The sequence below is a fragment of the Yeosuana sp. genome (assembly GCF_057126245.1).
This window is the reverse complement of record NZ_DBNGMQ010000025.1, coordinates 1-42,303: the sequence shown is the minus strand read 5'-3', so window position 1 is coordinate 42,303 and position 42,303 is coordinate 1. Positions and strand designations below refer to the sequence as shown.

Sequence of the window (42,303 nt, the reverse complement as noted above, 5' to 3'; positions counted from 1 at the left end):
AATATAGCCATATTAATTTAACTATTGAGAACTTTTTAAGACTTAAAGCCAACTAATATCAATAAAAATATTGTTTTTATATTAATCGTTTATGTTTGTTTTTTTACACAAAAGAGTCAAGCACAACTTGGTTTTTGTGCTGGAAATTCAGGCGACCCTATTTTTACAGAAACATTTGGGACAGGAACTAGTAATACCCCTTTACCAACTGGAACAACAACGTATACCTACAATAGTGGAATCCCTGGTAACGGCGAATACACAGTATCAAATAATACATTAGCTAACGGTCTTGATTGGTTTCAATTAAGTGAAGATCATACGGTAGGTGACACTAACGGTAAATTTCTTATTGTACAAGCTGACCAAATTCCAGGAGAATTTTACCAAACTAGAGTTTCTGGACTCTGTGAAACTACAACATATGAGTTTTCTGCCTGGGTAATCAATCTCGTTATAGCAAATAGTTTTTGCTCTCAAAATGGCGGAACAATTCCCATTAATGTTCGATTTGAAATTTGGGATAGTTCTGATACGAATAGGTTGGCTTTCGGAGATACGGGAAATATTGTTGAAACTTCAAGCCCAAATTGGGAACAATTTGCTTTGGTTTTTCAAACCTTAGCAGGGCAGAATGAGATTATTTTGAAGATGATAAATAATGGTCAAGGGGGATGTGGTAACGATTTAGCAATTGATGATATTGAATTTAAATCTTGTGGAGATACGGTTATAGTTACAGATTTCAACGACGATACTTCAGTTAGTTTATGTAGTAGCCAAACACCCTTTAATTCAACCTTAACGGCTACACCAGATTTCGTTGTTTATAGGACACACTTTTATCAGTGGCAGGAAAGTACAGATTCAGGAGCTACTTGGAACGACATTGCAGGCCAAATGAATCAAACCCTTTCAATTTCTCCTTCAAATACAACATATTACAGAGCTAAAATTGCAGAAGTTGCCATTAATTTATCTAATCCACAATGTGTTTCATTTTCTGATGAATATCAATTAACAATTAATCAATTACCACCTATGCCAACAATAGCTTGTTGGGAAACGGCAATTATTAATAATTCTACCTGTTCTTGGGAAATAACAGGGACTCAACCCATTCAACCAACTATAGAATGTTGGGAAACAGCGAGCTTTAATACAACGACATGTTCTTGGGATGTTTTTGGCACTCAGTCTGGCATGCCAACAGGTTTAAACTGTTGGGAAACGGCAACTTTTAATAACTCAACTTGTGTTTGGGATGTTTCAGGAACGCAACCTGTTCAACCAACAATAGAATGTTGGGAAACAGTGAGCTTCAATACAGTGACATGTTCTTGGGATGTTTTTGGCACTCAGCCTGTCATGCCAACAGGTTTAAACTGTTGGGAAAGCGCTAGTTTTAATAACTCAACTTGTGTTTGGGATGTTTCAGGAACGCAACCTGTTCAACCAACGATAGAATGTTGGGAAACAGTGAGCTTCAATACAGTGACATGTTCTTGGGATATTTTTGGCATACAACCTGCAATGCCAACAGGTTTAAGCTGTTGGGAAACGGCAACTTTTAATAACTCAACTTGTGTTTGGGATGTTTCAGGAACGCGACCTGTTCAACCTACAACATCATGTTATGAAACGGCAACATTTAACACAGGAACCTGTTCTTGGGATATTACAGGAACCCAGCCACCACAGCCTAATTTACTATGTTGGGAAATAGCTACTTTTAATAATGCAACTTGCTCTTGGTCTGTCTCAGGTACACAGCCTATTCAACCAGTTTTAGAATGTTGGGAAACAGCTACATTTAATACGGTTACATGTTCTTGGGAAGTTTCTGGAACACAACCTGGAAATGTAATAGAGGAAAATCTAGAATTATGTGAAGGCACTTCATTAACATTACAAGCGCAAACAAATATTTCTAATCCGAGTTATGTTTGGAGTACGGGTAGTAGTACTGATGAAATAATAATTAATACAGCCGGTACTTTTTCTGTTGAAATTACGAATGGTTTTTGTTCTTTTGAGACGATCATTTTTAACATAATATTATTAGAGACTCCAATAATTGAAAATGTAATCTCAGACGGTAATAATATAGTTGTTACAACTTTAAATACAGGAGATTTCTTATATTCAATAAATGGAAATATTTTTCAACCAAATAATATTTTTTATAATGTTGAAGGAGGGTTTTATTCTATTTATGTAAAACAAAGTGATTGTAATAATATAATTACAAGCCAACACTTACATTTTTATATTCCAAAATTCTTTACACCTAATGGTGATGGTGTTAAAGACACGTTTAGTTTAGCAGGAATAGAATATTTTAGCTCCTCACAGGTTTCGATTTTTAATCGCTATGGGAAGTTGTTAAAATCTTCAACCAATAGCCCTTTTGAATGGGATGGTAAATTTCAAAACGAATATTTACCTACGGATGATTACTGGTATCTTATTATTATTGAAGGCCAAAAATTTATGGGGCACTTTACTTTAAAGCGGTAAAATCATATTCACGTTCCACTTTACATATTCTAATATGATACCATGAATAATAATCACTTTTCCCTTTTTGTTGCGCTTCTAAATGCTCATAGTTTTGTTTCCATTTTTTTATGGCGTCTAAACTTTCCCAATAACTAACGGTAATACCTATATATTCTCTGGCACTATTCATACCTAAAAAACCATTTTGCTGTTTCGCTAGTTCCTCCATTTTGTTTGCCATTTCTGCATATCCTTGAGTATTTTCAGAATGGGTTGAGGTGAAAATTACGGCGTAATAGGGAAGGTTCGCATTCATTGAAAAAGGAAACTTAAATTGAGTTTTAAAGTTACATTATTTAAAAATTAAGTCAAGGTTTGAAACAACTTTTTATTAGTATCTTTGTTATAAAATTATATAATTCGTAAAAAAATCTTAATATGGAGGCAATTACTGCTGATTTCGAAATAAAAGAAGCATTAAATCAACTAGGCGTTAAAGACATTAATGAAGGATCTTCAACAGGATCTAATGATTTTTCTAACGGAGAATTAATTAATAGTTATTCACCTGTTGATGGACAATTAATTGGAACAATAAAGTCAACAACGAAGGCAGATTATGAAAAGGTGATGGAAGCTGCAACATTAGCTTTTAAAACCTGGAGAATCATGCCAGCGCCTCAGCGAGGAGAGATTGTAAGACAATTTGCAGATAAATTACGCGAGAAGAAAGAAGCTTTAGGGAAACTGGTGTCTTATGAAATGGGTAAAAGCTATCAGGAAGGATTGGGAGAAGTTCAAGAAATGATAGATATCTGTGATTTTGCCGTTGGTTTGTCTCGTCAGCTTCATGGTTTAACCATGCATAGTGAGCGTCCCGGACACAGAATGTACGAGCAATATCATCCGCTTGGTGTGATTGGCATCATTTCAGCGTTTAATTTTCCAGTGGCTGTATGGGCTTGGAATACGGCTTTGGCTTGGATCTGTGGCGATGTTTGTGTTTGGAAGCCTAGTGAAAAGTCACCTTTATGTGGTATCGCTTGTCAGAATATTGCAGCCGAAGTGTTTGCGAAAAATAATCTACCAGAAGGTATTTCTTGTTTAATAAATGGCGATTACAGAGTTGGAGAATTTATGACAAAAGACCAACGTATTCCATTAATTTCCGCCACAGGATCGACGCGAATGGGTAAAATTGTAGCGCGGGAAGTAGCAGGACGTTTAGGAAAATCGTTATTAGAATTAGGAGGAAATAATGCCATTATTGTAACTCCAGATGCCGACATAAAAATGACTGTCATTGGCGCTGTTTTTGGCGCCGTTGGAACGGCTGGGCAACGCTGTACCAGTACGCGAAGATTGATTATTCACGAATCTATTTATGATAAAGTAAAAGCAGCAGTGACCGATGCTTATAAACAATTGCGAATAGGTAATCCGTTAGATGAATCGAATCATGTAGGTCCTTTAATTGATAAAGATGCTGTGAAAATGTACCAAAAAGCTTTAGAGCAAGTGGTTGAAGAAGGTGGAAATATTGTCGTTGAAGGCGGCGTGCTTTCAGGAGAAGGTTATGAGTCGGGTTGTTATGTAAAACCAGCTATTGCTGAAGCAAAACCTGATTTTAAAATTGTTCAACATGAAACGTTTGCTCCTGTTTTATACTTATTAAAATATTCGGGAGACGTTGAAAATGCCATAGAAATTCAAAACGGTGTTGCACAAGGTTTAAGTTCAGCAATTATGACTAACAATTTACGTGAAGCAGAACGATTTTTATCTGTTCAAGGGTCTGATTGCGGTATTGCTAATGTGAATATTGGAACTTCTGGTGCTGAAATAGGGGGTGCTTTTGGAGGTGAAAAAGAAACTGGAGGTGGACGCGAGTCTGGTAGTGATGCATGGAAAGTGTATATGCGCAGACAAACAAATACCATTAATTATACGACTGAGTTGCCGTTAGCTCAAGGAATTAAGTTTGATTTGTAATCGTATAAAATAGTATCTATTTAAAAACCGTTTCCTTTTTAGAAACGGTTTTTTTATGGCGAGTTTTTTTTAAATTAAACCTTTTTAACTTATTTAAGTCTAATACTTTATATAAATTTTCTTAAATGAAAAAGAATTATATTCATCATTTATATTGGCGTGTTGGTTTTGGAATTCTTCCTAACCAGCTTAAAACCCTGTCTAAAAAAAGTAAAAATGCCATAGTTGATAATCTTATTTCTCAATCAAAAGACGCTAAGCCTTTAAAATTAGACACGTCTGAGCTTGATGCTTTGATGACTGGTTCTATTGAAAAAACGAGAGAGAATATTAAGCAAATTCAAAGAATAAGTAAAAAGAAGTCTATAGAACTTAATGTTGCATGGATAGAAAGACTTTCAAATTCTAATGCCTTGTTACATGAAAAAATGACCCTCTTTTGGGCGAATCATTTTGTGTGTAAAGACAATAATTATATTTACACTCAAAAATTTCATAATACGTTACGCCAATATGCTTTAGGTAATTTTAGAGATTTTGTAGTTGCCATATCTAAAGAAGCAGCTATGACAAAATATTTAAACACGAAACAAAATAGAAAGCAAAAACCAAATGAAAATTTTGCTCGTGAACTGATGGAATTATTCACCTTAGGTATTGGAAATTATTCTGAAGAAGACATTAAAGAAAGCGCTAAAGCTTTTACAGGCTATAGCCATAACTTGCAAGGAGATTTTGTTTTAAGATATTTTCAGCACGATAATAGTAACAAAACTTTTTTTGGTAAAACAGGAAACTTTACCGGTGAAGACATCATCAATATCATATTAGAACAAAAACAATGTGCACATTTTATATGCCAAAAAATATATCGCCACTTCGTAAATGATGTTATAAATGAGCGCCATATAGAAAATATGACCAATGTTTTTTATGCCGATTATGATATTGAAAATTTGATGCGATATGTGATGCTTTCAGAGTGGTTTTATGACGATAAAAATATAGGCACAAAAATAAAATCACCAGTTGAACTTTTGGCAGGAATAAAAACCTATGTTCCATTACATTTTTATGATTCAAAGCAGCTATTATATATTCAAAAATTACTAGGGCAAATTTTATTAAATCCCCCAAATGTTGCTGGTTGGAAAGAAGGGAAAAACTGGATAGATAGCAATACTATTGTAATGCGTTTAAAATTGCCCTCACTTCTTTTAAACAATGCCTACATATCCATAGCTGAAAAAGTTTCAGCTGATCAAGCAATAGAATTAAAAAAACAAGCCTTCAAAAATAAATTTGGAAAACGATTTAAAACCGAGACTGATTGGGCATATTTTAATAACCAATTTAAGAATGTTGATATTAATGATTTACAAAACCACTTATTGGCATGCAGTATTAGTCAAAATACAGACGAGTACTTAAAATCTTTAAGTAAAACATCTAAACAGGAATATTGCATTCAAATAATGTCGTTACCAGAATATCAAATGTGTTAATTATGGACAGAAGAAAATTTTTAAAACAATCGTCGTTAGCAAGCAGCTTGTTTTTTGTTCCAAGTTTTGTAAAAGCTTTTGAGCAGGTAGCAGTCAATAAATTAGGATATAAGAGATTAGTTATTATTCAACTTTCAGGAGGTAATGATGGTTTGAATACTGTTATTCCTTTTAGGAATGATTTGTATTATAAGGAGCGACCAACATTAGGTATTAAAGTAAACGACATTATTAAACTTAACGATGAGGTTGGTTTAAATAAAAACCTGACACCTTTAAAACGTTTATATGATAATGGCTATTTAGCTATCATAAATAATGTAGGGTATCCTAACCCTGTAAGATCTCATTTTAGATCTATGGATATTTGGCAAACAGCCACCGATTCTGATAAATACTCACAAAGTGGATGGTTAGGACGTTATCTTGATAATTATGGAAAACAGACGTATTCTGCCATAGAAGTTGATGATAGTTTATCATTAGCGATGAAAGGTGAAACTAATAATGCTATTGCTACTCAAAATGCCAATTCTTTATACAATTTATCCAAAGACCCATATTTTAAAAACATTATCAACCATCAACATGATGCCCATTTAAACGAACACAATTTAGGGTATTTATATAAATCCATGATTTCTGCTGAATCTTCGGCAAAATATATTTACGAAACGAGTAAGACGTTTTCGTCAAAAAAAGAATATCCTAAAAATAAGTTTGCAAATCAACTAAAAACAACAGCGCAATTCATCAATTCAGGATTAGAGACAAAAGTATTTTATACCTCTTTAGGGGGATTTGATACCCATGTTAATCAACTAAATACGCAAAAACGATTGTTAGGTATATATGGTGAAAGTATAGAAGCCTTTGTTCAAGATTTAAAAGAAAATAATACTTTTAAAGACACTTTAATTTTAACTTTTTCTGAATTTGGGCGTCGTGTAAGACAAAATGCTAATGTTGGTACAGACCATGGTACTGCTAATAATGTTTTTATTATTGGCGAAAATTTAAAAAAACAAGGACTTTATAATGGTATGCCAAGTTTGAGTGATTTGGATGATAACGGTGATTTGAAATTTGAAATAGATTTTAGAATGATTTATGCGACGGTTTTAAGCAAATGGTTAGAGGTCAATGATAGAAAAGTACTTAATAAATCATTTAATCAATTAGAATTTATTTAGAAAAAGCATCTAATTAAAGATTTAAAGCTAAAAAACCTCATTTCAATGCCAATCTTTGTTGGGAGAAACGAGGTTATTTAAACTGATTAATAGCGTTGCAAAAATCAATAATATTTTGATAAGCAATGCTATGTAATTATTAAGTTAAGGTTAAATAAAAGAGTCTTTAGCTATATTTTACTTTTCTTAGAATTCGGATGGCTTCATTAAACAAATTATAGATTTCTTCACTATATTTTTTTAAATATGGTTTGGCTTCATTTAGTTTGTCAATAGCTTCATGAAATAAGTTTAAATAACAAATTAGGTAGGTAGCTGGTAAGTTTTTTAAATCGTGTTCTTCGTTTTTTGAAAGTGAAAGTCCTTTTTTAAGTTTTTCCAAAAGAGCATTATTGCTATTGTAAATATGATGCAACACTTTTTTATCAAATTGTGGTGGTTCAAAAAGCAGCTTGGTTTCTATCAGATAATTAGCATTATTTTCAAATTGAATTTTAGTTTCTTCTAAAGGGTAATATTTATAGTGATTATGTAGTCCAAGGCAAACATATTCTACTATTTTAAAATAATCACTATCATAACTAATGGAGACTTCATCTAAGGTTGAAAAGAATAGACGCACTTGTTCATTTATTAATTCAATATCAACTCTAGAGAAAAACGTTTCATCTTTTACTACTTTTTTTTGCCCTGCCCAACACAACACAAAATACTCTTTAAAGACTTTGTATTGAGGATGATAATCCTGCCGCTTATTCATAAAATCAAACACACCATTTAAGGTGTGTTCAATATTATTTTGCGCATGATTTTCTATAGCTTCAACTATTTTAGAATTGTTATCTGTAATTTCAATATCAAACACTTTTGGCATACTATTGCTACCTTCCCTAAAAAAAACAGAACCACCATAATATTTCCAAATGTTCTTTTTTAGAGATGTTATTTTGTCTATAGGGCGTATAGTTACTAAACCAACTACTTGGTTATCTAGTAAATGTGGAAACGGAATATTTTCATATTGAACAATGGGCGGATTGGTTAGATATGCATTGATGAGGTTTTGAATTTTACTATCATCAAAAAAATCAACGCCAACAATGGTATTGTCTTCGTCTTCAACCCCGATAACGATATAAGCATTGTTCTTTGGGTTGCTGTTTGAGAGTGCACAAATATGTTTTAAAAACTTAGCCTTGCCTTCTTTATGACTAATATCAATTTTTCGTTTTTTATCATAAAAACTGTTCTCATCGTTATGAGCCAAAAGGTTTTTTATAAGTAGGCGTTTATTAATCATATTTGTTATTAATGCAAAAGCAGAAATCTTATTTTATTACAACTCCTTTTTAACAGTTGTACTATTAGCCTGTGCCGTTGGAAATACTAATAAATCAGCAATATTTACATGATATGGTCGCGATATTACAAAGTATATAATGTCTGCAATATCTTCGGGTTGTAGGGCTTTAAATCCTTTGTAAACAGAATCTGCAATCTTATCACCTTTAAATCGAACTTTAGAGAATTCAGTTTCAACCAAACCGGGATTTACGGCACCAACCTTAATTCCAAAAGGGTTTAAATCTAAGCGCATCCCCTCAGTAATGGCTAAAACAGCATGCTTACTACCGCAATATACATTACCTTTTGGATATACTTCTTTCCCTGCCGAGGATCCGATGTTTATAATATGACCTGATTGTCTTTCTGTCATTTGAGGGATAATGACCTTACTCATATAAAGCAGACCTTTAACATTAATATCCATCATGGCATCCCAGTCATCAAGACTTCCAGATTGTATAGAATCTAATCCATGAGCGTTACCAGCATTATTAATGAGGATGTCAATGCGTTTAAAATTATTCGGAAGTGAGTTTATTGCATTTTCAATTTCTGCATTATTTCTAACATCAAAACTTAAGACGTGAACATGGGTCAATGTTTCTAAATCTTTTTTAATAGTTTGAAGACGTTCTAGTCGTCTACCACACAGAATTAATCGTATTCCATGTTTAGCAAATTCATATGCTGTAGCTTTTCCTATTCCGCTGGTGGCGCCCGTAATTAATGCCGTTTTTATCATTATTTTAAATGTATTAATTAAATAGATTTTACTCTTTATACAAGTTTTTTTGCAATACACGTATAAAAATACTTAAAATGGATGTAATTTATTACCATTGCCATTAATTATAAATGTTTTTATTTTATCAGATTGCTATTTAAAAAACAGGGCTTTTTTCTAACTAATTTATTTAGATTTTTATTTAAAAGTCTAAACCCTTATTATAAAACGTATATATTATTATAAACAATTTAAAATTCCAAAAAAATGAAAACTCTCAAAAAATTAAAATTTATCATTCTTTCGATTATTTTAATTTCTTCTTACTCATGTACTAATTCAGAATCTGGAACTAAAGAAGCTTTAGCTCCTAAAATATCAATAAAACTTGTAGATGCTCCTGGAGATTTTAAGGCTGTTAACATTGAGGTTGTAGATGTCATGATCAAAATGGATAATGATGATGATAGTGATAACGGTTGGATGTCTCTTAATGCCCAAAACGAGATTGTTAACTTACTAGATTTTACAGGTGGGATTAGCAAAGTTCTTGTAGACCGTTTCCCAATACCAGTTGGCACTTTAAGTCAAATGCGTTTGGTTTTAGGTGATGGTAATACAATTGTTATTGAAAATGATTTAGAAGAAGATGAAGAATTTGAACTTAAAACACCCAGTGCTCAGCAATCAGGGTTAAAACTTAAAGTAAATGCTGTTATTGAGGAAGGGTATACCTATGATTTTATTTTAGATTTTGATGTTGATAAATCAATTGTTGTAGCGGGCAATTCAGGTAATATTATTTTAAAACCAGTGTTGTATGTAAGTACAGAAGTGAATTCAGGAATTATTGAAGGTACTGTTGAACCGAATGATATTCCTTCCGTAGTATCTGTTTTAGTTGATGATATGGGAACAGATGAAACTGATGATGATTTTGTTATTTCGGCTAATACAGATGAAAATGGCCATTTTGCTTTATGGGGCGTTCCTGCTGGAACTTATAACCTTGTCATTACTCCAGATGCTTCCTCTATTTATACCGAAACTACAGTTGAGGGCGTTGCCGTTACTAATGGCGAAACCACTGTTATAGACGAAGCCATTCAATTAAATTTAAAAATGGGTGATATTACGGGAAAAATTACTAATGCAGGACTTTCTGTAGTTGCATCAGTAATGGTTGACGGTTCAGAAAAAACGGCAAGTACAAATTCTGAAGGTGTTTTTCTTTTAGAAAATATTCCAGTTGGAGTTTATACAGTAACCTTAACGCCTTCTGCGGGTGATGTAATAACAATTACAGATGTAACTGTAGAAGAAAATATAACTGTAGATTTAGGAGATATTACGTTTCCCTAAAACTATTTAAAAGATAGTTATAAAAAGGAGCTGTATCAATGATATAGCTCCTTTTTATTTAACCAATTATTAACTGAACTTGCTAAATATTTTAACCAATTATTAACAGCATTCTATTTAAAATTTTAACAATTTGCATTGCTCAATTAAGGGCAGTATATTCGGGCTTTTAAAAAATTTAATAAGATGGAAGAAACAGGGACAATAGATATTAAAACAATTAACGAAAAGATTGAAAAAGAAAGTGCTTTTGTTGATTTATTGATGCTTGAGATGAATAAGGTCATAGTAGGTCAAAAGCATATGGTTGAGCGCTTACTTATTGGCCTACTTGGTCAAGGACATATTCTACTTGAAGGTGTTCCAGGATTAGCGAAAACATTAGCGATTAATACATTGGCGAAAGCTATTCATGGTAGTTTTAGCCGAATTCAGTTTACACCAGATTTATTACCTGCAGATGTTACAGGAACACTAATCTATAACATGAAACTTAATGATTTTTCAATTAAGAAAGGACCCATATTTGCAAATTTTGTCTTAGCTGATGAGATTAACAGAGCGCCAGCCAAGGTACAATCCGCATTACTTGAGGCTATGCAAGAAAAACAAGTTACTATTGGGGATGAGACCTTTATACTAGACAAGCCCTTTTTGGTAATGGCAACTCAAAATCCTGTAGAGCAAGAAGGAACGTATCCGTTACCCGAAGCGCAAGTTGATAGATTTATGTTGAAGACCGTGATTGATTATCCAAAGCTAAATGAAGAGCAATTGATTATGAGAGCGAATATGAAAGGTGCTTGGGATAAAGTGAATCCTGTGGTGTCAATTTCAAAAATATTACAAGCTCAAGAAGCGATTCGTGAGGTATATATGGATGAAAAAATTGAAAAATATATTCTTGATATTATTTTTGCTACACGCTATCCTGAAAAATATAAACTTCCCGATTTAAAACCTTTAATTTCTTTTGGCGCATCGCCTCGTGGTAGTATTAACTTAGCAACGGCTGCAAAATGTTATGCATTTATAAAGCGTCGTGGTTACGTTATTCCAGAAGATGTTAGAGCAGTTGTTCATGATGTTTTAAGACACAGAATAGGAATTACTTATGAAGCAGAAGCTGAAAATGTAACTTCAGAAGACATCATTAACAAAATTGTAAACGAAATAGAAGTACCATAGAATTTAAGATTTTAGAAAGACGAAAGATGGTTTAGACAAATCGTAAATCTACAATCGAAAATGAAACGATGGACACTAAAGAATTACTAAAAAAAGTACGTAAAATAGAGATTAAGACACGTCGACTGTCTGATCATATTTTTGGAGGCGAATATCATTCTACCTTCAAAGGGCGTGGTATGACTTTTAGTGAAGTACGTCAGTATCAGTTTGGTGATGATGTTAGAAATATAGATTGGAATGTTACGGCAAGGTATAGTGAGCCTTTTGTAAAAGTTTTTGAAGAAGAAAGAGAATTAACCATGATGTTAATGGTTGATATTTCTGGTTCGGAGTTTTTTGGAACGCATGAGCAATTTAAAAATGAAGTCATTACCGAAATTGCGGCGACATTAGCATTTTCAGCCACTCAGAATAATGATAAAATAGGGTTGATTTTGTTTTCTGATAACATAGAACTCTATATTCCACCAAAAAAAGGCCGCTCACACGTCTTGAGAATTATTCGCGAACTCATTGAGTTTAAACCAAAAAGTAAACAAACTAATATAGCGGAGGCACTAAAGTTTTTATCAAGTGTCATGAAGAAAAAGGCTATTGTATTTGTGCTATCGGATTTTATTGCGGATGATTTTCAACATACTATGAAAATAGCGTCAAAAAAACATGATGTTACAGGGATTAGAATTTATGATAAACGGGAAGAAGAAATTCCAAATTTAGGAATGGTTCAAATGCAAGATGAAGAAACGGGAGAACTTATGCTGGTGAATACAGCTTCTAAAAAAGTGCGAAGCAATTATACAAAGTTTTATCGTGAACGAGTAGGGTATTATAAAGATAGCTTCTCAAAATCTGGCGCAGGGGCTATTGATTGTAGAGTGGATGAAAGTTATGTAAAAAAACTTTTAGGATATTTTAAAGCTAGAGCATAATCAATTTAAGATTTTGGAATGAAGAATTACAAATTGAACATAAAGCAAACAAGAATAAAAACTCAGGACTCAATATGTTTTGGGTTACAGTTATTGTTGTCTTTATTCTTGATTCTAACGTCTTTTGGCTCTTTTGCACAAGTAAAAGCATCTATTGACTCTACCTCTATAAAAATTGGAGAACAGATTACGTATAGTATTCAAGTTCAAACAGACACTACTAGCTTAGTAGTATTTCCCGAAGGACAATCATTTGCGCCTCTAGAAATGATAGAGTCCTATAAAATAGATACGCTTAAGAAAAACAATCGATACAACCTCATAAAAAAATACGGATTAACACAATTTGATTCAGGGACATATACAATTCCGCCTCAAAAAATTGTCATAGGGAATAAAACACTAGTTACCGACTCATTAAAAGTTGAGGTTAGAAATATTTTGGTGGATACAACAAAGCAAGGGTTGTATGATATTAAACCAATTATTGAAGTAAAAAAATCTTCAAGTAACTGGTGGAAATATCTGCTTTATACACTATTAGCGTTAGTGATTGTTGCAGGGATATTATATTGGTTTATTTGGCGAAAAAAACCATTAACCGAGGAAGAAAAAATAGCATTGCTCCCTCCTTATGACAGGGCGAAATTAGCCTTAAAAAAATTAGAAGGAAGTGAATATTTAAAGCAAGCAGAATATAAAGAATACTATTCTGAATTGACCCTTATTATTAGAAAATATTTGGACGAAAAGGTTTATGACCATTCTATGGAAAGTACAACAGATGAACTCATAAATAGACTTAGACTTCTTAAAGATGGGAATCAAATCGATTTAAGTCAAGAAACCATTGAGAATATTGAAAGTATCTTAAAACGTGCCGACTTAGTGAAATTTGCGAAATCGGCTCCAGAAGTTGCTCTTGCAGAATTAGATAGAGAAATTATTGACAAAGAGATAGATCACGTTAAAGAAGTGTTACCAGAACCAACGGAGGAAGAAAAACTTTTAGACGAGAAATATAGAGAAGAACTAGAAAGAAAGGAAAAGCGCAAAAAGGTTTTTATTACCATAGTCATTTCTCTATTCCTATTGATAGCAACTTTTGTTGGGTTTTCAATCAAGTATGGTTTTGATTATGTTAAAGACACCATTATTGGGCATCAAAGTTTAGAGTTGCTAGAAGGAGATTGGGTCTCTAGTGATTATGGTGTTCCTCCAATTACTATTTCCACACCAAAAGTCTTAAAACGAATATCTCCAGAACTACCTGAGGAAGTAGCGCAACAAGCTCAAATAACCATGTTTGGTTATGGTAGTTTAATTGAGCAGTTTAGTGTTGTGGTTGCCACGTCAAGAGTAAATGTTCAAGGCGATAAGGAGATCGATTTAAATGAAGTTATCGAAAATAATTTAACGAGCTGGGAGAATTCTGGTGTTCAAAATATTGTTGTACAAACCGAGAAATTTGTAACACCTAATGGAGCAGAAGGACTGAAAACACATGGAACAGCTAATTTACCGGTAGGAGAAAGCAATCAAGTATCGCAAGGGAAATATGTCATTTTAGCTTTTAATTCAAACAATATCATTCAACAAGTTATATTGTCTTGGAGAGCAGATGATGTGTATGCAGGCAAAATGATAGATCGTATTTTAAATTCAGTAGAACTTGTTAAGCCAAAAGAATAATGTTTGAAGGAATTGATTTTGTAAATAAAGAAATGTTCTGGTTGTTATTGCTACTTCCGGTAGCGATATTTTGGTATATACTTAAGTATAAAAAGCAAACAGCAGAACTTAAAATATCAAGTTTAAAAGGGTTTAAAGTGACTAATTCATGGTTGCCAAAATTCAAACATCTATTATTTGCATTAAGATTATTGGCACTGGCTTTTATTATTATGGCCTTAGCAAGACCACAAACGGTTGATGTATCCACCAGAACAAAAACAACACGTGGTATTGATATTGTTATGGCTATTGATGTGTCTGCAAGTATGCTAGCAAAAGATTTATTACCAAACAGACTTGAAGCATTAAAAGACGTAGCTGCCGAATTTATAAAAGGAAGACCCAATGATAGAATAGGATTAGTAGAGTATGCTGGTGAAAGTTATACCAGAACACCTATAACAAGTGATAAGTCCATAATCTTAAGGTCACTAAAAGAGATAAGATACAATACGATTATTCAAAGCGGAACAGCTATAGGCTCTGGATTAGCAACTGCCGTAAACAGGCTAAAAGATAGTAAAGCAAAAAGCAAAGTCATTATATTATTAACTGACGGCGTTAATAATTCAGGATTTATAGATCCTAAAATAGCAAGTGAATTAGCTGTGGAATATGGCATTAAAGTTTACACAATTGGTTTAGGAACTAATGGGCTTGCGTTATCACCTGTGAATATCGATAGTAGAACAGGAGATTTTATTTACTCAAAAGTTCAAGTAGAAATAGATGAAGAATTACTCAAGGAAATTGCAGACGTTACTGGGGGAATTTATTTTAGAGCAACAAATAAGGAAAAGCTAGAAGAAATTTATAAAGAAATTAATAAGCTTGAAAAGACGGATATTGATGAGTTTAAGTATTATAACTATCAAGAAAAATTTCGTCCTTTGGTTCTTTTAGCAGGTTTGTTATTACTGTTTGAGTTTTTGTTAAGAGCTACCATTTTTAGAAGTTTTGTTTAAATAGATAGAGTTGAGAGACGAGAATAGAGAAAAGAGACCAAAAACTAGAAATTAAACGAATCCACAGAAAAAAAATATTCATGTATCAGTTAGATGAAAAAATATGGTTTTGGGTTTTAGGAGTTATTCCTGTAATGTTCCTGTTTTTTATTATTCTCCAAATTTGGAAACATAAATCACAAAATAAATTTGCAGATAAACAGTTACTTAAAAGGTTAAGTCCTAATCGCTCATTATTTAAATCGGTATTAAAACTAGTAGTTCTTGGTTTAGCATTTGCCTGTTTAGCAATTGCATTAGTAAATCCGAAAATAGGAACCAAATTAGAAACTGTTAAACGTGAGGGCGTGGATATTGTGTTTGCAATTGACGTTTCTAAAAGTATGCTGGCTGAAGATATAGCTCCAAATAGGTTAGAAAAGTCAAAGCAGTTGGTAACACAAATTATTAATAATTTAGCTAGTGACCGTGTTGGAATTATTGCCTATGCAGGAAAAGCATTTCCTCAATTACCAATTACTACCGATTATGCTGCTTCAAAAATGTTTTTACAAAACATGAATACAGATATGCTATCGTCACAAGGAACCGCCATAAACGAAGCTATTAAATTAGCAAAAACCTATTATGATGATGAAGAGCAAACCAATCGGGTTCTTATCATTATTTCTGATGGTGAAGATCATAGTGAAGAAGCTGCAAGCGTAGCTGAAGAAGCTAGTGAGGAAGGGATTAGAATATTCACGATAGGTGTCGGGGATCTTAAAGGTGGTCCAATACCTGAAAAACGTAATGGAATTGTTTTAAACTATAAGAAAGACAACAATGGTGAAACCGTGATAACACGTTTAAATGAAGACATACTTAAAAATATTGCTGATAAAGCCAACGGAGATTATATTAATGGAAGAAATACCAATGAAGTGGTCGATAAGATAGGAGAAATTTTAAATAAGATGGATAAAACAGAGTTTGAAGCCAAACAATATGCTGATTTTAAAGATCAGTTTCAATGGTTTTTAGGCTTCGCCTTATTCTTTTTGTTTTTAGACATTTTCTTATTAGAACGAAAAACAGCTTGGTTAAAGAAATTAAATTTATTTAATGAGAATTTATAAAACCTTTAACTAATTGAAGACTATAGGTTTAATATCTTTAGTATTATTTTGAAAGATTGAAAGACAATGAACATGAAAAATTTAGTTATCGTAGTATTGACCTTAACCGTATCGGTTTGTTTTTCTCAAGAGAAAGATGAACAGGCTCAACTGGCTTTAAAAAAAGCGAATAATTACGTGTATGAGGGCAACCAACTAATTAATGATAATGAGTTTGTTGCTGCAGAGATGGAATATAGAAAAGCACTTTCAGAAAACCCATCAAGTGCCGTTGGAGCCTATAATTTAGCAAATTCATATTACAAAAAAGGTAGTTTAGAAGAGTCGTTATTTCGTCAACAACAAGTCGTAGAAACATCATCTTCAAAAGAAGAAAAGCACAAAGCATTTCATAATATTGGAAATATTTTAATGAAGGGCAAAAAGTGTAAGGAAGCTGTTGAGGCTTATAAAAATGCATTAAGAAACAATCCTACTGATGAAGAAACGCGTTATAATCTAGGAATAGCAAAAGAATGTGCTGAACAACAAAAAGACCAGCAAGACCAAAATAAGGATAATAAAGACAACGAAGACAAAAAAGACCAGCAAGACGAGAATAAAGACCAGCAAGATCAAGACCAAAAGGATAAAGAAGGCGATAACAAAGAAGATAAGAAAGACAAGGGCGATCAAGACAAAAAAGAAGGTGACGATAAAAAAGACGAAGAAGGAAAGCCTAAAGATGAAAAGCAAGATCAGGATAAAGGAAATCAAGACGATCAAAAGAAAGATCAACAACAACCAAAACCACAACCAGGAAAGTTATCAGATCAGCAAATAAAGAGTTTGTTAGAAGCCATGAATAATCAAGAACAAAAAGTTCAAGAGAAAATGAATGCTGAAAAACAAAAAGGTGTTAAGGTTAAAACTGAAAAGGATTGGTAAAAGATTGACGAATCAGGAATCATAATGTTCTTATTTTGATACCAATAACCCAAATCGTTAATTATTATGAGATTTATAAAAAACGTAATTGTAATATTAATTTTGTTTGTTTCTAGCATCACCTACGCTCAAGTTAAATTTGAAGCTAAAGTGAGTAAGAACAAACTTGGTGTTAACGAACGTTTGCGTGTAGATTTTGAGATGAACAAAGATGGCGATCATTTTAATCCGCCAGATTTCAACAATTTTACGGTAGTAGGTGGTCCAAATCAATCGGTTAGTAATTCATGGGTAAACGGGGTCCGTTCATTCACAAAAACGTATAGTTATTTTCTAGCGCCAAAAGGACAAGGTAATTTTACTATAGATCAGGCCACCATCGATATTGATGGAGAAACTTATAAAACTATTCCATTAAATATTCAAGTCACGGCAGCTGTTGATATTCCAAAAGACCCGAATGATCCTAATTTTTTGGCATCAGAAAATATTCATTTAGTTGCTGAAATTTCAAAATCAAACCCGTATTTAAATGAAGCGATTACCATTGTATATAAACTTTATGTCTCCCCAAATACAGGGGTAGATAATTGGCAGGAAACAAATAGTCCAAGATATAATGACTTTTGGAGTCAGAATATCGATATGAAAGGACAAAAGGTTCAAACAGGAACTTATAATGGGGAATCTTATCGTTTTCTAGTGTTACGAAAAACAGTGTTATATCCGCAAAAAACAGGAAAGTTAGATATAGAACCTTTAAGTTTAGATATTTCAGTACAGGTACCAACCAATAAGCGTGATATTTTTGGAAGGCGATTAATGACACAAGCTCACCGAACTGTTTCTGCGGGCAATAAAACTATTAATGTAAAACCATTACCGGAAAAAGGGAAACCAGCAGATTTTTCTGGCGCTGTGGGAGATTTTAGCTTTAATGTGACCATGTCTAAAACCGAACTTAATGCATCGGAATCATTTCAAGCAAAAGTAGAGGTAGAAGGAAAGGGAAATCTAAAACTAATCAATCTTCCTAAAATATCCTTACCAAGTTCATTGGAGGTTTATGAGCCTGAACATAACGAAAATGTGATAACGAATTTAGCTGGCATGCAAGGATCTATTTCAGACACGTATACAGTAGTTCCACAATACAAAGGTAAATATCCAACGCCAAGCATTTCATTTTCTTATTTCGATTTAAAAACGGAAACTTATAAACGATTAGAATCAAAAGAAGTGGTGATTGATGTTTTAGAAGGCCCTATAAGTGCTTCTTCTTCCAATGAGGATAATGCTATTTCAAGTAACATAAAACAGCCGGTAGTTTTAAATAAAGACCAATTTTCATTTATAAAAACAAAAACCAATTTCACCTCTGTAAAACCGTCATATTTCTTTCAAACAAATTTATTTTGGGGTTCACTTTTATTACCATTTTTAGTAATTCCATTAGCCATTGTTATTAGAAAGAAAAAAGCAGAGCGTGATGCTGATCTTTTTGGAAACAGAATTAGAACGGCCGATAAATTGGCGAAAAAGTATTTAAGTCATGCAAAAAAAGTACTTGGCAAAAAAGAGGAATTTTATATTGCTATGGAAAAAGCATTGCATAATTATCTAAAGGCCAAATTGCATATTGAAACCAGTGATTTAAGTAAAGACAGAATTAAAAAACTACTTTCTGAAAGAGGTGTTGAAGATAACACGATAACCGCTTTTAATGGTATTATGGAAAACTGCGACTTGGCACGTTATACACCAATTACTGCCGTGACTATGCAAGAGGATTATGATAAGGCGGCTAAAACTATTTCTCTAATTGATAAGCAAGCAAAATAAAATGAAACATATTTTTTACATATTCATAGCTTTGTTTAGCACTATAAATTTTGGGCAAAATCAAACATTATTTGAACAAGGAAATACACTTTATAATAGTGGGAAGTATGCTGAGGCTATTGAAAAATATCAGGCAATATTAGAAACGGGTAATCACTCAGAAGCCTTATATTTTAATTTGGCAAATTCACACTATAAGTTAAGTCATATTGCACCCAGTATTTACTATTATGAAAAAGCATTACAATTAGCGCCAAATGATCAAGACATCAAAAATAATTTAGCCTTTGCTAAAAATATGACCATTGATGATGTTGAAGTCATTCCTGTTGCCGGATTTTCTAAACTTTTAAAAAATATTTCAGATATCATGAGTTTTGACAGTTGGGCTAAGCTTGCTGTAGGCTCAGTAATTATGTTTGTGATTATTTTCTTAATATACTATATGACCTATTCTACAATTAAAAAAAGATTTGCATTTATAACAAGTAACATATTCCTGTTTTTGGCTGTGATATCTTTAGTTATAGCGTTTCATAAGTTTAACGTAGCAAAAAGAGATAAACCGGCTATTATTTTTGCTCAGGAAACAGTTATTAAAAGCGAACCAAATAACAGAAGTCAAGAGTTGTTTAGACTACACGAAGGCACAAAAATTCAAATTATAGATACTGTGAGCCAATGGAAAGAAATAAAATTGACCGATGGAAAAACAGGCTGGATAGAAAATGAAGATATTAAGGCGCTTTAGTCTATTTAAGTTATATTTATATTAAATAAATATCTTTCCATGAATCTAGATAGAGTATTTGAAAATAACCAACAGTGGATAAAAGATAAGCTATCTAGTAATCCAGATTATTTTAATGAATTAGGCAAAGGACAAAATCCAGAACTCTTATTTATTGGATGTTCAGATAGTCGAGTAACTTCAGAAGAGCTTATGGGCTTGGGTCCAGGCGAGGTATTCGTGCACCGTAACATTGCAAATATGGTTATTAGTATTGATTTAAATGTGATGTCTGTTGTAAATTATGCGGTAGAATACCTTAAAGTGAATCATGTTATTGTTTGCGGGCATTATGGGTGTGGTGGTGTAAAAGCCGCTATGCAATCAGCAGATTTAGGTATTTTAAACCCCTGGTTACGGAATATACGTGATGTCTATCGCATTCATAAAAATGAATTAAATCATATTGCTGATGAAGACCAAAAATATAACAGACTTGTTGAGTTAAATGTTAAAGAACAATGTGTCAACTTAATAAAAACAGCAGCCGTTCAAAAAGCTTTTAGAGACAGAGGACTTCAAGTTCACGGCTGGGTGTTTGATGTGCATACAGGCAAGCTTATTGATTTAAAAATTGATTTCGAGAGGTATCTAAAAGATATCATGGAAATTTATCATCTTGATTAATAACAGTTAAGTTTCGTTTTCTAAAACGTAATTTAATTCAAGCTTCTTCATTCTCATCAAGCTGTTCACCAATAGGTTTTCCATTAACTATTACATTTGGAAATATGGTTGGGATTAAAGATTTAACTGGCTTGTATAGTACAGATTCTTGTTGATCTGCATCTTTAACAAACGGAATATTGGCTTGTATTTTATCTAAAATAATAAGAATAACACTTAAAATAAAGACGACTTTTAATCCTCCAAAAAGAGCGCCTAGCAATTTGTTTAAAAGCCCTAACATAGCAAAGTCAGCTATCTTAGTTAATGCTTTTCCCGCTAAAGCTATAACTAATACAATAATAACAAACGTTATAGCAAAAGCAACAATATTAACAGTATTTTCATTCCAATTTACACGATCTCTTAAAAAGGATGCGGCAAAACTACTAAAGTGAAAGGCACCATAAATACCGGCTATTAAAGCGACTAAAGAGGCAATTTCAACGAAAAAACCACGCATAAAACCACGTACTAACCCTAAAACTATCAAGGTTAATAAGACAATATCCAAAATACTCATAATAAATAGATTTATAACAAAGATAAAGTTTTGATAGCAAACTACTTCGTAACTTTGCAACTTTAAAAAAGCAATATGTCAAGAGACGAACAATTAAAACAACGTTGGGAATCGGTAACGAAAAAACTGTCCAATCAATTTGCTGATGGAGATCCTTTAGATGTTGATGCCATTATTTATTTAATCGGTATTCAAGAGCTAGGGCAGCTAGACCGTACATTTAAAAAAGATCAAAAATTAGATTTAATGCACATTGCTATTTGTAAGCTCTTAACACCTTATGGATATTACGAATTAGATTTTGTTGACAACGAAGGTTGGCCCCATTATAAAGCAAAAGAATCGTTACCTTTTTTAAAAGCAGGGGAGCAAAGTGTATTGATAAAGGAAGCCATAGTAAACTATTTTTTAGAAACTGAATTTATTGAGTAATTATTTTGGGCGTTCCTTTTTAAAATAAAAAGGCGTGCTCTCACAAGTCGCTTCACAATGAAAATTGTGAGAGCTCCGATAATTGCTCCATCACTAACGCAAATCTCGTAAAAATCATTAAATTTGCATTCATTTTTGAAATGACGTCATGATTGATAAGATAAAAGAACTAATATCAGAAGCTGAAGGATTTAAAGCACAATCAAAAGAAGAGATTGAAGCATTCCGTATAAAATATTTAGGTAAAAAAGGATTATTAAACGACTTTTTTGCAGAGTTTAAAAATGTGGCAAACGACCAGAAAAAAGAATTTGGTCAAACCATAAATAAACTTAAAAAAACAGCGGAAGATAAAGTAAAAGCCTTAAAAGAAGATCTTGAAAACAATGAAGAAGTAAAAGGTGTTTATGGTGATTTATCAAGACCCGGAGAACCTATTCAAATTGGTGCCCGTCATCCGGTTTCTATTGTTAAGAATCAAATTATTGATATTTTTTCTCGTATTGGTTTTAATGTAAGTGAAGGTCCAGAAATAGAAGATGATTGGCACAACTTTACGGCTTTAAATTTGCCAGAATATCATCCGGCACGTGATATGCAGGATACATTTTTTATTCAAACAAATCCAGATATTTTGTTGCGTACACATACCAGTTCTGTTCAAGTGCGCTACATGGAAAATAATAAACCTCCCATTAGAACGATTTCACCTGGTAGAGTTTATAGAAACGAAGCTATTTCGGCACGTTCTCATTGCTTTTTTCATCAGGTAGAAGGGTTGTATATAGATAAAGATGTTAGTTTTTCAGATCTTAAGCAAACACTTCAACATTTTACTACAGAAATGTTTGGAAAGTCGAAAATACGCTTACGCCCATCTTATTTTCCGTTTACTGAGCCAAGCGCTGAAGTAGATGTATATTGGGGTTTAAAGACGGAGTCTGACTATAGAATAACAAAAGGGACTGGTTGGTTAGAAATAGGTGGTTGTGGTATGGTAGATCCTAATGTTCTTGAAAATTGTAAAATAGATTCAAAAGAATATTCTGGTTTTGCGTTTGGCGTTGGTATTGATAGAATAGCGATGCTATTACATCAAATTAGCGACATTCGTTTATTAAGCGAAAATGATGTACGTTTCTTAGATCAGTTTAAATCTGCATTATAAATTAGTTTCAACAGGAATTTTAAAATAGAACGTGCTTCCTTTTTCTGGGATGCTCTCTACCCAAATTTTTCCACCATGGCGTTCAATAAAATCTTTACAAATAAAGAGTCCTAAACCAGTACCTTTTTCGTCATTAGTTCCTGGTGTAGATTTGGTCTGTGAAATATCAAATAATTTTGAAAGTTGTTCATCATTCATTCCTAAACCATTATCTACAATTTTTATTTCAGAATAAGTTCCATTTGTTTTAAAATAGATATCTATTTTGCCATTTATATGCGTAAATTTTATGGCATTAGAAATTAGGTTTCTAAGCACAGAGGTTATCATAGGTTCATCTGCGTAAAGCATATCTTTTTTTGCAGCGTGAATTTTTATAGTAATCTTCTTTGAGTTACTAATTACTTGAAGATTTTCAATAACATCATTACAAATAGTATTAAAAGGAATATTTTTTTGGTTAAAGGGCAATTTGCGGGTTTCAGCTTTAACAAATGTTAAAATATTTTCTAATAATTGGTATACACTATGACATGATTTATTAATGAGGATTATATTTTTTTTTATCTCATCTTTATCATATTCATGGATGTTTTCAGTCAACACATCTAATAAACCCAGAATACCTCCAAAGGGACTTCTCAAGTCGTGTGCTAAAATAGAAATAAAGCGGTCTTTGTCTTTGTTCACCTTTTTAAGGGTAGCGTTATGTTTTTTAATAATAGATTGAGCTTCTTTTTGTTTGGTAACATCTTCAATAAATCCAAAAATTCTTTTATTTTTTAAATCTGTTTTTGCAATAGATTTAATTATTTTATGATTTCCTTTTGGAGTTATTACTTCAAATTCTATCTCATAATCCTCACCAAATTTTATGGCTCGGTTTATAGACTCCTCCAGTTTTTTCTTTGAATCGGGTACTATGAAATATGCTACATCATCTATTGTTAACGTATTTGTAGGCTCTATTTCAAAAATTTTATAAGCTTGTTCGGTCCAGGTTTGTTTCAAAGTTTCGGTGTTAAGTTCCCAACCCCCTACATTTCCAATACGTTCAGCATCTACTAATAATTGTCTTTTATGAGCTAATTCTATTTCTAATTTTTTTTGGTCATTTATATCTTGAATGGTTCCATTAATTTCAACAATATTTCCATCAATTCTTCTGGTTTCACCTTTAGTCCTTATCCAAATCATTTTATTTTTCAGGGTTAAAATGCGCAACTCTTCATTAAAAGGCTCTCCAGTGTCTATTGCCTTTTGAACTTTTTCTTTTATGATTGGTTTATCTTCTGGAATGTAAAAATCTAAAGCCTTATCTAAACTTGGCTCAAAAGAGTTAGTAACATCATGTATTCGCTTCGTTTGATGAGACCAAGTAAGTTTGTTATCTAGCAGGTTTAAAGCCCAACCGCCCACTTTTGCAATTTTTGTAGTTTGAAGTAATAAGTTTTCATTAAATAATAAATTATCCTGGGTTTTTTGAAGAATTTTTAGTTCTTCTAAAATTTTAGAATAGTTTAAAAAGAATGATATAATGGTTGTAAATAAAATAGAAAAACTTAAGACAATTATAAGTTGAAGAAGATTTTTATTTTTTTGATTATAAAGCCCTATTTTGGTTAGGGTTCTATCATTTAATAAATGACCAAAGTCGTGTATTGGAGTAAAAATTTGAGATTTATTTTGAGCAAATTTATCATCAAACAGAATGCTTTTGGCAAAAGCCGTGTCGGGTTCTTTTTTTTTTATAAAATTACCGCTTCCGTCATCATAAAGACCTTTCATGGCATTAAAAGCCACTTTTTCATAATAAACTAATTCGTTTGATTTGTTTTCGGCTTCTTTTAAATGTTCTAATTCAATATTAGTTAGCCCTAACGATTTTATACTGTCATATAGTGCAATGGTTCTTCCGTCTTGTCTTGGTTTTTTCCCATTTCTTATATCCAGAACTTCCCAGAATTTAGTTTCCCAAATACTATCTCCTGTTATTACATAGCTCTTGCTATAATTGGTTAAATCTTCAGAGGTTTGCTTTAGTTCTTCAGAAATTAATTGAGCTTTTAATTGATTTTGATGAATACGGGAGAGTTCTATTTGATTTTCACTCATAGTCTGAGCTAATAGAACAATTATTATAAGAATTGCAACTACAACAATATTAGATAATATAAACAAACCTTTTAGTTTCATAGGAAACGTTATTATTTTCGGTTTAAAATAAAATTCACCGAAAAGAATCGCTGTTATTAAAGGTGGTTATCTAATAATTGGTATGGGATTGTTAAATTAATGCTTATTCAAAGGATAAACAAGAATTATTAAAAGTTTTAGAAAAAGAATGCCCTTTTGTTGAGATTTTTAAAATATTACCTTGCTTTTATCATTTTTAATGTAAACCAACCAAGAAGTAATACCGTTATTAAAATTAATCCCCAAAGCCAAAGTTTATTTTCAAATATTGGTTTCTTAATAGGAATTGTTGGTTTCTCAATAATTTGTTCTTTAGCTAATTTTAAAGCCGTTAATGTATCTGGAATTTTTGAAGTAAAACGCTCTATATCATAATTTGGTTTGTAGGCAAAAGAATTTCCGTAAGTTAAATAGTAGGTTGCTGGTTCTGTAAACCTTATGGTCATTTCATGGACATATCCTTTTACATCAACAGAATCAATAGATAAGGGTTCGTTATCTTGATTTTCTATAGTAATTTTAATTTTTTTAAGAATAGCGCTTTTAAATTTAAAGCTGTTAGTTTCAATAGAATTAAGCATACCATGCGTTAAGGTTCTATAGTTATACTGCCATCCTTTTTCGGTATTAATACTATCAGATACATATTGCAATGTAACATGGCGATAATAGTCAAAGTCACCGTTTACATGAATGTTTATATAGCTAATAGGAACCGTATTTTTAAGATTGATGTTTAGTACCGTACTTTTGTTAATGGGGTCTTCTTTCGTTTGAATATTCTTAACACTGTAATCATTATAAACACCATTAAAAACCTTATTAAAATAGACTTTAACATCTTTTAAATCGGGTTTTTTATCACTTTTTATAACTAACCTAAAGAATTGATAACTTGAACTTGGAAATGTTATATGGGTATATTGATACGATGTTTCGGCATTTTTTATAGATAGAATTCTGTAGTCATCAACGATAGTAAACCAATCTAATTGATTTTGACTTCCTTCTAATTTAACACGCCAGTCAAAATTGAATTGCTTAAAAGCTAATTCCAAATTATTTATAGGTGTTTGTGTTGGCACTTGCAGTGTGAAATAATAACCGTTTTCAGTTATAGAACTATTAAGAATTTTAAAATCTATAGGTGTATTTTCTGTTTTTTCACTTTTAATACGCCATACATAAGATGCTTCAATGGTGTCTTGTTTTGCTGTAATTCCAAAAACCCTGATATCAGATAAATTTTGAGATACGTTCTTATAAAACTCATCCGGTAAAATGAGCTTGTGCCAAGAGCTAGTAATACCTGATAATTCTCTTTTAAAATGATAGTCCTTCATTTGTGCATTAGCATAGGTAATAACCAGTGCAAAAAGAATGGTAGAGAGTTTAGTTTTCAGTTTCATCAGCTATTTGATTCTTAAATTTATTATAGAGAAAAGAAATGATTAAAAGCAGCAATCCTAAAGAAACAAATACAATGGTTTTTGAAATGGTTCCTAAATGCGCAATATCATAAAAGAAAAGTTTTATTAAGGTTATTGAGAACAGAACTATGGCCAGAATACGTAAATGCTTTTGTTTTTTCCATATGCCCAATCCAATTAAAGATAATGAATAAAAACCCCAAAGGATACTCAATCCTAATTTATAGGACTGTGTAGATCCAGAAAGATCCATTAAATTAATAAGTTCACTACTTAATATCCATATTAGCGTTATGTGGAGTAAGATACCGAAATTGATTTTGTTATTAATTTTCATAAAGCTTGCTTTCGTGTATCGATAACTTACCCATAGGGTTAAGGCAAGAAATACAAAAGAAACATAACGTATCACCATATTAAATATTCCAATATGATAATATTCTGCAAGATTTTGATTGAGATAATGGTCCCTTAACTCGCTGAGCGTGTATAAGCCTAAAAACAAAAAGAATAAAACCACAACACCATTGAGGCTTATATTGACAAGCCCTAAGGTTCTATTTTTAATTTTTTTAATATTAAAAATTGCTAGGATAGATACAAACGTCATAGAATAAATAAACATCCAAATAATTTTAAATTTTAATATATCATAATTACTAAAATATTGATAGTTTTCAATCGTAATTTCAGAGTCATTATAAAGTGATTGAAAATAGTGTTCTATTTCTAATAAGAAGCCAAAATATATAGCACTAAAAATAACAGCTGGAAGGCCAAATGAAACCAGTTTTAATAGGCCTTCATTCGATTTGATTGGAGATTCATAACGTTTGTTATTATTCAGATAATATATAAACCCAAAGGCAGCAACGAACAAAGCTGTACTTAAAAAATGAACATTTAAAATAGGTGTTAATTTTTCTGGAGTATTAAAAGGCACTAAGTTTAAGTATACATTTCCCCAATCCTGGAAAAGACTTAAAATGGCTAATATCATTAAGGGATAAGAGATATATTCATAAATAGAAATATGTTTTGTTCTACCAATCCAGAATAGTAGCGCGGCTTCTCCAGTCCATAGTAAGGTTACCCAATTTCCGTCTAGCTGAACGGGTATAGCAATGGTTATAAATACTAAAACTAAGCCAGAGACTAAATAAAATAAATTTTTATCGGCAAGTTTCAGTTTGTAAATGATTGCGCTTACTATAAAATGTAAAATGGCATTTAAAAGAGTAAAAAGACCTAATAATTCTTTACCAGTTTCATGGTCACTTAAAATGCTATATCCAAGGCCATAAAAAATAAATGAATTAGCTAATAGTAAAAAGATATCCAGTATTTCAAATTGTTCCTTTTTTATGAGTTTGTAACCAAGAAATGTAAGATAAAATATTAAGAAAAATAGAAATATAAAACTTAATGCCACCGTAAAGTTCTCAGTTCCATAGTAGCTTGAAACATACCACGTAAAGAAAATAAGCCATGTTAAAATAAAAGACGTATAATAAAGAGATTTCCAATATTTATTGAATGCCAGTACCAAAATTCCCATATTAATAATGGCTATATAACTAAAAAGAATTACGGTATCATGATCACCCAGTAAAAATGGCACAGCATAAGCACCAACTAGTCCTATAAGAGCAATAATTTGATTGTCATATTTTAGAGCGGCAAAAACCGTAAAAATGGTAAAAATAAACATAAGTGCAAATGTGAGCCCTTGGGGCATGAGATTGTAATAAGCATATGCTGCATATGTAATGAAATACATAATGGTCATGGCGCCACTGACTAAAACAGCACTAAAATTTTCATATTTTATTTTCAATTTCATACCAAAAATCATTAATCCTATGCCAGCTAAATAGCCTAAAACGATTCTAGTAAGCGGGCTGATTAGATTATTATCAATAGTGTATTTTGTACCAATAGCAATACCTATAACCAAGATGGCAATACCAATTTTGTTTATCAGGTTTTCTCCAATAAATTTTTCAAGATCGTTATTTATTTTTATTGGTTTATGTGAAGGTGGTGTTTTAGCAGATTCAAATTGTTTTGTTTTTTCTATTGAAGGCGCTTTAACAGAAGCTTCTTGGATAGGTTTTTGAATTGGTTTTTGATAAGATCTTGTTTGTTTAATTTTTGGAACGGCTATCCATAGGATGATGTACAGAAAAAAACCGATACCAAAAAACAATGATATAAGAATCCAAAGGAATCTTACCACATATCTGTTTATTCCTAAATAATTTCCTAACCCAGAGCAAACGCCACCTAAACCACGATGACTAATATCTCTATAAAAGCCTTTTGGAGTTTCTGCAACTACAGGTCTTTGAATTGGAGTTTCTTCAATAACAGATTCTTCAACTATAGTCTGTTTTTCAATAGTATCTTTTTCAATATTTTCTTCAGTTTTAGAAGTTTTTAAAAAGGTTAATTCATGTTTTAAATCGGTAACTTCCTTAGAAAATGTCTCTTGTTGTTTTAAAAGAACTTCTAACTTATTTAAAAGCTCGTTCACTTTATCTTGATTATCCATCTGGCTTATGTTTTATTAAAATCAATAATCGCAACGATAATTAGTACAACTAATTTAGGTGTTTTTTTATTACCATTTCAATTTGGCTTATTCATAGTGAATGAAAATCAGTATTTTTGATACTTTAATATAATCCTTTTTTTTGTGAAAAAAGACATAACTATCCCTAAAGTTGAAAACGTTTATGTAGCTGTTGTAAATGAGTATAACGAGATTTATAAAACGAAAGACTGGAATGCTTACATTATTAACGATAAAGATGTTGATTTAGATATGGTGCTTATTGTTACCACTGGTTATTCTGAAGATAAGACCACATCAGTTTTTAGAAAAAAACTTGATACACTACCTAAGAAAAGTTATGCCAAAATAGAGCTGATGCAGGAAGCATTATTTGCATTAAACAACACCTTTAAAGTTTCTTTTTTCGAAGGGAATAGTATGTTTGATAAAACCTATTTGTTTAGAAAAAACAGCATAAACATTAATGCATTGCAGACTATTCCTTTGATGCAGGCAAAAGGGGTTTTGGTTAAGTAACCATATAACGTCATTACGAAGGAGGCACCACTGAAGTAATCTATTAAATGGGAGTTCAAAAATTGTGAGATTGCTTCATTTCATTCGCAATGACGGCGCATTGAGAATGAGAATGCTTTACTACGTTTGTAATTGTAAGGATTAATTAATCTAACTTCTCTGTTAATTTCTTAAAGGTTTTTTTGGGATCTTTACCTTCATAAAGTATTTCGTATACAGCATCAATAATAGGGAGTTTGGTTTTTTTTGTGTTTTTCTCATTGAGTAAATGCGCACTCTTTGTGGCATAATACCCTTCAGCAATCATACTCATTTCCATTTGAGCAGATTTTACAGTATAACCTTTACCAATCATATTCCCAAACATACGGTTTCGGGAAAAGACAGAATAGCCAGTTACCAACAAATCGCCTAAGTACGCCGAATTATTAATGTTGCGTTTCATTTTATGCATTTTCTTAATAAAACGCCTCATTTCCCTAATGGCGTTACTCATTAATACACTTTGAAAGTTATCACCATAACCTAAACCATGAGCTATACCTGCGGCTATAGCATAAATATTTTTAAGCATTACCGCATATTCAACGCCTATGATATCATCACTAATTTTGGTATTGATATAATCACTTGATAAGTTTTTAGCGATCTCTTTGGCTTTATCAGCATCTTTACAAGAAATAGTAAGGTACGATAAGCGTTCTAAAGCAACCTCCTCGGCGTGACACGGACCAGCAATAACGGCTATGTTTTCCATTGGGACCTTATAAAAGGTATTAAAATGTTCGCCCACCAACAATCCCGTTTCTGGCATGATACCTTTAACTGCCGAAACAATAATCTTGTTAGAAATATCAATGTTTAATTTTTCAAGCTCACTATGCATAAAGGCCGAAGGAATTACAAAAATTAATACATCGGCATAATCAGCAATCTCATTAATATCATTGCTTAATTTCAATTGCTCTAAACGAAACTCGACAGAACTTAAATAATTTGGGTTGTGTTGTTCTCTTAATAAATGCTCTTTGGTATAAATACTTCGCATATACCAACCTACTTCAGGAAGATTTTCACAAAGCATTTTCACAATTGCAGTCGCCCAACTTCCGGCTCCAAAAACAGCATATTTTAGTTGATTACTCATATTTAAAAAAGGGTTATGGTTTCAAAAATACATAAAATATTAGTGATTGTTAAGCCTATAATTTCATTATAAAATATTTTTTGGCATGCGTTTTGAATATCTCATAATAGAACGATGAAATTTAGGCGTATGAAATGAGCATTACAAAATTTCAATTTAAAAGAAATCTTTACCATGCGAATGACATCTGACCATTTAATAATTTAAAACCGAACAGATGAAAACTTTAAAATTACTTTTAGGATTTGCTTTATCAGCAACACTTTTTACTTCTTGTTACACAGAGGTTATTGTAGACGATTATGTAATAGATGAACCAGTTATTTCAATAAGCCAGCTTTTAAGTTCTTATGAATTATGGTATGTAGATATTAATGAAACCGTTGGTTATGGTACAACTCCTTTTTTACAAAAAGCGTTTACAGTTTCGTTTAAAAATGGCGTTATGTACGCCAATAATAATTTGGTAGGCATTGGTAGTACTGGAAATGGCTATGGAATTGCAGTAGCTGATTATGATGCCTATAATATGATTATAGATGTCTATCATGATATTGATGGTTTTGAAACTTTTGATGTGTATCAAATAAATAATAATACCATAGAACTTTATAACCCTAATAATGATACGTCTTACTTTTTAAAAGGGTCTCAACGCAATGTATTTGATTATGATTTTGTGTTTTATGATAATATTCATTATTTCTTACAGGAATATGATGCTTGGGAAAAAATATATACCAGTGATTATGGTGTGCTTAATGAGTTTGATAATGAAAACTATTTACAGTTTTTAGCAGGGGGTAATGATTCTGAATTTAGAAGTTCTCAAGATCAACTTGGAACTAATGTGAATAATTTATATTGGGATTACACAGGCCTTTATGGCGTAGGTAATATAAACGGGAATGAGTACCTAAAAACTTTAACATTAGATTATGATTTCTTCAACAATGAATACTTTGAATTAAGCGTTATAAATGACGGAAAGATTGAGTTATATCATCCAGCATCGCAAACCGTTTATCAATTTGCTGGAAGAGGGTTTATTCAATATTTAAAAGCAGCAAATACAAAAGGTAAAACGACTACCACTGAAAAGTTGCGTAAAGAAAGAAAAGACAAAATAGAAAACCCGAGAAATAATACTCGAGAAACAAAATAGTTTAGTTAGTTTAGTTAGTTAGTTTAGAAACCGTTTAAAGTGAATGCTTTAAGCGGTTTTTTTATTTAATGTCCTTTTTAAATTTTTTGTATTTAAATTTTTAATTCAATAAATCAGTTAAAACCATAGATAAATGGTTCATTCATCGCAAAAAAAATATTTTAAAGCATTCTCGTTATAATTTTGAAGTATTAATTTAAAACCATATTATTATGAGAATGCCTTTTGTTGAATTCATTACAAATGGAGATTTAAAGTTTGTTATTTTATTTATTAGTTTCACTTCTATATCTATTTATCATTTTGTAAAAAAAATAAAAGTTAGAAATATTGAAGCGAATGAGCGTTTAATAACATTCCACAATTCAAAAGTTAACATGTCAGCCTTTTGGATACTTATATCTAGTGTATTTTCTTTATTGTTAGGTTTAATGCATAGTTTCTACTTTATAGGAAAAGCTGGAGGTATTAACCCAAGTATTATATTTCTAGGGGTTGCTAATGCTTTAATAACACCAGTGTTAGGAATTTGTCTTTTTATTATTTGTAAAATTTTAAGAGGGACATTCAATCTAAAAACTATTAAGACCTAACAAAATGAGATGTTTATTAAAAGTATTGATTTTAGTTTTAATCGGAAATATTTGTTTTTCTCAAGCCTCTTTTTCAGAAGGTGACATATTGCGAAAAAACGGAGATTTAGTAACTGCTATTGAATCATATAAAGCGGAATATAAAAAGTTTCCAAGCAAATGGAGGAATACCTATAATTTAGCTTGTAGTTATGCATTAACTTTCCAAAAGGATAGTGCTTTTAAATATTTAAATATTGCTTTGAAATATGACACTTCTTTGTGGGCATTAACAGATTCTGATTTGTATGCCCTAATTGATGATGAGCGATGGTTAAAAATTGAAAATGAACAATTACAAAGGTTTCAAGAAGTGAATGGAAGCCTTAAACAATTAGGCTATACAAGGCAATTACTTAATATAATTTTAAAAGATCAATCATTAGATTATTTTATAAAACAGGGGCGAGTTTATTTTAGAGAAAATGGAGATATTCCACATTGGTATTATCCGTTGAATGCGTTTAAGCAACAAATAGGAAAAGACAATTATAAAACTATGCAAAGGCTTATTGAAGAATATGGTTGGCCAAAATATTCTCTTGTTGGAAAACTTGCGGCAGATGCTCCTTTATTAGTAATTAATCATCATGAAAATGATTCCGTTAGAAAGAAATATTTAGATAAAATAAAGCAATCTTGTTTAGAAAAAGAAGGAAGTTGTTTAGAATACGCCAAAATACAAGATAGAATTCTTGTGAACGACAACAAACTTCAAATATATGGTATGCAGTTTAGGTATACGTCTAAACGAAAACTAGAACCATTTCCTATTAAAGATCCAGAATATGTTGATGAGCGGAGAAAGAAAATTGGCTTGGAACCATTAAAGGATTATCTAATACGAAAAATAGACTATGATTGGAACGTTATTCAAAAAACTAAAATATAGATAGTTATTTGTAAAAATTCATTTCATCTAGGTATTCCCAAACATGTTGAGGCAGCATGGGTTGCACATTTTTACCTTCTTTTATAGATCTACGAATAAAAGTAGATGATAGCTCCATAATAGGCGCATTTATAGAATGAATTTTTTTATGCACATCGAATTGAGTTTCCACATTGTTTTCAGAAACTCTCGGGTATACATAAACATGATGATTTTCAAGAATAAGCTCGTAGTTCTTCCATTTATGAAAGCTTTTTAAGTTGTCTTCACCCATAATTAAAGCAAACTCATGGGTTGGGTATTTTTCTTGTAAATGCGCTAAGGTATTAATGGTGTAATTTGGTTGAGGCAAGTTAAATTCAATATCGCATGGGTTAAGTTTTGTGTAGTCTTTTGTAGCTCTGTAAACCATTTCTAAACGTTGATAATTGTCTAACAAAGAATGTTTCTTTTTAAAAGGACTGTGAGGTGTCACTACAAACCAAACCTGTTCTAAATCACTATATTCAGCAATATGATTGGCAATAACCAGATGACCGATATGAATGGGATTAAACGAACCAAAAAACAATCCTACCTTCATTTGTTCTCGTTAAGATTTTACAAAGTTTTTAACTAAGTTTTCAGCTTCAACAAGTGCTATTTTTAAATCACGATTTACAATAATAACATCAAACAGGGGCGCTGTAGCCAATTCTGCAGAAGCTTTAGAGATGCGCATATTTATCTTATCGTCACTCTCGGTTTTACGTTTTTTAAGCCGAATTTTAAGTTCATCAATACTAGGCGGTTTTATAAAAATAGCCAAGGTCTCTTCAGGAAATTTCCGTTTAATACGCAAGCCTCCAGACACATCAATATCAAAAATAACATGTTTGCCTTTTGCCCAAATACGTTCAACTTCGCTTTTTAAAGTGCCATAAAAATTATCACGATAAACTTCTTCCCACTCCAAGAATTCGTCATTTTTAATTTTAGTTTTAAATTCTTTAGCCGATAAAAAATAGTAATCTTTCCCATGTGCCTCATCACCACGTTTTTCACGTGATGTTGCAGAGATTGAAAATTCTAAATTTAAATCTTCAAGACCTAGCAAATGTCTTACAATGGTAGTTTTTCCAGATCCAGAAGGTGCCGAAAACACTATTAATTTTCCTTTATTGTTGTTATTTTGTATACTCAAGTTCTAAATTTTAAAGGGTCTTTTTCTATAAGACATTTAATAGTTGTTCCTTAATTTTTTCGAGCTCGTCTTTCATTTGAACTACGAGCTGCTGCATCGGTGCGTAATTACTTTTTGAGCCAATAGTATTAATTTCTCTTCCTATTTCCTGACTAATAAAACCAAGTTTTTTACCATTAGAATCGGTTGAATTTAGGGCTTCAATAAAATAAGATAAGTGATTTTTTAAACGCACTTTTTCCTCAGTAATATCGAATTTTTCAATATAATAAACCAGCTCTTGTTGAAACCTGTTTTCGTCATATTTTTCTTTCAATTCTTCAACACCTTTAGTTAAACGATCGCGAACACCTTGTATTCTTTCTGGATCCATAGCAATGACTTGCTCCAGTAAATCATCAATAATTTCTATACGGTTTTTAAAGTCTTCTTCAAGAACGTTTCCTTCATCTAAACGGTATTTATTAATGAGGTTGATGGTTGAAATAATTTCATTTTCAATAGACTTCCATTCGCTTTCATCAATTTCTTCACGAACGGTATTTAAAGCATCAGGGAATCTAACAGCCATTTTTAAAAGCTCAATCTCATCACCATTAACCACTTTTTTTAATTGATTGATATATTGTTTAACAACGGGCTCATTAATTTGCGTTGAGGTATCTTCCGCAGTCATTTCGACATAAATAGAGAAGTCTATTTTTCCACGTTCTAATCTATCTGCTAAAAGTTTTCGAATGGGAAGTTCTTTTTCTCTATAAATGGATGGCATTCTGGCATTTAAATCTAGATTTTTACTGTTAAGTGATTTCAACTCAACACTTATCTTTTTTGTAGGTAATTGCAAAACAGATTTGCCGTAACCGGTCATTGAATATATCATATGCTTATAAATAAAGTTGTACAAAGGTAATTAAATCCATAGGTATAGAAAACACTTAATGATTGTTTCGTTTTTTGATAAGAATTCTTGTTTTTTTAGGCAAGAATAATAGACAAAGGGAGTGTAAGTACTTATATTTTCTTCGTCTCTCATAATCTAGGTTTGGTTTTTTCCTGAATATATGAACCTAAATAACATAAAGGAAATTTTTTAACTATCTGATTGTAAAAACCTGAGTGATACTTAAAAAGTAAATTTTAACAACGAAAAAAGCTTTTCCAAGATTTCTTAAAATGGCGTTGTACGCTAGATTGATGTATTCTCTAACCAATAATAAGTGTTTATCCAATACTTATATATAATGGACATAACAACGCTTCATTCATGGGTTATAATATGATTCATTTCATTAATAAGTTGGGCTTTAATAGCACTATATTCCATTTTGTTAGCAAGATTATGCCATTCATATGAATCTGCTTCATGGTTATATAATTCTTCTTGACCATTACTATATCTAATATACCGCCACTTTTTTGTTCTATATGAAAAATTTTGTTTTTCCATAGGTATATTAATTCCGTAATTTCCAACAACTGTTAGGGCTCCATTAGGGCCATGCCATTGTCCTGTTTCCTCTATTAGTGGTTTTAAACTATAACCTCCTAAATCACCGCCTTGTGCATTAATCTTATTGTCTCCAGTTAAATTGCAATAGTCTTTTAAAGAAGGGTATAAATCAATTAGCGAAACGGGTTGTGCTATTTTAAGACCTGCTTTAGAGGAAGGTGTTTTAATTACCATGGGAATTCTTGCACTTTCTTCCCAAGGTGAATTTTTAAACAAGTATTGTTTTTCACCCATTTGCCAACCATGATCACTCGTAAAAACGATAATTGTATTGTCTTTATAATCACTATCATTCAATGCATCTACTACTTTTCCAACTTGGTCATCAACAAAAGCTACACAGGCTAAATAAGCTTGTAAGAAATGTTTAATAGCTAGTTCTCGGTTTCCACCATAAGACTCCAATAGCATTCTATAATATCTTGGTCCTTTATTGTTATCACTATCGTCTGGATTAAAATTTTCTTTGTAATAAGTGTCTTTTTCATCATCAACCAACCAGTTTTCTAATTGAATTTCATCTAAAGGAAACATGTCGAAATATGTATCTGGCACATGCAATGGTGTATGAGGTCTAACAAAACCTATCCCTAAAAAGAAAGGCTGTTTGTCTTGACTACTTTCAAGTTCTTTTATTTTTTTTACAGCCCATTGCGCATGTAATTCATCTTGCATTAAGTCTCGGTCATCATCATTTATGTATCGCATTGGTTTTTTATCCCATCCGTAAACCCAACCTTTTTCGCCTTCAATACCCGAAGAGGTAGCAACAGAAAGCCTACCAAAGGATCCATCAATACCTCCGATTGAATTAAAAGGTGCCGGAACAGCAGGGTTACTTGTGTTTTTTTCTCCATCAAAATAGATAGGACCATAATTATGTGCTAATGGCATACCCCAATCATCCCAATCTTTTGCAATACTCCCATGAGTAATTTTTCCAGTTCCTAAGGTTCGATAGCCATTTTCCTTGAAATAACGTATAAGCGTTTTATTGTTTTTTAAAACGGGTTGTTTCTTTAAGTCTGTCCAGCCATAATCTTTAGATACATGTGGATAGACACCAGTAATCAAACTGTTTCTTGATGGCGAACAAACGGGTACATTGGATTGTGCATTTATAAACTGAACCCCCGAAGCTGCCAGTTTATCAATATTTGGTGTTTTCGCTTGCGGATGACCACCAAACACACCTTGATAGTCATTTAAATCATCACAAATTATAAATAATACATTAGGTTTACTTTTTAGATTTTGTGATACTAATTGCTGAAAGTTGAAAAGGAAAAAAATAAAAACCCATATTGTTTTAAATAAAGTCATATATAAAATTTTAATTACTGCAAAAGGTACAATGGTGCTCGAAATAATGCTAGTCGTAATCTAAGGTAGTTTTATATAGTCTCTTTCTATTATGTGATTTTTGATTTTTGCAGATAATTCAATAACTAGTTTTTTGTTTTCCTTTTTCTCTGAAATATTAACATTTTCTTCTGGATCCTTAGTTAAATCATATAACATGCGAGCTGTTTTTTCACCTTTGTCATTAAACCATTCTGTATAGGTATGAGACTGAGTTACTATTGTTTCTCCATTAACCCAGCGACTATAAATAGCTTCTTTCCAAGGTTGATTTGGATTATCTATTAAAGGAGCGAAGCTTTTACCTTGCAAATGAAAAGGTTTTGGTAGCCCTGCCAATTCACAAAGTGTTGGATAAATATCAACATGTTCTACTAATGCATCTGTCTTATTTTTTTCTTTTTTCCCAGGCACGCTTAAAATTAAAGGCGTGCGTAAAACCTTTTCAAAATTACAGTGTTTCACCCATAAATCGTGCTCACCTAGATGCCATCCATGGTCACCCCATAGAATCACAATGGTATTTTCTGCTAAGCCAGAACGTTCTAATTCTTTCAATACTTTACCTAATTGGGTATCCATATAACTTACCGATGCATAATATCCGTGAATTAATTTTCGCATAAACTCTTTCTCCATTGGCCCTTCTGCCGGAACATCAGTATATGCTCGTAATTCAGAAAAATTATGCATGCTTTCATCGGGTGCTCCGTCTGGTTTATACATATTATCAGGAAGTTGTATATCATCAAAGTTATACATATCCCAATACTTTTTAGGCGCATTAAATGGTAGATGAGGACGTTGGAACCCTACAGCAAGGAAAAATGGCTGACCCGTTTTTTTAAACTGTTGTAGATGCTCAACAGCCCTGTCAGCAATCATTCCATCCATGTAAATATGATCAGGTGCATCTGGTGCCTCGAAGCTAGGGCCATCTATTCCCCACTTCCCTTTTTTTATGAGTGCATCGGATTCTGGCATAACATATCCTTGCCAACCTTTCCAGTCTGATTTCGGGAAATATTCAGGAATACTCCAACTACCAATAGCATCTGGGCGTTTATGATAAATTTTACCTAATGAAACCGTGTAATAGCCATTATTTTTAAAATGCATAGGTAGGCTTAACACGCCAGGTAGTTCTTCATCTTGACTTACATGTGCACCAACAAAACGATTGCGGTTAGGTCGCACGCCAGATAGTAAACTTGCCCGAGATGCACCGCAAACAGGTACATTGCAATACGAGCGATTAAAAAGCAAACCCGATTCGGCCAATTTATCAATATTGGGTGATTTAATCTGTGATTGGCCATAGCATCCTAATTCTGGTCGCAAATCATCTACAGCTATAAATAATATGTTTGGTTTATTTTTTAGATTTTGTGATACCAAATACTGAAAGCTAAAAAATAAAAAAATAAAAATCCATTTTGTTTTAAAAACACTCATAAGTCTTATATAAAATTTATTCATTAAAAGCATTGGGCTCTACAGCACCTATACTAGGATTTGCTCCAATTTGGTTTCCTAGTATATCGTTTTCAAGTTTAAGCGATCGTAGTAATCCTTCAGTATCGTTAGGAAGTAATTCAATATTAATACCCTTATATTGTACTAAATTATAATTTTCAGGCGTATAATCTTTAGCTTCAACGCCTCCCTTGTTTTTAAACTTTGGATTCCCAATGATAGGAGCTACGTCCATTAATCCCGTATTTTTTGGCCAGTTTTCTTTATTCAAAAATAAATTATTTTTAAAAAAAACATTATTTGCTGAATCTCCAGATGTACTATCTGGTTTGTATTGGTCGCCCAACACCGCCTTTGAATCACCCTCCAAATAAAATATATTATTAGCAATCAGGATGCCATGGCTTGTGTTATCTATGGCTATTTTGGCAACAACAGAAGAATCACAATATATCGTATTATTGTAGATATAGGAATTTACAGGGCCTTTTCTTTTTTTCTTTGTGCCCTGATATCCACTTAACCATAAAATTTTACCTTCTTGAAAAGCCCCATTTACACCTTTAACTCTATGACCGTCATTAACACTTATATTATAGCGGTAACTACAATTATAATTATTACCTAATATTTCACAAAAGCCACCAGCATTATAAGCACTCAAATTATATTGCAAAACGACATTATCACAGTTATAATCGATATGAGCACCAGCCGAATCTCCTGGCCCATTGGCATATAAAAATTTATTTTTCTCTATTAATACTTTGCTAGATCCCCATGTCCATAGCCCACTGCCACGACCCCATTTTCTTGAATCGTCATCACTTCCAGAATGGGATACGACATTATTAGACACATAAACATTTTTTACGCCAGACATTTGAATTCCCGGGCCACCCGTTTTTTCTAGCGTATTTCCAAAAATCTTTACATCTCCAATGTTTTTAGAATTTCCTGTCAATTTAATACCGGTGTGTGAAACACTATTTATAGTACAATTTTTAATTTGAATATCTTCAATTAATGTTTTAGGGTTCTTATTCATGACACGTATTCCCCAACCATATCTTTGTGTACCATTGGCTGTTTTTACTTCTTCTTTCCCGCGAACAAAACCTAAGTTTTCATAAAACACGTCATAAATAGTAATGTTTTTTATTACTATATGTTCCATCAAAGTTGAATCGTTATTATTTACCAATATGCCACAGCGCATTTTTTCATTATCATCAATTAAAAAACCATCTGCAGTCAAATTCAAATTGGACACTTCTATAAAACTACAATCTTGAATAAGGATACCATTAGGACTTCCTTTAAAATCAATGATTGCAGACATTATGGGTTCTGAAGAACTCCAATTAACAGTTGTAATAACAATTGGGTTATCTTTTGTTCCATTTTGGTTTATCAAACTAATTCCAGTTTTATACAATTGATCTGGTGCCAATAACACTCTATCTCCTGGTTGCAATTTTATTTTGGAAATACGAGAGAGTGTTTTTAATGGAAATTCTTTAGTTAATCCATTATTTGAATCACTTCCTAATTTTGGATGCACATAATAATCCTTGGCCATAAGACCATAATGAAAAAAAAGAAATATAATTAAAAGTGAAAATCTAGATTTTATAAGCATTTTAATAATTATTTTATGTTAACTAAAATTTTGTTGGACGCCCCAATATTCCTTTTTAAAAGTGAATCGTTTGTTTTTAGCATAAAGTTTTTTAATATGTCAAACCCACTGCCCCTTGCATTTTCATTTATAAAATTAGGTTTACTAAAAATAGCGTTTAAGTCTTTAGGAAGATTTTCTATAGTGCCGTAATAATTATTGCTATTAAATTTAGTTTCTATATCTTCTCCAAATGTGAATTTGCTTGATACCTCAGAATAGAATATATTATTTTCAAATAAGGTATTTACAGGCCATAGGTTTCCCCAATTGTCCATAGTCACGATGGTATTATCTAATATCGCTTTTGAATGGATGATAATATTGTTATGAATATACGTGTTTTCAGTAGGTCCAGTTATGTGAAAAATAGGAGAAAAATCGCCTTTTTGTTTTGTGGGATAAGGTCGTATACCGTCGTCAATACTAATATTATGCCTTATAATAGTGTTTTTTGTTCCTATATTTCCCCTACTTTCGAAAGTAAACCCATTATTACATATTAGTAGAAAACCACCGTAATTATCATGACTGTAATTATATTGAATTATAGTCCCTATACAATTGTAATCAGAGTCAAAGCCCTGTCCATCCCATTTAGCTTTGTGTCCGCTTACTTCATTATATTGAATTAATGTATTATCTGAACTCCACGGCCAAATACCCGCAGCAGCTTCTTCATGCGAAAGGGTATCCGGAAAATCACGAAGTACATTATTTTCAATAATGGCGCCTTCACAACCAATAGGCACAATGCCATCTCCAGGAATATATTCTAATAAATTATTACGAATTACGACGCCAGTACTAGGAAACCATTTGTCTCTTTTTGTATTTCCTTTTGAGTTAATACCATTTCTCCCACAATGATGCAGATAATTGTTCTGAATTATTAAATCTACAAAGCGAGTTGGGATTTTTTCTCCTAAATTTTCCCAAAGTATCGCACTGCCTCCGCCGTCTTTTTTTACTAAACTACCATTAACATGATGTATTTCTAAACTATCTAAAACTATATAGTGGCATTCACCAAAATTTTCAGCTCTTATAATAACAGCTCTTCTATTTGCTGCTCGTTCTTTACCAGTATTTGTTATTTCTAAATTTTTAATTTCCCAACATTCAACGTTATGAAGTAAAAGCGTATGCAATTGCTCACCGTTTCCATAAATCCCTGGTTTTTTTCCTAATCCATACCGATCAATAAGGATTGGCTTTGTTTTAATACCACTTCCTTTTGGTTCTAATTGTCCGTAGTAAGTTGTTCCTGATTTAAACAGAATTTTATTCCCGGGTTTAAAAATGGTTTGGTTAACTTTTTGTAATGAAGCCCATGCTTTAGAAGGAGATTTTCCGGAATTAGAATCATTACCAAATTCAGCGTTAACATAGTAAGCTTTTGTACAGCTAGAAAAAAGCAGTAAAAAACTTAAAACACATACTATGCTTTTCATGTTAAACAGGGTGAATTATTCAATTAGTTGACTACTATTTGATAGTTAGACACATTTTGATTTGAAATTATTTTAAATACATATAGGCCTTTAGCAAAATGGCTAACGTCTATGGTTGCTGATTTTGATTCTTTAGAACTTCTTATAAGTCTGCCATTCAAATCA

36 protein-coding genes are annotated in these 42,303 nt (G+C 32.0%); 20 read left to right on the top strand and 16 right to left on the bottom strand.

The genetic code is table 11. From position 1 onward, the window contains the following. Positions 1 to 543 precede the first annotated feature (543 nt). Positions 544 to 2,520, top strand: coding sequence for a T9SS type B sorting domain-containing protein (locus AC15TD_RS02570; protein WP_484450576.1), 1,977 nt, complete (start codon positions 544 to 546; stop codon positions 2,518 to 2,520). On the opposite strand, the gene AC15TD_RS02565 is transcribed toward AC15TD_RS02570, so the two are convergent. Continuing rightward, positions 2,504 to 2,818 carry an antibiotic biosynthesis monooxygenase family protein gene (locus tag AC15TD_RS02565; protein ID WP_484450575.1) on the bottom strand — a complete coding sequence of 105 codons (315 nt, stop codon included), beginning with the start codon at positions 2,816 to 2,818 and terminating at the stop codon, positions 2,504 to 2,506. The two genes, AC15TD_RS02570 and AC15TD_RS02565, sit on opposite strands and share 17 nt — an antisense overlap. A 122-nt stretch (positions 2,819 to 2,940) precedes the next feature. Here AC15TD_RS02565 and amaB point away from each other — a divergent pair, with 122 nt between their 5' ends. The 3 genes from amaB to AC15TD_RS02550 all read left to right on the top strand — a co-directional run bounded on the left by amaB (position 2,941) and on the right by AC15TD_RS02550 (position 7,192). Next, entirely contained in the window at positions 2,941 to 4,494 is a 1,554-nt protein-coding gene (amaB, locus tag AC15TD_RS02560; RefSeq protein WP_484450574.1) for an L-piperidine-6-carboxylate dehydrogenase, read from the top strand. Positions 4,495 to 4,619: 125 nt separating this feature from the next. Further along, positions 4,620 to 5,999, top strand: coding sequence for a DUF1800 domain-containing protein (locus AC15TD_RS02555; RefSeq protein WP_484450573.1), 1,380 nt, complete (start codon positions 4,620 to 4,622; stop codon positions 5,997 to 5,999). A gap of 2 nt (positions 6,000 to 6,001) precedes the next feature. Further along, complete coding sequence (locus tag AC15TD_RS02550) at positions 6,002 to 7,192, top strand: DUF1501 domain-containing protein (RefSeq protein ID WP_484450572.1); 1,191 nt, start codon at positions 6,002 to 6,004, stop codon at positions 7,190 to 7,192. Between the two features lie 166 nt (positions 7,193 to 7,358). Here the strand turns inward: AC15TD_RS02550 and AC15TD_RS02545 are convergent, their stop codons facing one another. After that, the gene (locus AC15TD_RS02545) at positions 7,359 to 8,492 is read right to left on the bottom strand and encodes a DUF5929 domain-containing protein (protein WP_484450571.1); all 1,134 of its coding nucleotides are present in this window, start codon (positions 8,490 to 8,492) and stop codon (positions 7,359 to 7,361) included. 36 nt (positions 8,493 to 8,528) lie between these two features. Further along, positions 8,529 to 9,281, bottom strand: a complete 753-nt coding sequence (locus tag AC15TD_RS02540; RefSeq protein WP_484450570.1) for an SDR family NAD(P)-dependent oxidoreductase — start codon at positions 9,279 to 9,281, stop codon at positions 8,529 to 8,531. Positions 9,282 to 9,530: 249 nt separating this feature from the next. Here AC15TD_RS02540 and AC15TD_RS02535 point away from each other — a divergent pair, with 249 nt between their 5' ends. From AC15TD_RS02535 to AC15TD_RS02490, 10 genes are all read left to right on the top strand, one after another. Further along, positions 9,531 to 10,625, top strand: coding sequence for a DUF4382 domain-containing protein (locus AC15TD_RS02535; protein ID WP_484450569.1), 1,095 nt, complete (start codon positions 9,531 to 9,533; stop codon positions 10,623 to 10,625). Positions 10,626 to 10,811: 186 nt separating this feature from the next. After that, the gene (locus AC15TD_RS02530) at positions 10,812 to 11,813 is read left to right on the top strand and encodes an AAA family ATPase (RefSeq protein ID WP_484450568.1); all 1,002 of its coding nucleotides are present in this window, start codon (positions 10,812 to 10,814) and stop codon (positions 11,811 to 11,813) included. 68 nt (positions 11,814 to 11,881) lie between these two features. After that, complete coding sequence (locus AC15TD_RS02525) at positions 11,882 to 12,748, top strand: DUF58 domain-containing protein (protein WP_484450567.1); 867 nt, start codon at positions 11,882 to 11,884, stop codon at positions 12,746 to 12,748. A gap of 18 nt (positions 12,749 to 12,766) precedes the next feature. Further along, on the top strand, positions 12,767 to 14,440 hold the full coding sequence (locus AC15TD_RS02520; RefSeq protein WP_484450566.1) for a BatD family protein: 1,674 nt from the start codon (positions 12,767 to 12,769) through the stop codon (positions 14,438 to 14,440). Then, complete coding sequence (locus tag AC15TD_RS02515; protein ID WP_484450565.1) at positions 14,440 to 15,447, top strand: vWA domain-containing protein; 1,008 nt, start codon at positions 14,440 to 14,442, stop codon at positions 15,445 to 15,447. Before AC15TD_RS02520 ends, AC15TD_RS02515 begins: the two co-directional genes overlap by 1 nt. An 80-nt stretch (positions 15,448 to 15,527) precedes the next feature. After that, positions 15,528 to 16,565 carry a VWA domain-containing protein gene (locus tag AC15TD_RS02510; RefSeq protein ID WP_484450564.1) on the top strand — a complete coding sequence of 346 codons (1,038 nt, stop codon included), beginning with the start codon at positions 15,528 to 15,530 and terminating at the stop codon, positions 16,563 to 16,565. Positions 16,566 to 16,637: 72 nt separating this feature from the next. Next, on the top strand, positions 16,638 to 17,492 hold the full coding sequence (locus AC15TD_RS02505; protein WP_484450563.1) for a tetratricopeptide repeat protein: 855 nt from the start codon (positions 16,638 to 16,640) through the stop codon (positions 17,490 to 17,492). Positions 17,493 to 17,558: 66 nt separating this feature from the next. Beyond that, the gene (locus tag AC15TD_RS02500; protein ID WP_484450562.1) at positions 17,559 to 19,334 is read left to right on the top strand and encodes a BatD family protein; all 1,776 of its coding nucleotides are present in this window, start codon (positions 17,559 to 17,561) and stop codon (positions 19,332 to 19,334) included. 1 nt (position 19,335) lies between these two features. Beyond that, positions 19,336 to 20,085, top strand: a complete 750-nt coding sequence (locus tag AC15TD_RS02495; RefSeq protein ID WP_484450561.1) for a tetratricopeptide repeat protein — start codon at positions 19,336 to 19,338, stop codon at positions 20,083 to 20,085. Between the two features lie 39 nt (positions 20,086 to 20,124). Further along, a complete protein-coding gene (locus AC15TD_RS02490; protein ID WP_484450560.1) occupies positions 20,125 to 20,751 on the top strand; it encodes a carbonic anhydrase in 627 nt (208 codons plus the stop codon). Between the two features lie 37 nt (positions 20,752 to 20,788). Here AC15TD_RS02490 and AC15TD_RS02485 read toward each other — a convergent pair whose 3' ends face one another. Then, on the bottom strand, positions 20,789 to 21,313 hold the full coding sequence (locus tag AC15TD_RS02485) for a CvpA family protein (protein ID WP_484450559.1): 525 nt from the start codon (positions 21,311 to 21,313) through the stop codon (positions 20,789 to 20,791). A gap of 75 nt (positions 21,314 to 21,388) precedes the next feature. Between AC15TD_RS02485 and AC15TD_RS02480 the strand changes: the two genes are divergently transcribed. Continuing rightward, positions 21,389 to 21,745 (top strand): hypothetical protein, encoded by a 357-nt coding sequence (locus AC15TD_RS02480; protein WP_484450558.1) that lies wholly within the window; start codon positions 21,389 to 21,391, stop codon positions 21,743 to 21,745. Between the two features lie 148 nt (positions 21,746 to 21,893). Beyond that, the gene (pheS, locus tag AC15TD_RS02475) at positions 21,894 to 22,913 is read left to right on the top strand and encodes a phenylalanine--tRNA ligase subunit alpha (RefSeq protein ID WP_484450557.1); all 1,020 of its coding nucleotides are present in this window, start codon (positions 21,894 to 21,896) and stop codon (positions 22,911 to 22,913) included. Here pheS and AC15TD_RS02470 read toward each other — a convergent pair. The 3 genes from AC15TD_RS02470 to AC15TD_RS02460 all read right to left on the bottom strand — a co-directional run bounded on the left by AC15TD_RS02470 (position 22,908) and on the right by AC15TD_RS02460 (position 29,093). Continuing rightward, on the bottom strand, positions 22,908 to 25,109 hold the full coding sequence (locus AC15TD_RS02470) for a PAS domain-containing sensor histidine kinase (RefSeq protein WP_484450556.1): 2,202 nt from the start codon (positions 25,107 to 25,109) through the stop codon (positions 22,908 to 22,910). The genes pheS and AC15TD_RS02470 overlap by 6 nt on opposite strands. 176 nt (positions 25,110 to 25,285) lie before the next feature. Next, a complete protein-coding gene (locus AC15TD_RS02465; RefSeq protein ID WP_484450555.1) occupies positions 25,286 to 26,518 on the bottom strand; it encodes a DUF3999 family protein in 1,233 nt (410 codons plus the stop codon). Continuing rightward, positions 26,502 to 29,093, bottom strand: a complete 2,592-nt coding sequence (locus AC15TD_RS02460; protein WP_484450554.1) for a DUF2339 domain-containing protein — start codon at positions 29,091 to 29,093, stop codon at positions 26,502 to 26,504. The genes AC15TD_RS02465 and AC15TD_RS02460 overlap by 17 nt, the downstream gene beginning before the upstream one ends. A 144-nt stretch (positions 29,094 to 29,237) precedes the next feature. On the opposite strand from AC15TD_RS02460, the gene AC15TD_RS02455 reads away from it, so the two are divergent. Beyond that, the gene (locus tag AC15TD_RS02455) at positions 29,238 to 29,633 is read left to right on the top strand and encodes a hypothetical protein (RefSeq protein ID WP_484450553.1); all 396 of its coding nucleotides are present in this window, start codon (positions 29,238 to 29,240) and stop codon (positions 29,631 to 29,633) included. A gap of 145 nt (positions 29,634 to 29,778) precedes the next feature. On the opposite strand, the gene AC15TD_RS02450 is transcribed toward AC15TD_RS02455, so the two are convergent. Further along, positions 29,779 to 30,780: an NAD(P)H-dependent glycerol-3-phosphate dehydrogenase gene (locus AC15TD_RS02450; RefSeq protein WP_484450552.1), complete on the bottom strand. Its 1,002-nt coding sequence runs from the start codon at positions 30,778 to 30,780 to the stop codon at positions 29,779 to 29,781. A gap of 217 nt (positions 30,781 to 30,997) precedes the next feature. Between AC15TD_RS02450 and AC15TD_RS02445 the strand changes: the two genes are divergently transcribed. The 3 genes from AC15TD_RS02445 (at position 30,998) to AC15TD_RS02435 (ending at position 33,469) form a co-directional block, all read left to right on the top strand. After that, complete coding sequence (locus AC15TD_RS02445; protein ID WP_484450551.1) at positions 30,998 to 31,945, top strand: nicotinic acid mononucleotide adenyltransferase; 948 nt, start codon at positions 30,998 to 31,000, stop codon at positions 31,943 to 31,945. A 212-nt stretch (positions 31,946 to 32,157) separates the two neighbouring features. Next, entirely contained in the window at positions 32,158 to 32,538 is a 381-nt protein-coding gene (locus tag AC15TD_RS02440) for a MotA/TolQ/ExbB proton channel family protein (protein ID WP_484450550.1), read from the top strand. 4 nt (positions 32,539 to 32,542) lie between these two features. Then, the gene (locus tag AC15TD_RS02435) at positions 32,543 to 33,469 is read left to right on the top strand and encodes a DUF6624 domain-containing protein (protein WP_484450549.1); all 927 of its coding nucleotides are present in this window, start codon (positions 32,543 to 32,545) and stop codon (positions 33,467 to 33,469) included. Between the two features lie 4 nt (positions 33,470 to 33,473). Here the strand turns inward: AC15TD_RS02435 and nadD are convergent, their stop codons facing one another. From nadD to AC15TD_RS02395, 8 genes are all read right to left on the bottom strand, one after another. After that, entirely contained in the window at positions 33,474 to 34,052 is a 579-nt protein-coding gene (nadD, locus tag AC15TD_RS02430) for a nicotinate (nicotinamide) nucleotide adenylyltransferase (protein WP_484450548.1), read from the bottom strand. Between the two features lie 9 nt (positions 34,053 to 34,061). Further along, positions 34,062 to 34,652 (bottom strand): guanylate kinase, encoded by a 591-nt coding sequence (gmk, locus tag AC15TD_RS02425; RefSeq protein ID WP_484450547.1) that lies wholly within the window; start codon positions 34,650 to 34,652, stop codon positions 34,062 to 34,064. Positions 34,653 to 34,677: 25 nt separating this feature from the next. Beyond that, positions 34,678 to 35,535: a YicC/YloC family endoribonuclease gene (locus AC15TD_RS02420; protein ID WP_484450546.1), complete on the bottom strand. Its 858-nt coding sequence runs from the start codon at positions 35,533 to 35,535 to the stop codon at positions 34,678 to 34,680. Positions 35,536 to 35,913: 378 nt separating this feature from the next. After that, the gene (locus AC15TD_RS02415) at positions 35,914 to 37,488 is read right to left on the bottom strand and encodes a sulfatase (protein WP_484450545.1); all 1,575 of its coding nucleotides are present in this window, start codon (positions 37,486 to 37,488) and stop codon (positions 35,914 to 35,916) included. Between the two features lie 60 nt (positions 37,489 to 37,548). Then, the gene (locus tag AC15TD_RS02410; RefSeq protein WP_484450544.1) at positions 37,549 to 38,982 is read right to left on the bottom strand and encodes a sulfatase; all 1,434 of its coding nucleotides are present in this window, start codon (positions 38,980 to 38,982) and stop codon (positions 37,549 to 37,551) included. Positions 38,983 to 38,998: 16 nt separating this feature from the next. After that, on the bottom strand, positions 38,999 to 40,585 hold the full coding sequence (locus AC15TD_RS02405) for a right-handed parallel beta-helix repeat-containing protein (protein WP_484450543.1): 1,587 nt from the start codon (positions 40,583 to 40,585) through the stop codon (positions 38,999 to 39,001). Between the two features lie 68 nt (positions 40,586 to 40,653). Then, entirely contained in the window at positions 40,654 to 42,138 is a 1,485-nt protein-coding gene (locus tag AC15TD_RS02400; protein WP_484450542.1) for a right-handed parallel beta-helix repeat-containing protein, read from the bottom strand. 23 nt (positions 42,139 to 42,161) lie between these two features. Further along, a complete protein-coding gene (locus AC15TD_RS02395; RefSeq protein WP_484450577.1) occupies positions 42,162 to 42,299 on the bottom strand; it encodes a T9SS type A sorting domain-containing protein in 138 nt (45 codons plus the stop codon). Positions 42,300 to 42,303 lie beyond the last annotated feature (4 nt).

Bases quoted from the DNA above. Each gene is read 5' to 3' on its own strand.
- AC15TD_RS02565 (WP_484450575.1), bottom strand. From the start codon at position 2,818: ATGAATGCGAACCTTCCCTATTACGCCGTAATTTTCACCTCAACCCAT.
- amaB (WP_484450574.1), top strand. From the start codon at position 2,941: ATGGAGGCAATTACTGCTGATTTCGAAATAAAAGAAGCATTAAATCAA.
- AC15TD_RS02555 (WP_484450573.1), top strand. From the start codon at position 4,620: ATGAAAAAGAATTATATTCATCATTTATATTGGCGTGTTGGTTTTGGA.
- AC15TD_RS02550 (WP_484450572.1), top strand. From the start codon at position 6,002: ATGGACAGAAGAAAATTTTTAAAACAATCGTCGTTAGCAAGCAGCTTG.
- AC15TD_RS02545 (WP_484450571.1), bottom strand. From the start codon at position 8,492: ATGATTAATAAACGCCTACTTATAAAAAACCTTTTGGCTCATAACGAT.
- AC15TD_RS02540 (WP_484450570.1), bottom strand. From the start codon at position 9,281: ATGATAAAAACGGCATTAATTACGGGCGCCACCAGCGGAATAGGAAAA.
- AC15TD_RS02535 (WP_484450569.1), top strand. From the start codon at position 9,531: ATGAAAACTCTCAAAAAATTAAAATTTATCATTCTTTCGATTATTTTA.
- AC15TD_RS02530 (WP_484450568.1), top strand. From the start codon at position 10,812: ATGGAAGAAACAGGGACAATAGATATTAAAACAATTAACGAAAAGATT.
- AC15TD_RS02525 (WP_484450567.1), top strand. From the start codon at position 11,882: ATGGACACTAAAGAATTACTAAAAAAAGTACGTAAAATAGAGATTAAG.
- AC15TD_RS02520 (WP_484450566.1), top strand. From the start codon at position 12,767: ATGAAGAATTACAAATTGAACATAAAGCAAACAAGAATAAAAACTCAG.
- AC15TD_RS02515 (WP_484450565.1), top strand. From the start codon at position 14,440: ATGTTTGAAGGAATTGATTTTGTAAATAAAGAAATGTTCTGGTTGTTA.
- AC15TD_RS02510 (WP_484450564.1), top strand. From the start codon at position 15,528: ATGTATCAGTTAGATGAAAAAATATGGTTTTGGGTTTTAGGAGTTATT.
- AC15TD_RS02505 (WP_484450563.1), top strand. From the start codon at position 16,638: ATGAAAAATTTAGTTATCGTAGTATTGACCTTAACCGTATCGGTTTGT.
- AC15TD_RS02500 (WP_484450562.1), top strand. From the start codon at position 17,559: ATGAGATTTATAAAAAACGTAATTGTAATATTAATTTTGTTTGTTTCT.
- AC15TD_RS02495 (WP_484450561.1), top strand. From the start codon at position 19,336: ATGAAACATATTTTTTACATATTCATAGCTTTGTTTAGCACTATAAAT.
- AC15TD_RS02490 (WP_484450560.1), top strand. From the start codon at position 20,125: ATGAATCTAGATAGAGTATTTGAAAATAACCAACAGTGGATAAAAGAT.
- AC15TD_RS02485 (WP_484450559.1), bottom strand. From the start codon at position 21,313: ATGAGTATTTTGGATATTGTCTTATTAACCTTGATAGTTTTAGGGTTA.
- AC15TD_RS02480 (WP_484450558.1), top strand. From the start codon at position 21,389: ATGTCAAGAGACGAACAATTAAAACAACGTTGGGAATCGGTAACGAAA.
- pheS (WP_484450557.1), top strand. From the start codon at position 21,894: ATGATTGATAAGATAAAAGAACTAATATCAGAAGCTGAAGGATTTAAA.
- AC15TD_RS02470 (WP_484450556.1), bottom strand. From the start codon at position 25,109: ATGAAACTAAAAGGTTTGTTTATATTATCTAATATTGTTGTAGTTGCA.
- AC15TD_RS02465 (WP_484450555.1), bottom strand. From the start codon at position 26,518: ATGAAACTGAAAACTAAACTCTCTACCATTCTTTTTGCACTGGTTATT.
- AC15TD_RS02460 (WP_484450554.1), bottom strand. From the start codon at position 29,093: ATGGATAATCAAGATAAAGTGAACGAGCTTTTAAATAAGTTAGAAGTT.
- AC15TD_RS02450 (WP_484450552.1), bottom strand. From the start codon at position 30,780: ATGAGTAATCAACTAAAATATGCTGTTTTTGGAGCCGGAAGTTGGGCG.
- AC15TD_RS02445 (WP_484450551.1), top strand. From the start codon at position 30,998: ATGAAAACTTTAAAATTACTTTTAGGATTTGCTTTATCAGCAACACTT.
- AC15TD_RS02440 (WP_484450550.1), top strand. From the start codon at position 32,158: ATGAGAATGCCTTTTGTTGAATTCATTACAAATGGAGATTTAAAGTTT.
- AC15TD_RS02435 (WP_484450549.1), top strand. From the start codon at position 32,543: ATGAGATGTTTATTAAAAGTATTGATTTTAGTTTTAATCGGAAATATT.
- nadD (WP_484450548.1), bottom strand. From the start codon at position 34,052: ATGAAGGTAGGATTGTTTTTTGGTTCGTTTAATCCCATTCATATCGGT.
- AC15TD_RS02420 (WP_484450546.1), bottom strand. From the start codon at position 35,535: ATGATATATTCAATGACCGGTTACGGCAAATCTGTTTTGCAATTACCT.
- AC15TD_RS02415 (WP_484450545.1), bottom strand. From the start codon at position 37,488: ATGACTTTATTTAAAACAATATGGGTTTTTATTTTTTTCCTTTTCAAC.
- AC15TD_RS02410 (WP_484450544.1), bottom strand. From the start codon at position 38,982: ATGAGTGTTTTTAAAACAAAATGGATTTTTATTTTTTTATTTTTTAGC.
- AC15TD_RS02405 (WP_484450543.1), bottom strand. From the start codon at position 40,585: ATGGCCAAGGATTATTATGTGCATCCAAAATTAGGAAGTGATTCAAAT.
- AC15TD_RS02400 (WP_484450542.1), bottom strand. From the start codon at position 42,138: ATGAAAAGCATAGTATGTGTTTTAAGTTTTTTACTGCTTTTTTCTAGC.